At 62.5% G+C, this 56,968-nt stretch carries 53 protein-coding genes, 2 pseudogenes and 1 riboswitch (1 of these 56 only partly in view); of the genes and pseudogenes, 27 read left to right on the top strand and 28 right to left on the bottom strand.

All coding sequences use genetic code 11. The annotated features are described in order from the left end of the window. Window positions 1-312 precede the first annotated feature (312 nt). On the top strand, window positions 313-1,179 hold the full coding sequence (locus tag QNO18_RS23345; protein ID WP_283179865.1) for an aldose 1-epimerase family protein: 867 nt from the start codon (window positions 313-315) through the stop codon (window positions 1,177-1,179). 8 nt (window positions 1,180-1,187) lie between these two features. On the opposite strand, the gene QNO18_RS23350 is transcribed toward QNO18_RS23345, so the two are convergent. From QNO18_RS23350 to QNO18_RS23365, 4 genes are all read right to left on the bottom strand, one after another. Next, window positions 1,188-2,114: an ABC transporter permease gene (locus QNO18_RS23350; RefSeq protein ID WP_283179866.1), complete on the bottom strand. Its 927-nt coding sequence runs from the start codon at window positions 2,112-2,114 to the stop codon at window positions 1,188-1,190. Window positions 2,115-2,121: 7 nt separating this feature from the next. Further along, the gene (locus QNO18_RS23355) at window positions 2,122-3,192 is read right to left on the bottom strand and encodes an ABC transporter permease (RefSeq protein WP_283179867.1); all 1,071 of its coding nucleotides are present in this window, start codon (window positions 3,190-3,192) and stop codon (window positions 2,122-2,124) included. Beyond that, the gene (locus QNO18_RS23360) at window positions 3,189-4,757 is read right to left on the bottom strand and encodes an ABC transporter ATP-binding protein (RefSeq protein WP_283179868.1); all 1,569 of its coding nucleotides are present in this window, start codon (window positions 4,755-4,757) and stop codon (window positions 3,189-3,191) included. Before QNO18_RS23360 ends, QNO18_RS23355 begins: the two co-directional genes overlap by 4 nt. A gap of 99 nt (window positions 4,758-4,856) precedes the next feature. After that, window positions 4,857-5,891: a BMP family protein gene (locus QNO18_RS23365; protein WP_283179869.1), complete on the bottom strand. Its 1,035-nt coding sequence runs from the start codon at window positions 5,889-5,891 to the stop codon at window positions 4,857-4,859. 159 nt (window positions 5,892-6,050) lie between these two features. Here QNO18_RS23365 and QNO18_RS23370 point away from each other — a divergent pair, with 159 nt between their 5' ends. After that, window positions 6,051-6,419, top strand: coding sequence for a hypothetical protein (locus QNO18_RS23370; protein ID WP_283179870.1), 369 nt, complete (start codon window positions 6,051-6,053; stop codon window positions 6,417-6,419). Window positions 6,420-6,740: 321 nt separating this feature from the next. Continuing rightward, on the top strand, window positions 6,741-7,508 hold the full coding sequence (locus QNO18_RS23375; RefSeq protein ID WP_283179871.1) for an SDR family oxidoreductase: 768 nt from the start codon (window positions 6,741-6,743) through the stop codon (window positions 7,506-7,508). A 20-nt stretch (window positions 7,509-7,528) separates the two neighbouring features. On the opposite strand, the gene QNO18_RS23380 is transcribed toward QNO18_RS23375, so the two are convergent. From QNO18_RS23380 to QNO18_RS23410, 7 genes are all read right to left on the bottom strand, one after another. Further along, window positions 7,529-8,236 (bottom strand): GntR family transcriptional regulator, encoded by a 708-nt coding sequence (locus QNO18_RS23380; protein WP_198838760.1) that lies wholly within the window; start codon window positions 8,234-8,236, stop codon window positions 7,529-7,531. A gap of 62 nt (window positions 8,237-8,298) precedes the next feature. Continuing rightward, window positions 8,299-9,174: an aminotransferase class V-fold PLP-dependent enzyme gene (locus QNO18_RS23385; protein WP_283179872.1), complete on the bottom strand. Its 876-nt coding sequence runs from the start codon at window positions 9,172-9,174 to the stop codon at window positions 8,299-8,301. An 11-nt stretch (window positions 9,175-9,185) separates the two neighbouring features. Continuing rightward, window positions 9,186-9,512, bottom strand: coding sequence for a hypothetical protein (locus QNO18_RS23390; protein ID WP_283179873.1), 327 nt, complete (start codon window positions 9,510-9,512; stop codon window positions 9,186-9,188). 1 nt (window position 9,513) lies between these two features. Continuing rightward, entirely contained in the window at window positions 9,514-10,860 is a 1,347-nt protein-coding gene (locus QNO18_RS23395; protein ID WP_283179874.1) for an MmgE/PrpD family protein, read from the bottom strand. Next, window positions 10,860-11,768 carry an NAD(P)-dependent oxidoreductase gene (locus QNO18_RS23400; protein ID WP_283179875.1) on the bottom strand — a complete coding sequence of 303 codons (909 nt, stop codon included), beginning with the start codon at window positions 11,766-11,768 and terminating at the stop codon, window positions 10,860-10,862. Before QNO18_RS23400 ends, QNO18_RS23395 begins: the two co-directional genes overlap by 1 nt. Window positions 11,769-11,795: 27 nt before the next feature. Further along, window positions 11,796-12,548: an SDR family oxidoreductase gene (locus tag QNO18_RS23405; RefSeq protein WP_283179876.1), complete on the bottom strand. Its 753-nt coding sequence runs from the start codon at window positions 12,546-12,548 to the stop codon at window positions 11,796-11,798. Further along, window positions 12,545-13,405, bottom strand: coding sequence for an N-acyl homoserine lactonase family protein (locus QNO18_RS23410; RefSeq protein ID WP_283179877.1), 861 nt, complete (start codon window positions 13,403-13,405; stop codon window positions 12,545-12,547). The genes QNO18_RS23405 and QNO18_RS23410 overlap by 4 nt, the downstream gene beginning before the upstream one ends. Before the next feature lie 191 nt (window positions 13,406-13,596). Between QNO18_RS23410 and QNO18_RS23415 the strand changes: the two genes are divergently transcribed. From QNO18_RS23415 to QNO18_RS23450, 8 genes are all read left to right on the top strand, one after another. Continuing rightward, complete coding sequence (locus QNO18_RS23415; RefSeq protein ID WP_198838766.1) at window positions 13,597-14,013, top strand: carboxymuconolactone decarboxylase family protein; 417 nt, start codon at window positions 13,597-13,599, stop codon at window positions 14,011-14,013. A gap of 65 nt (window positions 14,014-14,078) precedes the next feature. Then, window positions 14,079-15,566 carry a 4-hydroxyphenylacetate 3-hydroxylase N-terminal domain-containing protein gene (locus QNO18_RS23420; RefSeq protein WP_283179878.1) on the top strand — a complete coding sequence of 496 codons (1,488 nt, stop codon included), beginning with the start codon at window positions 14,079-14,081 and terminating at the stop codon, window positions 15,564-15,566. A gap of 66 nt (window positions 15,567-15,632) precedes the next feature. Beyond that, entirely contained in the window at window positions 15,633-16,016 is a 384-nt protein-coding gene (locus QNO18_RS23425) for a nuclear transport factor 2 family protein (protein WP_283179879.1), read from the top strand. Window positions 16,017-16,020: 4 nt separating this feature from the next. Next, on the top strand, window positions 16,021-17,454 hold the full coding sequence (locus tag QNO18_RS23430; protein ID WP_283179880.1) for an amidase: 1,434 nt from the start codon (window positions 16,021-16,023) through the stop codon (window positions 17,452-17,454). Beyond that, window positions 17,409-18,749 (top strand): amidase, encoded by a 1,341-nt coding sequence (locus QNO18_RS23435; protein ID WP_283179881.1) that lies wholly within the window; start codon window positions 17,409-17,411, stop codon window positions 18,747-18,749. Before QNO18_RS23430 ends, QNO18_RS23435 begins: the two co-directional genes overlap by 46 nt. Continuing rightward, window positions 18,746-19,276, top strand: coding sequence for a flavin reductase family protein (locus tag QNO18_RS23440; protein WP_283179882.1), 531 nt, complete (start codon window positions 18,746-18,748; stop codon window positions 19,274-19,276). Before QNO18_RS23435 ends, QNO18_RS23440 begins: the two co-directional genes overlap by 4 nt. 27 nt (window positions 19,277-19,303) lie before the next feature. Continuing rightward, complete coding sequence (locus tag QNO18_RS23445; protein ID WP_283179883.1) at window positions 19,304-20,347, top strand: 2,5-dihydroxypyridine 5,6-dioxygenase; 1,044 nt, start codon at window positions 19,304-19,306, stop codon at window positions 20,345-20,347. Between the two features lie 3 nt (window positions 20,348-20,350). Then, a complete protein-coding gene (locus tag QNO18_RS23450) occupies window positions 20,351-21,952 on the top strand; it encodes a GMC family oxidoreductase (protein ID WP_283179884.1) in 1,602 nt (533 codons plus the stop codon). A gap of 317 nt (window positions 21,953-22,269) precedes the next feature. Here QNO18_RS23450 and QNO18_RS23455 read toward each other — a convergent pair whose 3' ends face one another. The 3 genes from QNO18_RS23455 to aldA are packed head-to-tail and all read right to left on the bottom strand — an operon-like array spanning window position 22,270 to window position 26,556. Beyond that, window positions 22,270-23,877 (bottom strand): GMC family oxidoreductase N-terminal domain-containing protein, encoded by a 1,608-nt coding sequence (locus QNO18_RS23455; protein WP_283179885.1) that lies wholly within the window; start codon window positions 23,875-23,877, stop codon window positions 22,270-22,272. 5 nt (window positions 23,878-23,882) lie between these two features. After that, on the bottom strand, window positions 23,883-25,121 hold the full coding sequence (locus QNO18_RS23460) for a mandelate racemase/muconate lactonizing enzyme family protein (protein ID WP_283179886.1): 1,239 nt from the start codon (window positions 25,119-25,121) through the stop codon (window positions 23,883-23,885). A 10-nt stretch (window positions 25,122-25,131) separates the two neighbouring features. Further along, window positions 25,132-26,556, bottom strand: coding sequence for an aldehyde dehydrogenase (gene aldA, locus QNO18_RS23465; protein WP_283179887.1), 1,425 nt, complete (start codon window positions 26,554-26,556; stop codon window positions 25,132-25,134). 132 nt (window positions 26,557-26,688) lie between these two features. Between aldA and QNO18_RS23470 the strand changes: the two genes are divergently transcribed. From QNO18_RS23470 to QNO18_RS23515, 12 genes and pseudogenes are all read left to right on the top strand, one after another. After that, window positions 26,689-27,480: an IclR family transcriptional regulator gene (locus tag QNO18_RS23470; RefSeq protein ID WP_283179888.1), complete on the top strand. Its 792-nt coding sequence runs from the start codon at window positions 26,689-26,691 to the stop codon at window positions 27,478-27,480. Window positions 27,481-27,600: 120 nt separating this feature from the next. Further along, complete coding sequence (locus QNO18_RS23475) at window positions 27,601-28,971, top strand: lyase family protein (protein ID WP_283179889.1); 1,371 nt, start codon at window positions 27,601-27,603, stop codon at window positions 28,969-28,971. A gap of 57 nt (window positions 28,972-29,028) precedes the next feature. Next, the gene (locus QNO18_RS23480) at window positions 29,029-30,534 is read left to right on the top strand and encodes an aldehyde dehydrogenase family protein (protein ID WP_283179890.1); all 1,506 of its coding nucleotides are present in this window, start codon (window positions 29,029-29,031) and stop codon (window positions 30,532-30,534) included. A 41-nt stretch (window positions 30,535-30,575) separates the two neighbouring features. Next, window positions 30,576-31,607 (top strand): aldo/keto reductase, encoded by a 1,032-nt coding sequence (locus QNO18_RS23485; protein ID WP_283179891.1) that lies wholly within the window; start codon window positions 30,576-30,578, stop codon window positions 31,605-31,607. Window positions 31,608-31,678: 71 nt separating this feature from the next. Continuing rightward, window positions 31,679-33,280, top strand: coding sequence for an ABC transporter substrate-binding protein (locus QNO18_RS23490; protein ID WP_283179892.1), 1,602 nt, complete (start codon window positions 31,679-31,681; stop codon window positions 33,278-33,280). A gap of 85 nt (window positions 33,281-33,365) precedes the next feature. Next, window positions 33,366-33,875: an ABC transporter permease gene (locus QNO18_RS23495; protein ID WP_283179893.1), complete on the top strand. Its 510-nt coding sequence runs from the start codon at window positions 33,366-33,368 to the stop codon at window positions 33,873-33,875. Continuing rightward, a complete protein-coding gene (locus QNO18_RS23500) occupies window positions 33,872-34,312 on the top strand; it encodes an ABC transporter permease (protein WP_283179894.1) in 441 nt (146 codons plus the stop codon). The genes QNO18_RS23495 and QNO18_RS23500 overlap by 4 nt, the downstream gene beginning before the upstream one ends. Continuing rightward, the gene (locus QNO18_RS23505) at window positions 34,309-35,151 is read left to right on the top strand and encodes an ABC transporter permease (protein ID WP_198838782.1); all 843 of its coding nucleotides are present in this window, start codon (window positions 34,309-34,311) and stop codon (window positions 35,149-35,151) included. Before QNO18_RS23500 ends, QNO18_RS23505 begins: the two co-directional genes overlap by 4 nt. Further along, window positions 35,148-35,830: pseudogene (locus QNO18_RS25860) on the top strand (ABC transporter ATP-binding protein). Before QNO18_RS23505 ends, QNO18_RS25860 begins: the two are co-directional and overlap by 4 nt. A gap of 16 nt (window positions 35,831-35,846) precedes the next feature. Beyond that, window positions 35,847-36,110, top strand: a complete 264-nt coding sequence (locus QNO18_RS25865) for a hypothetical protein (RefSeq protein WP_349293942.1) — start codon at window positions 35,847-35,849, stop codon at window positions 36,108-36,110. 32 nt (window positions 36,111-36,142) lie between these two features. Next, window positions 36,143-36,718 carry an ATP-binding cassette domain-containing protein gene (locus tag QNO18_RS25870; protein WP_349293943.1) on the top strand — a complete coding sequence of 192 codons (576 nt, stop codon included), beginning with the start codon at window positions 36,143-36,145 and terminating at the stop codon, window positions 36,716-36,718. Window positions 36,719-36,848: 130 nt separating this feature from the next. Further along, window positions 36,849-37,739 (top strand): LysR substrate-binding domain-containing protein, encoded by an 891-nt coding sequence (locus tag QNO18_RS23515; protein ID WP_283179895.1) that lies wholly within the window; start codon window positions 36,849-36,851, stop codon window positions 37,737-37,739. A gap of 407 nt (window positions 37,740-38,146) precedes the next feature. Here QNO18_RS23515 and QNO18_RS23520 read toward each other — a convergent pair whose 3' ends face one another. Then, window positions 38,147-39,754, bottom strand: a complete 1,608-nt coding sequence (locus QNO18_RS23520) for an isocitrate lyase (RefSeq protein ID WP_283179896.1) — start codon at window positions 39,752-39,754, stop codon at window positions 38,147-38,149. Window positions 39,755-39,832: 78 nt separating this feature from the next. Beyond that, a complete protein-coding gene (gene aceB / locus QNO18_RS23525) occupies window positions 39,833-41,455 on the bottom strand; it encodes a malate synthase A (RefSeq protein WP_283179897.1) in 1,623 nt (540 codons plus the stop codon). A 157-nt stretch (window positions 41,456-41,612) separates the two neighbouring features. On the opposite strand from aceB, the gene QNO18_RS23530 reads away from it, so the two are divergent. Continuing rightward, window positions 41,613-43,058, top strand: a complete 1,446-nt coding sequence (locus QNO18_RS23530) for a short-chain fatty acyl-CoA regulator family protein (RefSeq protein WP_283179898.1) — start codon at window positions 41,613-41,615, stop codon at window positions 43,056-43,058. Between the two features lie 43 nt (window positions 43,059-43,101). Here QNO18_RS23530 and QNO18_RS23535 read toward each other — a convergent pair whose 3' ends face one another. The 10 genes and pseudogenes from QNO18_RS23535 to QNO18_RS23580 all read right to left on the bottom strand — a co-directional run bounded on the left by QNO18_RS23535 (window position 43,102) and on the right by QNO18_RS23580 (window position 52,843). Next, on the bottom strand, window positions 43,102-44,130 hold the full coding sequence (locus QNO18_RS23535; protein ID WP_283179899.1) for a methionine synthase: 1,029 nt from the start codon (window positions 44,128-44,130) through the stop codon (window positions 43,102-43,104). A gap of 22 nt (window positions 44,131-44,152) precedes the next feature. Continuing rightward, window positions 44,153-45,136: a DUF1852 domain-containing protein gene (locus QNO18_RS23540; RefSeq protein WP_283179900.1), complete on the bottom strand. Its 984-nt coding sequence runs from the start codon at window positions 45,134-45,136 to the stop codon at window positions 44,153-44,155. A 156-nt stretch (window positions 45,137-45,292) separates the two neighbouring features. Further along, a riboswitch (cobalamin riboswitch) is annotated at window positions 45,293-45,493 on the bottom strand. A 121-nt stretch (window positions 45,494-45,614) separates the two neighbouring features. Next, a pseudogene (locus QNO18_RS23545) lies at window positions 45,615-46,173 on the bottom strand (IS5 family transposase); the annotation flags it as partial. Between the two features lie 130 nt (window positions 46,174-46,303). Next, window positions 46,304-47,947 (bottom strand): IS21 family transposase, encoded by a 1,644-nt coding sequence (gene istA, locus QNO18_RS23550; protein ID WP_283179901.1) that lies wholly within the window; start codon window positions 47,945-47,947, stop codon window positions 46,304-46,306. A gap of 447 nt (window positions 47,948-48,394) precedes the next feature. After that, entirely contained in the window at window positions 48,395-48,601 is a 207-nt protein-coding gene (locus QNO18_RS23555; protein WP_283179902.1) for a hypothetical protein, read from the bottom strand. Window positions 48,602-48,625: 24 nt separating this feature from the next. Next, window positions 48,626-49,303, bottom strand: a complete 678-nt coding sequence (locus QNO18_RS23560) for a hypothetical protein (protein ID WP_283179903.1) — start codon at window positions 49,301-49,303, stop codon at window positions 48,626-48,628. Between the two features lie 2 nt (window positions 49,304-49,305). Next, a complete protein-coding gene (locus tag QNO18_RS23565; RefSeq protein WP_283179904.1) occupies window positions 49,306-50,049 on the bottom strand; it encodes a PaeR7I family type II restriction endonuclease in 744 nt (247 codons plus the stop codon). Further along, window positions 50,046-51,764, bottom strand: coding sequence for an Eco57I restriction-modification methylase domain-containing protein (locus QNO18_RS23570; protein ID WP_283179905.1), 1,719 nt, complete (start codon window positions 51,762-51,764; stop codon window positions 50,046-50,048). The genes QNO18_RS23565 and QNO18_RS23570 overlap by 4 nt, the downstream gene beginning before the upstream one ends. A 5-nt stretch (window positions 51,765-51,769) precedes the next feature. Then, window positions 51,770-52,084, bottom strand: a complete 315-nt coding sequence (locus tag QNO18_RS23575; RefSeq protein WP_283179906.1) for a HigA family addiction module antitoxin — start codon at window positions 52,082-52,084, stop codon at window positions 51,770-51,772. Window positions 52,085-52,198: 114 nt separating this feature from the next. Beyond that, window positions 52,199-52,843, bottom strand: a complete 645-nt coding sequence (locus tag QNO18_RS23580) for a hypothetical protein (protein WP_283179907.1) — start codon at window positions 52,841-52,843, stop codon at window positions 52,199-52,201. 197 nt (window positions 52,844-53,040) lie between these two features. On the opposite strand from QNO18_RS23580, the gene QNO18_RS23585 reads away from it, so the two are divergent. The 3 genes from QNO18_RS23585 to QNO18_RS23595 are packed head-to-tail and all read left to right on the top strand — an operon-like array spanning window position 53,041 to window position 56,412. Next, window positions 53,041-54,573, top strand: coding sequence for a recombinase family protein (locus tag QNO18_RS23585; RefSeq protein ID WP_283179908.1), 1,533 nt, complete (start codon window positions 53,041-53,043; stop codon window positions 54,571-54,573). After that, entirely contained in the window at window positions 54,573-55,478 is a 906-nt protein-coding gene (locus QNO18_RS23590) for a plasmid partitioning protein RepB C-terminal domain-containing protein (RefSeq protein ID WP_283179909.1), read from the top strand. Before QNO18_RS23585 ends, QNO18_RS23590 begins: the two co-directional genes overlap by 1 nt. After that, window positions 55,471-56,412, top strand: a complete 942-nt coding sequence (locus QNO18_RS23595; protein WP_283179910.1) for a plasmid partitioning protein RepB C-terminal domain-containing protein — start codon at window positions 55,471-55,473, stop codon at window positions 56,410-56,412. Before QNO18_RS23590 ends, QNO18_RS23595 begins: the two co-directional genes overlap by 8 nt. A 274-nt stretch (window positions 56,413-56,686) precedes the next feature. On the opposite strand, the gene QNO18_RS23600 is transcribed toward QNO18_RS23595, so the two are convergent. Both QNO18_RS23600 and QNO18_RS23605 read right to left on the bottom strand, forming a co-directional pair. Further along, window positions 56,687-56,905 carry a DUF2274 domain-containing protein gene (locus QNO18_RS23600; RefSeq protein WP_283179911.1) on the bottom strand — a complete coding sequence of 73 codons (219 nt, stop codon included), beginning with the start codon at window positions 56,903-56,905 and terminating at the stop codon, window positions 56,687-56,689. 2 nt (window positions 56,906-56,907) lie between these two features. Further along, a protein-coding gene (locus QNO18_RS23605) for a TrbI/VirB10 family protein (protein WP_283179912.1) crosses the window boundary here: on the bottom strand, window positions 56,908-56,968 show its final stretch. The gene runs 1,082 nt beyond the window's last position; only the last 61 of its 1,143 coding nucleotides appear in the window; its start codon lies beyond the right edge, outside the window; it ends in the stop codon at window positions 56,908-56,910.

Here is a 56,968-nt window from a genome sequence, read left to right on the forward strand (position 1 = left end):
GGCGCCCCGGATACCCGGCTGAGCCACCGAACGGGCACGGTATTGGCGCGGACCGGGGCGGAGGGTATCATCCGTCGCTGTGGCTTTAGGTCCTTTTGCGAGGCGCAGTGTCATGGCGCTGCCTTTCTGATTATGTGCTGGTGCCGGGACCGTCACGACGATGCGCGCCGCGCGGCCGATATTGGCTGCAAGGTGACGATGCATCTCTGTGGCATTACGACGGCGGTGCTGGCCGAAGTGACAGAGGGCGGCCGGAACATGCGCCAATGCGGGCGGCAGAAGCGGTCATGGCCGCGAACGGGAGAGGACAGAATGACTGAGAGGATCAGCCTTGAGAATGGCTCTGTGACGGCGGAAATCGCTGTTATGGGGGCCGAGCTGCGATCGTTGAAACACGGCCCGCGCGAGGTATTGTGGCAGGCCGACCCGGCATTCTGGGGCCAGTCGAGCCCGCTGCTCTTCCCGATCTGTGGCCGGGCGATCGACAATCGCGTCAGCGTTGACGGGGTCGATTATCCGATGACCATCCATGGCTTCGCGATGGAAAGCCGGTTCACGCTGGTTGAAAGCACTCCCGACAGCTGCACTTTCGCCCTCGTGGCCGATGAAACCAGCCGCCGTCTCTATCCTTTCGCGTTCCGGCTGGAGCAGAGCTACCGGCTGGAAGCCGACCGGCTTGACTGCCGGACACGGGTTGAAAACACCGGCACCCGGCCGATGCCCTTCAGCTTTGGCTATCACCCCGGCTTTGCCCTGCCCTTGCCGGGTGTGGCTGGCGCTCATGAGGTGCGGCTCCTGAACGGTGCCGCGCCCGCGCCTGCGGAACAGCGCGAGAATTTCCTGACCGGCGGTCAGATTGCCACACCATTTGAAGCCGGGCGGCTGGAGATCCGGGACGAGACCTTCTTCCCGTCCTCCTCGATCATCCTCGCCCGGGGTGCAGGCGAGGGGCTGTTTTACGGCTCGGGCGACCGGGGGCTGGTGATCCGCTGGCAGGGCCTGGAGAATCTGGTCCTCTGGCGCCCGCAGCAGGCCGGGTTTCTCTGTGTTGAGCCCTGGCAGGGCCTGCCCGGCCAGATTGGCGCCGGGCCAGAGCTGGCAGCGCGGCCCTTCAGCCTTACCCTGGCCCAGGGTGAGACGCGCGAGTTCGGTCTTTCGGTCGATATGGCGGCGCTTTAACCCCTGCCCTATCTGGCACCGCGCTCAAAGCTTTCGCCAAGGGCTGCGGGCAGGCTCGCCTTGCGGCCGGCGACCAGCAGCACCAGCATGACCATGGCGAAGGGCAGCATCTGGATCACATCGACCGGCACATTGACGCCCGCGACCTGAAGCGCGGTTGTCATCGAAAGGCTTGCGCCAAACAAGAGCGCGCCGCCCAGCACCCAGAGCGGGCGTCCCCGCGCCAGCATCGCAAGCACGATGGCGATGAAGCCATTGCCATGGCTCATGAAGGGAATGAAGACGCCCGCCACTGCAACTGACATGAAGGCCCCGCCAAGGCCGGCCAGTGCTCCGGTGGTCAGCACCGCCAGCGCGCGGGTGCGGATCACATCGACGCCAGCCGCATCCAGCGCCGCAGGTTTGTCGCCCGCCGCCTGCAAAGCCGATCCGAGATGGGTCATGCGGTAGATCCAGGCGAAAACCGCGACCAGGATGACCGCAAGATAGACCACCGGATTATGGCTGAAGAACATCGGCCCGAGGACCGGGATATCGGCGAGGCCGGGGATGCGCCAGCTCTGCATCCCGTCAAGCCTGGGATAGGATCGCGAGAATTGCACGAAATGCAACAAAGCGGTGAGCCCCTGCACCAGCAAGGTCAGCGCGATGCCAATCACGATCTGGTTCAGCCCCAGGATGACGCAAAACACCACCATCAGGCTTGCCACCAGCGCCCCCGCCCCCGCGCCGCCGGCAAAACCAAGGGCGGAACTTCCGCTGGCCCAGGCGGTGAGGAACCCGGCATAGGCCCCGGCGAGGATCATGCCCTCAAGGCCGATATTCAGCACCCCCGCTTTTTCCGAAAGCTGCTCACCGAGGCCCGCAAGCAATAGCGGGATCCCCGCCATGACGGCGCCAAGGAAAAGCGTGATGAGGAAGGTTTCCGTGAACATCAGGTCCTCAGTCTCTGGCACGCGCGCGGCGGCGCTTGTCGGCATATTCGGCAAGGCCGAGGGTGATCAGCAACAGCGCCACGATGACGAGCGAGAAGAAGCTCGGGACACCGAGGCGGCGCGCAGCACTTTCTCCGCCGATGGTCAGGGCGGAAAAGAGGAAGACATAGGCGATGGATCCGAACCCGTTCAGCCGCGCCAGGAAGACCAGCGGCACCACGGTCAGGCTATAGGCCGGGTTCCAGTCGGCGCGCACATTGCCTTGCGTTCCAAGAATATCGACCGCGCCCGACAGGCCCGCAAGCGCGGCGGAAATCGCAAAGACCGCGATGGTCAGTTTCGGAACCGACAGCCCGGCATGGATCGCCGCGCGCGGGTTCGCCCCCACGATCCGCAAGCGCATCCCGAAGGCCGTCCGCGTCATCATCAGATGCACGAGGATCACCACGACCAGCCCGATGATCAGCCCCGAAGAAACCGTCGTGTCGAAAAGACGCGGCAGCCGCGCCTCGACCGGCAGCGTCCTTGTCTGCGGCGTGGTGGTGGCGGGGTCGAGAAACGCAAGCTTCACCAGCACATTGGCGAAAGAGACGCCCAGAAAGCTCATCATCAGCGTGGTGATGATTTCATTGATGCCCTGACAGGCCTTGAGGATCGCCGGCAGCACCGACCAGGCGGCGCCAATCACCGCCCCGATGACAAGGCCCGTGGCCAGAACCAGCCAGACCGGCATACCGGCGGCAAACATCAGCGGCGTCAGCGCGGCGACCAGCACGGCGGCCAACAGAAACTGCCCGTCGCCGCCGAGATTCCAGATCCCGGCCCGGAAGGCAACGATCAGGCTCGCTGCAATCAGAAGCAGCGGCCCCATCCGGGTCAGTGTCGCTTCCAGCCCCGAGGGTCTGAAAATCGAGCGTTCTACCACAAAAGCGTAGTAATCCAGCGGGTTGACCCCCATCGTAATCAGGATCAGCGCGCCAAGCGCCAGTGCCGCCAGCAAAGGCCCGATCAAAAGGCCCAACATCCAGAGCCAGTCGCGGCCCGCGCGCGCCGGCGTGGTCAGGCTTGTGTCGCTCATGCGCTGTCTCCCGCGCTCATCAGCCGGCCAATGGCGTCGCGCGCGCCGGGTCCGTTTTCCACAATGCCGCAGATGCGGCCCCGGTCGATCACCGCGATACGGTCGGCCAGCTCCAGCAGTTCATCGAGATCGGTCGAGATCAGCAGGACGGCCTTCCCCGCCTCGGCCGCGTCACGGATGCGGGCGCGGGTCGCGCGGATATTCTGCACATCAAGACCATAGGTTGGCTTGGCGAAAATCACCGCCTCGGCAGCACCCGTCAGCTCGCGCGCCAGAAGCACTTTCTGGATATTGCCGCCCGAGAGCTTGCCCACCGGGGTCTGAACGCCCGGGGTGCGGATGTCGAATTTCTTCACATGGTCTTCGGCCTGGGCGCGGATCGCCTGCGGTTTCTCGACCCCTTTCTTCCAGAAGGGCGAAGACCCTATCTCTTTCAGAAGGAAATTCACCGCGACCGGGAAAGTGGCGACGGTGCCCTCGCCCAGCCGGTCATCGGTCACATAGCGCAGCCCCGCCGCGCGGCGGCCGCCGACGGTCAGCGCGCCGATCTCGCGCCCGTTCAGCCGCACCGACCCGCGCGAGGGCACCTGGCCTGACAACGCCTCCGCCAGTTCTTTTTGCCCATTGCCGTCAATCCCCGCGATGCCGAAAATCTCGCCCTGATGCACCGCGAATGTCATATTTTGCAATGGGATACGGCCAGATCCGGCGGTCAGGCCTGCGACCTCCAGCACGACCGGCCCAGGCGTGCGCAGCGCGCGCATCGCCGCCTCGCCCTGCTCCGCGCCGCTGCCGAACATCAGCGCGATGATCCGGGCCGTGTTTTCAGCATCCGTATGCGCGCGCAATTCCTCCGGCCCGATCTCGCCCGCATTTTTCCCCAACCGCAGCACTGAAATCCGGTCACCATAAGCCAGCGCCTCATTCAGCTTATGGGTGATGAAGATGATCGCCAGCCCCTCTGCCACCAGACGGCGCATGAGTTCCCCCAGCGACACCGCCTCCTGCGGCGTCAGCATCGCAGTCGCCTCATCAAGGATCAGACAGCGCGAACCCCGCATCAATGCGCGCAGGATCTCGACCTGCTGGCGTTCGCCAAGCGACAAAGTCGCGACCAGAGCGAAAGGATCGACCCGCAGGCCAAGCCGCGCGGCGGTCTCAAGGATGCGCGCCGCCTGGCCCTCGCGGTCGGGGCGCTTCCACCAGGCACCGCCAAGGGTGAAATTATCGACAACCGACAGCGACGGCACCAGCATCGAATGCTGAAACACCGTGCCGATGCCCAATGACAATGCATGGCGCGGCGAGGTTACGGTAACGCGCTTCGCCGCGATCTCGATATGCCCCTCATCGGGCTGTTGCAGCCCGGACAGCATGCCGACCAGGGTCGATTTCCCCGCTCCGTTTTCGCCAAGAAGAACATGGACCTCGCCTGCGTAAATACTGGCGCTGACATTGTTATTGGCGATCACGCCCGGATATCTTTTCGTCACGCCTTTCAGCGCAACAACCGGGCCGGGGGTTGCAGATGACGCATCCGCCATCGCCCCTACAGATGCCTGCATGGAGTGATCCTTCATGAAAAACCCGCAGCCCCGATCTGGCCTCGCGGGGCATGTCGCTGGTGGACAGGGCCTGACCGGCCCCGTCCCTGCAGTCGCAGCTTACTCGACGGTTTTCACCAGGGCATGTACGCTTTCGGCATCATATTTGGCCTCGACCTTGATCGCGCCGGAAATGACCTCGGCTTTCAGCGCCTCGATTTCGGCCCAGACATCATCGGGGATATTCGCGGTCTTCAACAGCCGCAGACTGTCATCCGAGAGCTTGATGTCGTAGTTCTTTTCGCCATAGGTGCCCGCCTTCAGATCGGCGATCATCGCGGAATAGACCGGGGTCAGATCCCAGACCACGGAAGACAGGAGATGCCCTTTGTCGATCGAGGTTTTGTCGCCGATCACGTCGATGAAATAGGCCTTGCCGCCATCGGTCGCAGGGGTGGTTTCCACCGCCTGGAGCATCCCGAACGAAGATCCGTTACCCTGGCCGAAGATGATATCAGCGCCAGAGGCGATCACGGTTTCCGTCACGCGCTTGCCACCCGCCGCATCGGCGTAGGCTGCAGGCCCGATCACCGCATAGCGCACTTCGACCGCAGGCTTCTCGGCCTTGACGCCTTCGGCGAAGGCGATGGACATATTGTTCCAGGACGGCGGTTCGCCTGACACCACGATACCGACCACGCCGGTGCGGGTCATCTTGGCGGCCAGACGGCCGGCAAGATAGGCGCCATCCGAGCCGGTCGCGGTGTAATCGGCAACTTTGCCCTTCGAGAGCTTGTCGGGCATATCGACAATGGCCACCGGCACGCCCAGCTCTTCGCCGATCTCGGGCGCAGAGGTGTTATAGCCCGAAGCGTGCCCGATCAGAAGATCGGCGCCGTCTTCGGCCAGTTCACGCAAAGTGGGGCGCACATCGCCATAGCCGAGGTTCTCGGCCACGATGACCTCGATCCCTGCCGCCGCAGCCGCGGCTTTGGCCGCATCGACCCCTTGCTGGTTCCAGCCCATATCGGTGCCCATCTCGGGCGCCAGAATTGCGATGGAATCAATCTCATCCGCCGAAGCAACAGCCCCCCAGCCCACAAGGGCGAGTGTAAGAACTGCGCGGCTGACAGTGCCGGTAATCGTCTTTTTCATCTCATCATTCCTTGTTGTCGTTTTACAGTTGACAGTCAGCCGCCGCCCGGATGCCATCCGGTCAGTTGAAACCCGAACACACGGCTTATGATGCAGTTGCCCCGCATTCGCTCTGTTACGACCCCTGCTCTGGCGTTTGTCACCAGTCTGGCCGGAGCGATGACTGCACCGGCATTTGCCGCGCAGCATAGTGTGGAAATCGCAATAACCAATACCGGAGATGCGGGCCTCGACTGCGGCGCCGCGATTGCGCATTGGTTTTCCGAGGACCTGGGTCGTATTGCGCCAGGCGAGACGCTGGAATTCAGCTTTGGATATGACCTTGCAACCGGCACGGTGTTTCGGCTGAACGAAGCTGGCGATGAAATGGCGGTGCAACGGGTCTGGTGCGGGCTTGCGGGCAATGCCTGGCCCACCCGCGCCGAGATCCCGCTGGAGCGGCGGGCAGGCGAGGCCCCTGCCCCGGTCGCGCTGGACTGCGCGGCGGTGGAGGGCACGACCCGCTGTACGGCCAAAGCGGCTGAATGACCGCGCGCACCCGCATCTCTCGCCGCAAAGCTGTTCATCAGACCCCTTCCGCTTGAGGGACATCGTGGCAGGCATCGTTCAGGGGAACCCATCGGCCGGCTGCCTCAATCGAGGGAATTCTCCCCACGGCAGCACAAGAAACCAGGTCCCCGATTGACAGCACAAGAATACGATAACATTATCATACCGTAATACAATGTGAAAAAATCCTACACCTGCAGGCCTGGCTGAAATTTCCGTCACGAGACTGAAATTTCATCATATTCCCGGAGCGGGTGCCGCAAATTTATCCGGTCACGCCGGAGGAAACGGGAGAATGCCATGCGCAGCGCCATCGTCACCGGAGCAAGCCGGGGCCTCGGAAAAGCCTTTGCCATCGGCCTTGCCCGGGACGGATTCGCGCTGTCGCTCGCAGCGCGCGACGCGGCTGCGCTGGAGGAAACCGCGCGCGAGGCACGGGCCGCCGGGGCGCCGGAGGTGATCATCACCGCGACCGATCTCTCTGAGCCCGGCGCGGCAGGCGAGGTCGTGACGGCGACGCTTGCTCAGCTCGGCCGGATCGACGCATTGGTCAACAATGCGGGCGCCACCAAACGCGGCGATTTCCTCGCACTGACGGATGAGGATTTCCTCGAAGGCTTCGCGCTAAAATATCACGCAACCGTCCGGTTCTGCCGCGCGGCATGGGAGGCGCTGGAGGCGTCAAAAGGCGTGATCGTCAATATCTCGGGCGTCGGCGCTCATACGCCCGAACCCGATTTCACCATCGGCGGCTCGGTCAATTCGGCGCTGATCAATTTCACCAAGGCGCTCTCGAAACGGGCACAGGGTGCAGGCATCCGCATCAACACGCTCTGCCCCGGCCATATCGTCACCGACCGCCTCGCCCGCCGGATCGGGACCCGGGCGGTGGAACGCGGCATCAGTTTCACTGAAGCCCAGGAGGAAATGCGGGTAGAACATGGCATTGCCGCTTACGGCCAGCCGGACGAGGTCACCAATGTGCTGCGCTTCCTGTGCAGCCCTGCCGCAAGTTATGTCCACGGCACGGTTATAAATGTCGATGGCGGGGCGACGCCCGGAATCTGACCGGGCGGGGTGACGCGCCGTCAGCCTTCAGCCGCTTCCTCGGCAAGGCGCTTCTTAAGGATCCCGATCGCCACCTTGCCGGCATTCATCACATGGCGCGCCGCGAGTTTGCGCGCCTCTTTCCCGCGCCGCGCCGCGAGATGGTCGACCAGCTCTGCCAGTTCCAGCAGGCTTTCGGCGGTGCGGCCAGGAGCCGCCAGCGAGGTCGCGCGCAACACCATGACCCGCGCATTCAGCGAAGACAAAGTATGGCCAAGCGCCTCATTATGGGCGCCGAAGATCAGGCTCTCGTAGAAAGCGTTTTTCGCGGTCAGCCGCTCCAGCGGGTCGGTCATATTGCCGATGCCCTTGAGCACCTCGAATGAGGCTTTCAGCGCGGCGATATCTGCATCGGTCGCATTGCGGGTGAACAGCTCACAGGCGAGGCCCTCCAGCTCGATCCGGACCTGGTAAATGCCCTCGGCCTGTTCCGGCGTCAGCACCGCCACGATCGGCCCGCGATGCGGCACGACCTGAACGAGGCCTTCGCTTTCCAGCTGGCGCAGGGCTTCGCGCACGGCAGTGCGCGACACGCCGGTCATCTCGCAAAGGTCACGTTCGGTGATGCGCTGCCCGGCGGTGAAATAGCCAAGCGCGATCGAATTGCGGATGCTCTCGGTCACCGAATGGCGCACCGGGGCGGCGGCCTTGGTCACACGAAACTCCAGCGGAAGGGCTTTGCCGTTCATTCCATACCATCATGATCGGGGCTGCAGCACGGTGTCGCGCCGCCGGCCATATGACAATGTTACTATACGACAATCGCTCCTGGTGAAAGGACCGTCTCTCCGGCGGCGTCGATCACCGAAAGTGCCGCCGCAACTCCGGCGCCGGGGTCGATGCCCTTGACCCCCATCGCGCGCATCCCCCCCGCCATGGCCGCCACTGCGACCAGCGCATAGGTCGGTTTCGCGGTCGGCCCCATATGGCCGATCCGGGTCAGCCGGCCCAGCGTCTCGCCACGCCCCGAAGACAGCATCACCCCGTAACGCGCCCGGATCAGGGCGCGCAGCGCCGCTTCATCAACACCCTCGGGCGTGGCCACGGCGGTGCAGGTCGGCGAGGCGATCTCTTCGCGCGCCGGCCAGAGCCGCATACCGGCGGCGATAATCCCGGCGCGGCAGGCTTTTGCGGTCAGCGCGTGCCGGGCCCAGACGGCCTCTTCGCCCTCGGTCAGATAGACATCCAGCGCGGCATCCAGCGCGTTGATCTCGGAGACGGACGGGGTGAAGGGAAAGCCCTGCCCCGCCAGATGCGCCTGCCGCCAGTCGGCAATCGAGAGGATCGAGTCTTTCGGTGCATCGGGATTGGCGGCGATCTTCGCCCAGCCGCGATCTGACACATGCAAAAGCGACAGACCCGGCGGGCAGCCGAGGCATTTATTCGGCCCGGTGATGAAAATATCCGCCCCGCAATCTTCGGGCAGCACCTTAACGCCGCCGAAGGCCGAGACCGAATCGACAATGAAGATCTTCCCCGCCGCCCGGACCACCGCGCCGATCTCATCAACCGGGTTCAGCGTGCCCGAAGGCGTGTCGTGATGGCACAGGGACACCACCGCCACATCGGGCCGGGCCGCCAGGGCATCCACCACGGCCCCCGCCGTCAGCGCCTCGTTATAAGGCACCTCCAGCTCGATTACCTCACCGGCATAGCGCGCCGCCCAATAGCCAAAACCCTTGCCATAGACCCCGAGACGAGGTTCAGCACCACGTCGCCTTTGGCAATGACCGAGGCGGCGGCGGCCTCCAGCCCCAGCACCGGCTCGCCCTGCAGGATCACCGGCGGCGTCCCGGTATGGAAGGCGCGCTGGACCTTCGCATTGACGCTTTCATAGAAGTCCAGAAACGCCGGGTCGTAATCATAAAGCACCGGGCGCGAGAGGGCGCGCAGCACCTCGGGATAGGCATCGACCGGACCGGTGGTCAGGGTCATAACCGGCGGGGCAATCGGTTTTCTGGTCATTTCAGGCTCCTTTTGGCGGGCGGGTCATGGCGAGGAAGGCGGCGGCATTTTCAGCCTCTTCGATGGCGGTCAGCGCAGCGACCAGCGCGCCAGCATCCAGCGCGGCGCCGTTATGGCGGATCTGACCGGCGAGTTTCGCGGCAAGGTCTTCGTCGGACAACGGATATGCAAGCCCGCCCTTCGCGGCCTCGACGCGGCGGGTCAGGCGGCGGCCATAGGCCAGGTCCAGCCTGACCTCTGCCGCCTCCAGCGAAAAGCCGGGATCATCGCAAAAGACCAGCCTGGCCCCAAAATCGCGCAAGACCGGGTCAGCCACCGCCGCATCGGAAAACGCCGCAAGCCCGGCCTCGCCCCGGATCAGGCTCACCGCCACCGCATGCTGCGCCGAGACCTGGGCGAGCCGCCCCGTGGTCACGCCGGGCCGGTCGGTGCGCGCTCTGAGCAGCGGATGTCCGGTCAGGGTGACACGGGTGATCTGCCCCGCGTTCAGGTCGTGATGCAGCGCCAGACAGGCCTCGATCACCGGGTTCAGCACCACACCACAGGGATAGGGTTTGAACGTATTGTGCAAAACCTCCCACCGCTGGCCCAGATCTTCAAAAACGGTCAGATCGGGGGCATCCGAATGCAGCGCCAAAAACCCTTGCCTGCCCTCCAGCGGTACCTCCGGGCCGGTAAACCCCTGCTGCGCCAGCAGCGCCCCCATCAGCCCCGCCCGCGCCGCCTGCCCGACCGAGAGGCTTTTCGACATGGTCCCCAGTGTTTCCACCGAGCCGGCATTCTGCGCCAGCGCGTGCCCCATCGCATCGACCATCTGCGCCCCGGTCAGCCCAAGGATCTGCCCCGCAGCCAGCGCCGCCCCGAACGTCCCGCAGGTCGAGGTGATATGCCAGCCGCGCGCGTAATGCACAGGATGCAGCGCGAGGCCAAGGCGGCAGGTCACCTCCATCCCCGTCACAAAGGCCCGGATCAGCGCCTGACCCGAAACCGGGCCCCCCTGCCCCGCCAGGGTTTCCGCCAGCGCCAGCACCGCCGGCCCGACCGGCGCGGCAGGATGGATCACGGTCGGGATATGGGTGTCGTCATAATCGAAAATACTCGCCGCCGCCGCGTTGATATACGCGGCCCAGAGCATATCGGCGCGCTCTTTCCGCCCGATCAGACTGGCGGTGGCGGGGCCGGAAAATGCCGGCAGCAACGTGGCCAGCCGGTCGATCGCGCCCTCGCGCGCGCCGCCGATCGCACAGCCGGTCATGTTCAGGAACGCCCGCCGCCCCGCCGCCCGCACTGCCTCTGGCAGCGGGCCGGGATCGGTGGCAAAGGCAGCGATCCGGCGGCTGAGGGACATCAGCCAGCGGCCTTGCCGCGCAGTTCGGTGCCGGCCCATGCCTCCAGCGGGCGGATGATCTCGGTCATATCGGCATCGGGGCCAAGCTGGGCTTTGGTGATGGAAAACAGCGTCCTGACCGCATTTCCCACCAGCATCTGACAGCCAAGACGCTCGGCCTCCTCCAGTGCGAGCCGGATGTCTTTCAGCGAGAGCGCGATGGCAAACCCGAAATCGAACCCGCGCGGCAGCACGAAACGCGGGATCTTGTCGGTGCTGGCCGAGGTCCGCCCGGATCCCGCATTCAGCACCTCGATCATCACATCAGCATCCAGCCCCGCCTTCGCGCCCATCACCATCGCCTCGGATGTGATCGCGAGCGAGGCGGCCGAGCAGATATTATTGATCAGCTTCATCACCTGGGCCTTGCCCGGCTCATTGGCCACGCGAATGACCTTGCCCAAAGCCAGCAAAAGCGGTTCGACCCGTTCGAAATGCGGCGACGGCCCGGCGGCCATCAGCGCGAGCGCTCCTTTCTTCGCCCCCGCCACGCCGCCCGAAACCGGGCTGTCGATCAGCGCGATGCCGGAGGCCGCCAGCACTTCGGCCAGATCCATCTCGGCCTTGGGACCAGTGGTAGAAAGATCAACCACCCGCGCGACCACGCCGGGATGCGAGGCGATCTCACGGCCGACCGCCAGCACCACTTCCGGCGTCGGGAGTGAGAGGAAGACCGTCTCTGCGCGGGCGCAAAGTGCCTTGAGGGAACCGGCATCCTCTGCCCCCTGCGCAACCAGCGCAGCCACCGCGCCTGCATCGCGGTCATTCACCAGCAGCGATGCACCGGTGGCGATGATATTCGCGGCCATCGGCCGCCCCATATTGCCCAGGCCTACAAATCCGATGCCCGCAAAACCCGTCTCAGCCATCTCGCTCTCCTGTTGCGGCCCCGCCTCTCAGGCAAAGGACCAGCCATTATCCACCGGGATCGCTGCCCCGTTGATCCCTGCGCTCGCGGTCCCGCAAAGGAACACCGCCAGCGCCGTCACCGTTTCCATCGGGATGAATTTGCCGCCCGGCTGCCGGGTCGAGAGAAAAACGCGCCCGGCCTCGGCCTGACTGATCCCGCGCGCCTCCGCCAGCGCGCTGATCCGTGCCAGCGCCGACTCTGTCGCCATCAGCCCGGGGCAGATCGCGTTGCAGGTGATCGCGGTATCGGCGAGTTCCAGCGCCACCGTCCGCGTCAGCCCGGTGATCGCATGTTTCGTGGTGACGTAATCGGCGCGGCCCGGAGCGGCGATCAGACTATAGACCGAGCCCATATTGACGATCCGCCCCCAGCCCTTAGCCTTCATCCCCGGCAGGCAGGCTTTGATCAGCCGGAAGGGCGCCGAAAGATTGACCTCGAGCGCGAGGTCCCAGTCTGCATCGGGCAGATCCCCGACGCCGGCCATCCGCCGGATCACCGCATTGTTGATCAGGATATCGACGCCGCCAAGGTGATCCGCCGCCCGCGCGGCAAGGTCCGCCGCTGCCCCGGAAACCGCCAGATCGGTGATGAAACTGGCCGAACCGAGGCCCGCTGCCGCATCAGTGACGGCAGGGGAAATATCGGACAGAAACACCCGGTCGCCCGCAGCGGCAAAGGCCTTCGCCAGATCCAGCCCAAGGCCAAGCGCCGCCCCGGTGATCAGCACGCCCCGGCTCATGCGCAAAGCCCGGCGAAGGCGATCAGCGGCGCCACATCAAGGCGCACCACGATCCCGTCAAGCGTTTCCGACACGGGTGGATAGGCCCGCATCACCAGCGGATCATGGCCCGGTATGATGTGATCCATCGAGGGCGCGTGTGACGTCAGCCGCTCAAACCCCCGGCGCAGCTGCACCTCATCCCAGAGGATCGGGAACGGATTGCGCCGCGCGAGATTGGCATAGAGATGCGTCGCATCCGAGGCGATCAGCACCCGCCCCCGCGCGGTCGGGACCGACACCGCCTGAAGCCCGGCGCTGTGGCCGGGAATTTCATGCAGGAGGAGGCCATTGCCCAGATCGTGATCCCCGCGATGAAACCGGATGCGCCCGGCGTAAAGGCTGCGGATGTAATCGACGATGTTTTCCACATCGAACACACCCCGCGCGGCCGGGTCACAGATGCAGGGGCCGGTGGCATAGGCCGCTTCGGCCTCTTGCAGATGGAAGGTCGCCGCCGGGAAATCGCCAAAGCCGCCCGCGTGATCGTAATGCAGATGCGTCAGGATCACAGTCTTCACCTGATGCGAATCGATGCCCATCAACGCCAGCGCCTCGCGCGCGGTCCGGTACAGGTGCCGCCCCCGCCGGATTGCGGCGTCCGGCCCGAATCCGGTATCGATTACGACGACTTCATGCCCGCGCCGCGCCAGCCAGATGAAGTAATCCAGGTTCGATCCCGCCTCATGCGGATCAGCGGGAACAGCGGTGGCATCGAGGAAGTTCTCACCCGGCTGGCGGCCCGAATGCTCGGCATAACGCAATGCAAAAAGCTCGAAAACCGCCGCCTCTGCCGGAGGTAAGTGCTGATCCTGCATCGCGGCCTAGCCTCCCCTTTTGCGGCTGCCTCATTTGCGGGCAGCGGTGTTTTGTCTATCAGTATGACCGTAATCCTGTCATACAATCTGTTGACAGGTCAAGCGCACCATGCCTAACCTGAGAGCAGTTCAGCAGGCCCGTCCAACCCGACCGTTCCCGGCCCGCGCCCCTATCCCCAGCGGAGAATGACATGACCCGTCCCGAATTCGAGGGTGAGCAGTTTCAAAAAGGGCTGCAGGTCCGGCGCGAGGTTCTGGGAGACGCCTATGTCGCGCCCTCCCTTGCCAATGCTGACGAACTGACCGCGCCCTTGCAGAAACTCGTGACCGAATGGTGCTGGGGCGAAATCTGGACCCGGCCGGGGCTGGAACGCAAGACCCGATCCTTTCTGAACCTTGGAATGCTGATCGCGCTGAACCGCCCGCATGAGGTAAAGCTGCATGTCCGCGGCGCGCTGAACAATGGCGTGACGGAAGCCGAGATCATCGAAGTGATCTTGCAGGCCGCGATCTATTGCGGTGTTCCGGCGGCGCTGGATGCGATGCGGTCGGCGACCGAGGTGATCCGCCAGATGCGCGATGAGAAATCCGCCGCCGAAAAGGCCTGACCTGCTTTCGCCGCAGCCCCCGGCACGAGGGGCGCGGCATGTCATCCCAACAGGAGAACACCCCCGTGACACAGGGAAAACCAGACACGATCAACGGCAGGCCACATCGGCTGAAGACCGGCGCGGAATACAAGGACTCGCTGAAGGATAACCGGCAGATCTGGGTCGGCGGTCGCAAGCTGGCCTCTGTCTATGACGAGCCGGCGCTTGCGAAAGGCATCGACACGCTGGCCTCTATGTTCGACGATCAGTTCGATCCGGAACACCAGGACGCGACCACCTATTATGATGACAAGGTCGGCGCCGTGATCTCGCGCGCCTGGCAGGTGCCGCGCTCGAAAGAAGACCTGGCCGCGCGGCGCCGGATGATCGAATATACCTCGCTGAAAACCGCCGGCACCTTTGGCCGCCCGCCGGATCTTTCGCCCGCCATTGTGGCCGGCCTTTACGCCTATCTGCCGACCTTCCGGCAGAAGAAGTCGATGATCGACGGGATCGATCCCGATTTCGGCGCCAATATCGAAGCCTATATGGAATTCGGTCAGAACAACAACCTGACCGCCTCGGAAAGCCTTGCCGGGCCACAGGCCGACCGCTCCTCGCCGAAAGCGTCTGAGGCTTCGATGCTCAAGGTGAAAAAGGTCACGAAGGACGGCGTTTATATTTACGGCGCCAAGACAGTGGGCTCGATCGCCGCCCAGGCCAATGACATCTTCTTCACCAATCTCGGCGGGCTGATGGAGACGCCGCCCGAGGCCTGTATCTGGGGCTCGGTGCCGATTGACACCGACGGCATCAAGATGATCTCGCGCGAGATGGTCTCGCAGCCGGAGGCGTCGAAATTCGACCATCCGGTGTCATCCCTGGGCGAGGAAGCCGACCAGTTTATCGTTTTCGACAATGTCTTCGTCCCGAAAGAGCGGCTCTTCAACCTGGGGGATCCGACCGGCATGTCCTGGTATGGCCCGGTCTGCGTCTATGCCCATTGGCATGTGCTGACCCGCCTCGCCGTCAAGGCAGAGTTGTTCGTTGGCGCGGGGCAGATGGTGCTCGACTATCTCGGCACCGGCAAGATCCCGGCAGTGCAGATGATGCTGGGCCAGCTGGTGGAATATGCGCAGACGCTGCGCGCCTTTGTCACCGCCGCCGAAGCGCTGGCGGTCGAACTCGAAGGCGGCGTGGTGCGCCCCGATGTCGGCATGCTGACGGCAGGGCGGCTCTATTCCATCGAAAACTATCCGAAGATCATCCATATCCTGCAAGAGATGTGCGGCCAGGGTCTGGTGATGCGCTTCGGCAAGAGCGCTTTCGACAACCCCGAAGTTGGCCATTTCCTGCATGAGCTGCTGCCCGGCCATGGCGTTTCTGCCATGGTCAAGGAACAGCTGATGAACTTCATCTGGGATATGACCTCGGGTTCGCTCGCCGGTCGGGTGGCTTTGTTCGAAAACGTCAACGCGACGCCTGCGCCGGCCCTCCGCGCCCGTCTCTATAATGAGGTGAAGCGCGACACTTACGTCGCCCAGGTGAAGAAAATCGCCGGGATCGAATGATCCCTGATTTCCCCGCCCGTTTCAGCCACGGGCGGGGCCATTCCGGATTCTGGCCCGGGTGCTGCCATGCAATACGTAGACCTGATCAACCGCTTTTACGCCGCCTATGCCGCGCGCGACGCGCAGGGGGCTGCCGCGCTTTATGCGGCTGATGGCCGCCATGACGAAGTCGCCATGGACAAATCGCGGCAGGGCCATGAGGCGCTGGCCCAGGGGCTGGAAGGCTTCTGGCGCATGTTGCCGGATGTCGCCTGGTCCCGCCAGGGCTATATCCGCGCGGGGGATCACGTCGCGGTGCCCTATCATATGACCGGCACCTTCACCGGCAAGGATGGCCGTCCCCGCCCCATTGCGCTGGACGGGCTGCATCTGTTTGAAATCCGGGATGGGGTCTTGCGGGTCACCAAAGACCTTTGGGACCTCGACCTCTTCAAAGCACAGATGGGCTGAGGCAATGCAGGACCTCGCCACACTTGACGGCATCGCCACCGCAAAGCTGATCGATGATTTCGAGGTCACCCCCTCCGAGGTACTGGAGGCTGCGATTGAACGGATCGAGCGGCTGAACCCAAAGCTGAATGCGGTCGTGCATGAGCATTTCGACCTCGCCCGCAGGCAGGTCGCGGCATATGCTTCCGCCAAAGGCTTCCTGCCCTTCAGCCGGCTGGCCGGGGTACCGATGCTGTTGAAAAACACCGGGTTCGAAGCGGAAGGAATGCTGCTTTCCTCTGGCTCGGAGCTGTTGCGGGGCGTGGTCAGCCAGCGCGATTCGACCATCACCGCGCGTTACAAGGCCGCCGGAATGGTGATCCTCGGCAAATCCAACACGCCGGAATTTGCGCTCTCCTTCACCTCGGAACCCGAGGCCTTCGGCCCGACCCGCAACCCCTGGGATCTGTCCCGCACGGCGGGCGGATCATCAGGCGGGTCCGCCGCTGCCGTTGCCTCCGGCATGGTGCCGCTCGCGAATGCGTCAGACGGCGCCGGATCAACCCGCCTCCCCGCAAGCCATTGCGGGCTTTTCGGGTTCAAACCCTCGCGCCTTGTGAACCCGGTGGGCCCCATGGCCGCCGAGGCCATTGGCGGCATGTCGACGCCGCATGCCGTGACCTGGTCGGTCCGCGACAGCGCGGCGATGCTTGATATCAGCGGCGGCCCGGATATCGGCGACCCCTGGGCCTCGCCTGCGCGCCCGGGCTATCTTGCCGCGCTTACAAAACCAACCGGGCATCTGAAGATCGCCCACGTGACCAAAGCGCCCCTTGGCGAGACCATCGACCCCGAGATGATCCGTGTCACCAATGAGGCCGCGCGCTTCCTGAAAGACTGCAACCATACCATTATCCCGGTCCCCGATATGGGCTATGATGCGCTCGCGCTGAAGACCGCCTGGCGCCAGGTCGTCGGCACGAACGTGGCGCTTGGCGTCACCGGGGGCGACCCGACTTCGCCCCGCCTCGCGCAGCTGGAAGAGGTCAACCGCGAATGGGTGCGCGAGGCGCTGTCGCTGCCCGCGACCACCTATCTTGCGGCGGTGCAGACCCTGCACGGCGCGGCCCGCGCGCTTGGCCGCTTCTTCGCACAATATGACGCTGTTCTGACCCCCGCCGCCGCTGAACCGGCACCGCCCATCGGAAAGCTTGCCGGCAGCGGTCAGAGCCTCGACGCCTTTTATGACCAGTTCTGGTCGCATTCCCCCTTTACCGCCGTCTTCAATGCCGCCGGCTGCCCCGCCATGTCGGTGCCCTTCGGCATGAGCAAAAGCGGTCTGCCCATCGGCATTCATATCGGCGCCGGATTTGGCGAGGACGTCATGCTGCTGCAACTCGCCCATGAGATCGAATGCGCCATGCCCTGGGCCAGGCGCCGCCCGGCGATCTTCGGGTGAGTGAGATGAAGTCAGAGACCATCCTTGCCCTTTCCGCCCGCGAAATCGCTTTGCGCGTCGCCTCGGGTGATCTCACCGCCCGCCAGGTGACCGAGGCGCATCTCGACCATATCGCCGCCACTGACGGCCCTGTCATGGCCTGGCAGCATCTCGACCCGGATCAGGCCCGCGCAAGCGCCGATGCGCTGGACAGGCGTGGCGCGAAAGGCGCGCTCGCCGGCGTGCCGGTCGGCGTCAAGGATGTAATAGACACCGCAGATATGCCCACGGGTTACGGCACGAAGATCTATGATGGTTTCCGGCCGCCCTGGGATGCGGCAGCGGTCGCGCTGACCCGATCCGCGGACGGGCTGGTCCTTGGCAAGACCGTCTCGACCGAACTCGCCATGGCGAGCCCGAACAAGACCCGAAACCCGCATAATCCGGCCCATACGCCGGGCGGATCCTCCTCGGGATCCTGTGCCGCTGTCGCCGCCGGCCATGTGCCGCTGGCTTTTGGCACCCAGACCTCCGGCTCGGTGATCCGGCCGGCGAGCTATTGCGGCGTCACTGCGCTGAAACCCTCATTCGGGCTGATCAATACGGTGGGGATCAAGGTGCTCTGCCACAGCCTCGACACGCTGGGGATCCTCGCACGCGGCATTGAAGACGCCGCGCATGCGGCCTCGGTGCTTTCGGGGTATAAGGCCCTCGCAACCCTTACCCCCCCTGCCCGCCCGCGCCTCGCGGTCCTGGCTGGCACGCGGCTTGAAAAGGCAGATCCGGCAAGCACAGAGACGGTTTTACGCCTCAAGGCCCGGGCAGAACAGGCCGGTGCCGAGGTCACCTTTCTCGACCCGCCCGCCTGGTATGACGGTATTTTCGACCTGCATGAAGCCGTGATGGGCTGGGAGGTGACGCATTCCCTCGCCCCCGAGATCCGAGATCACTGGCAGGGCCTCACCCCCGTCACCCGCGCCATGCTGGAAGACCAGGCCCGGGTGACGGAGCCGCGCTATCGCGCCGCGCAGGTACAGCTCCCCGCCCTTCGCACCCGGATGGACGATCTGCTGGCGCGGTTCGACGCCGTGCTCACCCTCGCAGCCCCGGGCGAGGCGCCGGAAGGCACCGCCACGGGTGATCCGATCTTCAACCGGCTCTGGAGCGTCTTGCAGGTGCCGCTGATCAACCTTCCCGGCGCGACCGGGCCCAGGGGCCTGCCGATCGGCGTGCAGCTTGTGGGCGCGCGCGGTGCCGATCACCGGCTGGCCTCTGCGGCGCTCTGGCTGGAACAGATGCAAAAGGCGCTTCCATGACCCAATGCCCAGACCCGACCCATGGAACAGATCCGCTGCCAGACGATTTCCGCGCCGCGATGCGGCTGCTGGCGGCCACGGTCACCATAATCACCGCAGGCGAAGGCCCCGCCCGGCGCGGCCTCACCGCCACCGCCGTCTGTTCGATGTCGGTCACGCCGCCTTCGATGCTGGTCTGCGTCAACCGGAGCGGCGCGGCACATCGCGCCATTTCAGACGCGGGCAGTTTCTGCGTCAATATCCTCGCCGATGACCAGCGCGAGGTGGCACAGCGCTTTGCCGGCCAGACCGGTGACCAGGGCGAGGACAGGTTCGCCCCGCATGGCTGGACGCATCTCGCCACCGGCGCACCGGCCCTCGACGGCGCGCTGGTCAATCTCGACTGCCAGATCGCAGGCGCGACCGAAACAGGCAGCCATTCGATCTTTATCGGCGAGGTCCGGGCCATCCGCTTTGGCGCCGCGCCGTCGCCTTTGCTGCATTTCAACCGCAGCTTCTTCACCCTCGCCCATACGACCGCGCTCTGACAGCGCCCCATCAGGAAGGATCCCCCCATGGCCATCAGCGACGCGCAGTTCCTCAGGGGCTGGAAAGAGGTGCTGACCGCGTGCAAGCTGAAACCCGGCGAGCAGGTGACGGTTCTTACCGGCGACGACAGCAACCGCCAGATTGCCTATATTGCCAAACTCGCGGCCTCGGATCTTGGCACGGTGGTGACCGAGCTGAACCTGCCGGTGATGAATGGCGAGAAGGCTCTGTCGCCTGATAAATCCGGCTATGTCGGCAAAACCGCGCTGGAGCTGAACTCGGCCGCCCTCGCCTGCCTGAAGGCGTCCGACCTGGTGATCGACACGTTGCAACTCTTGTTTTCCAAAGAACAGGAAGAGGTGCTGAAAGGCGGCACCCGCATGTTGCTCGCGGTCGAGCCACCCGAGATCATGATGCGCCAGATCCCGCGCCCGGAAGATAAGCTGCGCGTGCTGGCGGCGGCAAAGAAGATCGGGCAGGCGAAAGAAATGCACGTGACATCCGCCGCAGGCACCGATTTCCGCTGCAGGCTGGGGCAATATCCGGTGCTGACGCAATATGGGCTCGCCGATGAGCCGGGCCGCTGGGATCACTGGCCGTCCTGCTTTTCGGCGCGCTGGCCCGATGAGGGCAGCGCCGAGGGCACCATCGTGATCGATGAGGGTGACATCATCCTGCCCTTCAAACATTACGCCCGCGAACAGGTTTTCGTGACCATTGAAAAGGGCATGATCGTCGATATCAAAGGCCGTACCGAGGCCGAATTCATGCGCAAGTTCATGGAAAGCTTCAATGATCCGCGTGCCTATGCCATGGCACATGTCGGCTGGGGGCTGGAAAACCGCGCGCATTGGACGGTGCTGGGCCTTTACAACCCGCAATCGCAGCTCGGCATGGATGCGCGGTCTTTCGCAGGTAACTTCCTCTGGTCTTCCGGCCCGAATACCGAGGCCGGCGGCGACCGCGACACGCCCTGCCACCTCGATATTCCGCTCCGGAACTGCTCGGTTTCGCTGGATGGTGAGGCGATGACGATTGATGGCGTGGTGCAGCCACCGGACCAGAAGTAACCCATGCGCTTTGACCTCGCGATTGTCGGTGGCGGCTCTGCCGGCGCCCTGCTGGCGGCACGGTTGTCGGAAGACCCCACGCGGCAGGTGGTGCTGATCGAGGCCGGGGGCGAACCCACCGACCCCGACATCCTCAACCCGCAGATGTGGCCCGCGATCCAGCATCGCGACTATGACTGGGATTACCGCACCACGCCACAGCCAGGGCTTGCCGGGCGCGCTCTTTCCTGGGCACGCGGGCGGGGGCTTGGCGGCTCGTCGATGCTGCATGCGCTTGGCCATTTCCGGGGCTGCCGCGAGGATTTCGCCATCTGGGAGGAGGCGACCGGCGATCCCCGCTGGTCCTGGGAGGGTCTTATGCCTGCGTTTCTCGCCATCGAGGATCATAGCTATGGCGGGGATGGTATCCATGGCAAAGGCGGCCCGATGCCGGTCTGGCTGCCCGGCGACGAGGTCTCCCCCCTTGCCCGCGCCTTTATCGAGGCCGGGGCCGGACTGGGGCTGAAACGCCTGAAAGGGCATAACACCGGCGAGATGATCGGGGTCACGCCCAATTCGCTGATGATCCGCAACGGGAAACGCGTTACCACAGCCGAGGCCTGGCTGACACCTGCCGTTCGGGCGCGCACGAACCTGAGACTGCTCACCAGGACATTGGTGACCCGCCTTACCATAGCCGGATCGCGTATCACCGCACTGGAAACCTCTGCGGGCCGGATCGAGGCCGATCAGATCCTCCTCTCTGCAGGCGCGCTCGAAAGCCCGGCCCTTCTGATGCGTTCCGGCATCGGTCCGGAAGCGGTGCTTGCAGCTGCCGGGATCCCCTGCCAGCTGGCGGTGCCGGAGCTGGGGCGGAACCTGATGGACCACCTGCTTGGTGCTGGCAATCTCTATGCGGCAAAACGCCCTGTGGCGCCCTCAAGGCTCCAGCACTCCGAAAGCATGGCCTATATGCGGGCAGAGGGTTTCACCGCCACCGGCCAGCCGGAAATCGTGGTTGGCTGCGGCGTGGCGCCGATCACTTCCGAAATGTTCGACGCGCCTGCCCCAGGCACCGCCTACAGCCTGCTGTTCGGGGTCACCCATCCGACCAGCCGGGGCGAGATCCGCGTCAGCGGCCCCTCGCCCGGCGATCCGCTGGTGATCGAGCCGCGCTATCTTTCAACCGGCAATGACCGTCGCCTCTTCCGCGCGGCGCTGAAAGCCGCCCGCGAGATCGGTGCCAGGCCCGAACTCGACGCCTGGCGCGATCACGAGATCCTGCCGGGCCCGGTATATACGGATGCGGATCTGGACGCCTTCATCGCGCAGGCCGCGATCACCCACCACCATCCATCCGGCACCTGCCGCATGGGGCGCGACGCGCGGGCGGTGACCACGCCCGATCTGAGGCTGATCGGCACCGATAATCTTGCGGTGGTCGATGCCTCGGTGCTGCCTGCCCTGACCGCCGGCCCGATCCATGCCGCCGTCCTGGCCATTGCTGAGAGCTTTGCGCGGGCATCGCCGGAGCAGACTGAACTCGCGACCGACCACGATCCTTATCGCGGCATAGGCAACCAGCCCCACCAGACAAGCGCAAGCGGAGCATCCGGCGTCTTTTGACAGATCCTTTCGCCATCCGTGTCACCCGGCAAGGCGAACCTGGACCTGCGCCTTACAAAGAAGGTGCCTTACAAGCTGTTAAGCCCCCGCATCTGGCGGATCGGGTGCAGGATGAATCGATCCCGATCTGCGGTCCGGATCTTGCAGATACACTACAGAACGCGAGGCGGCTGAGCCTTTTGAGCTTTCATGCGTCGATCTCCAGGGCCCCGGCCCCTGCCATCGCAGAGGTCGCTTCACCGCAGGGGTCTTTCGGCGCCGGACCGCGATGGTTGCCCGAACCAGGAGCGCGCCCTGGCCCCGTCTGCCTGAATGCCTTACCGCCCTGTGATCATCGCAGCGGCTTTTTCGGCCACCATCATCACCGGCGCATTGATATTGCCGGAGGTGATATTGGGGAAGACAGAGGCATCGACAACCCGAAGCCCGCGAATGCCATGCACCCGGAGGTCTGCATCGACCACCGATGTCGCCGGATCCGGCCCCATCGCGCAACTGCCGCAAAGATGGTAGATGGATCCCCCCTCCTGGCGCAGGTGGCTCAGCATCGCCTCGTCACTGTCGCATCCGGGGCCGGGCGTCACCTCTTCTGCCGTGATCGCCCGCAGCGCCGGGGCCTGCATGAACTGACGGATCAGCCGGCTGGCCTCGATCACCTCCTGGCAATCGCGCCCGGTTGACAGGTAATTCGGCCGGATCAGGGGCGCGGCCAGCGGATCGGCCGAGGCCAGCGAGATGCGCCCCCGGCTGTCGGGGCGACAGGAGTTGAATGCGAGCAGAAAACCCGGATAGGGCTCCGGCTCCAGCTTTGCCTTCGTGCTGGCCGGAATGCGGTAGGACATCGGGTTGAAGTAAAGCTGGATATTCGGCGCATCGCCCGCAGACGCGGTGCGAAAGAACCCTCCCGCCTGATTGACACTGAGCGCGAGCGGGCCTTTGCGGCTCAGCACATAGCGCATCCCCGCCCGGAGCTTGCCCCACCAGGGCCGCAGCTCGTCATTCAGGGTCGGCACATTCGCGCGGTAATAATAACTTGCGCAGAGATGGTCCTGGAGACCGCCGCCCACCGCCGGCAGTGCCGCTTTGACCTGGATTCCGTGCTGCGCCAGCTCTGCCGGATCGCCGATCCCCGACAGCATCAGGAGTTTCGGAGACCCGACCGCACCGGCCGAGAGGATCACCTCGCGGGCAGCGCTCAGGGTTTCGGTCACGCCATTCGCGCGGATCTCGACCCCGGTCGCGCGCCCGCTGTCATCGATCACGATGCGGGTGACATCCACCTTCAGCCGCAGCGTCAGATTGGGCCGTTTCAGAGCCGGTTTCAGATAGGTTTTCGAGCTGGATTGCCGCCTGCCTTTGCCGATATTCGTCTCATAGATCCCGGCGCCTTCAAACTCTGCGCCATTGAAATCGTCGCTGACCGGCAGCTGCAGTTCCCGCGCAGCTTCGATGAATCGGTCGCAGATCGGATGGGTCTGCCCCTTCATCGGCGTGATGCCGACCTTCCCCCGGGAGGAATGCCATTCGGTATCGCCCAGCGGATGGTTTTCCAGCTTTCTGAACCAGGGCAGCACATCATCATAGCCCCAGCCGGGGTTGCCCGCATCGCGCCAGTCGTCGAAATCACGCCTTTGTCCGCGCACCCAGATCATCGCATTGATCGAGCCGGATCCGCCCTGGACCTTTCCGCGCGGCGTATAGATCTTACGCCCCGCCATGCCTGGTTCGGGTTCGGTCGAATACATCCAGTTGGTTTCGGGATTGAAGTAATTGCGCGCATATCCCGCCGGCATGTCGAACCAGAAGGACCGGTCCGAGCCGCCCGCTTCCAGCAGCAAGACGCGGGTGGCCGGGTCTTCGCTCAGCCGCGCGGCGAGGATGGACCCCGCCGAACCGGCACCAATGATGATGTAATCGTAGGACATGAGCTTCAGGCCTTTGCGGGCGGTTCTTTCCAGGACGTGTCGGATTGCGCTTTGAAATCATGCGGGGTTTCCCACATGGAAAGGTGCAGGCGCTTGTCGGTATAGGGCGAATGCGCCTCGATCACCTCTCGGTTCAGGGTGATACCAAGGCCGGGCTTCTCCGACGGGATGATCCAGCCGTCAGACCAGGTGAGCCCTTCCTCCAGCACCTCGGCATGGAAGCCATCCCAGCGGCGGATGCTTTCCTGCACCAGGAAATTCGGTGTGGCGGTGGCAAGCTGCACAGAGGCCGCGGCGCCGACCGGGCCGTTATAGAGATGCGGTGCGATCTGGGCGTAATGGACCTCGGCCAGTGCCGCGACCTTCTTGCCTTCCAGAATGCCGCCGACACGACCCAGATTCATCTGCAGAATCGACGCACCATTGTTGCGCAAAAGATCGTGGAATTCGTATTTCGTGGTTAGCCGCTCACCGGCGGCAATCGGGATCGTGGTCTGACCGGCGACGCGGCCCATGGCCTCGCTCTGCCCGGGCGGCACGGGTTCTTCGAACCACAAAGGATCATATTGCTCCAGCCGCCGCGCCAGCCGGATCGCACCGGAAACCGTCATCTGGCCATGGGTGCCGAACAGGAGATCACAGCGGTTCCCCACCGCCTCGCGGATACGGCGGCAAAAGGTTTCCGAACGGTCCATGTCTTCCAGAGACAGCTGATGCCCGCCCATCACCGTGTAAGGCCCGGCGGGGTCGAATTTCAGCGCCGTGAAGCCCTGTTCCATATATTCCAGTGCGCAATCGACGCTGAGTTCGATATTGCTGTAATCGTGATCGCCTTTGGCATTCTTCGGGTAGAGATAGCTGTAAGAGCGCAGCTTTTCATGCACCCGACCGCCGATCAGCTCATAGACCGGCTTGCCCGCCGCCTTGCCGATAATATCCCAGCAGGCCATTTCCAGCCCCGAGACAATGCCCATCATCGTCAGATCCGGGCGCTGCGTGAACCCGCTGGAATAGGCACGGCGGAAGAATTTCTCCACATGATGCGGGTCTTCGCCATCGAGCAGCCGGTCAAACACATCCTGGATCGCGGGGACCATGACCTTGGGGTGGAAGGTCGCGGCATAGACCTCGCCGACGCCCTCGATCCCGTCATCGGTGCGCAGGGTGACGAAGATCCAGTACATACCGCCGATATGGGGCGGCGGTACGGCGACGATATCGGTTTTAACGGATACGAGTTTCATAAGCCGCTCCTCACCAGCTCTGGATCACAAGGCGGGTCTGGGTGAAATCCAGCATCCCGTGTTTGCCGTCATCCCCGCCAAGGCCCGAGCGTTTCCAGCCTGAATGATAGCCCTGATAGGGGTCGGCGGGGGTGCGGTTGATATAGACCTCGCCCGCTTCGATATTGTTCGCAACCATCATCGCCTTGCGGTAATTCTCAGTATAAATGACCGAGGACAGACCGAACTGGTGATCATTGGCCATCGCGAGCGCGTCTTCGGTCGTCTGATAGCGCAGCACCGGCAGGACAGGGCCGAATACCTCTTCCTGCACGATCTCCATCTCCTGGCGGCAATTCGTCAGCAGCGTCGGCGGGTAGAACCAGCCTGGGCCCTCAGGGATGAAGCCGCCGCATTCCAGCTGCGCCCCGTCATCAATGGCGCGGCTGACCATCTGATGGATGTTCACCCGGGAATTCTGGTTGATCAGCGGCCCCATCACCGAAGGCTCGCGCATCCGGTCGCCGAATTTACGCGCCGCCATATGGCCGCGCAGCAGATCGACAAACTGATCATGCACGCTGTCCTGCACATAGACCCGCTCGATCGCAGTGCAGAGCTGGCCGCAATGGGTGGTGCGCGACGCGACCACCGCCGCGGCTGCCTTTTCCAGATCGGCATCCGCCTCGATGATCGCGGGCGTCTTGCCGCCCAGTTCCAGCGAGGATTTCGCGATATTGACCTGACTGTATTCCAGCACCTTGCGGCCCGCACCGACGCTGCCGGTCAGCGTGATCATGCCAACCTTCGGATGGGTGCAGACGGTCTGCGCCACCTGATGCGTCATCGCGAGGATATTGATCGCACCCGCCGGAAAGCCGCAATCTTTCACCGCCCGCGCCACTTCCAGCGCCGAAGACGGCGTGTTGTTCGAAGGCCGCGCCACCACGGTATTGCCCGCAATCAGCGCCGGGGCGATTTTGCGCATCAGCGTATAGATCGGGTAGTTGAACGGGATCAGCGCCGCGACGACGCCAATCGGTTCGCGCTGCAACAGAAGGTTCTCATCAGGGCTGTCCGAGGGGATAATTTCCCCCTCGATCCGTCGCGCCCATTCGGCATGGTAGCGCGTCAGCTCGGCCGCGTAAAAGACCTCACCCGTCGCATCCTCAAGGCTTTTCCCGGATTCAAGCGCCAGCACCGCGCCGATCCGGTCCTTGCGTGCCACCAGCATATCGGCCAGCGCCCGCAGATGCCCGGCCCGCTCGACCGAGGTCAGACGCCGCCAGCCGCGCTGTGCATGGGCCGCCGCCTCTACGCCAGCCCGCGCCTCGGCGGCGGTGGCGGCGGTGACATGCGCGATCTGCTGACCAGTGGCCGGGTTCAGCACTGCGATCAGCTCTTCGCCATCCGATGTCAGGAAGTCATTATTGACGAAGTTGCGGTCGATCCGCATGGCGTCCTCCGGTCCGATTTCGGCCAGGACCAGAGGGCAGACGCATCAGCCTGTCAATAAATTTCCATATCAGGAATAAATATTCCATATATGGAAGAAATATGCCGCCCCTTGCCGATGAGCGTGTTGAACATGACAGATTCCGGAAAGCCTGATGCCGCGAAACGCGACTTCGTGAAAACCGCCGCCCCCGCCATTGACGGCACAGTGGCTGTCCTTGACGTGCTTTCGGCCTCGCCCTGGCCGCTGCAACTCTCTGAAATCTGCGAGAAGACCGGCATCGCCCAGGCCACGGCGCACAGGATCATCCAGGCGATGCTCAGCCACCGGCTGATCGCGCTCGCTCCTGGGCGGCGCAAAACCTATATCCCCGGCTCGCGGCTGTTCCAGCTTGCCTCAGCGGTATTCGCCCGCCAGCCCTTTGTGCCGCATTTCTACCCCATCGCCGAGATCCTGAAGAACGAGATCCACCGCTCGATCTTTCTCAGCCTGCCAATCGGCAATCAGGTGGTGATCCTTGCGCGGCTGGATGCGCCGGCCAGCACGGCGTTCAACGCCTATGTCGGGCGTACCATGCCGATGCATCTTTCGGCCTCCGGCAAGGCGATCCTTGCCGCCCGCCCGCTGGAAGATCAGCTCACCTATCTGCGCGATGAGGGCCTTGCCGCGCCCGGCATGGCGGCCGATCTGCCGGCTCTGGCCCAGGACCTGCAACGTTCGGCGCGGCTTGGCTATGCGGTCAGCCTTAACGAGATCCAGCTTGATGTCGGTTGCGTCGCCGCCCCGGTCGTCAACGGGCGCGGTGAGCCAGTCGCCGCCATCAGCGCCTGTTTCACCGGCGAGGCGCTGAGCCTGCAAAGCGCGCGGGTCTATTCGAAAAACGTCGTCCAGGCAGCGCGCCAGCTTTCCTCGCATATCCTCTGATCTGAAATACCACTTTCTCCCTAGGTCATGACTTTTTGGAATGACCCCGGCGGAATAGTCGTTTGTTCACTGCCACGAAATCGACTTTCCTGATCGCCATCGTGGGGGAGAACCCGATTCATGGTCAGCGGACGGAAGACACGCGTCGAGCGTGACAGTATTGGTATGCTTGATGTCAGCCTGGACGCCGTTTTCGGCATCCAGACCGAACGTGCTGAGCGGCTTTACCCGCTGGCCGGGCAAAAGCGCTTTTCCGATTACCCCGCCCTGCTGAACGCGATGCTGATCGTCAAAAAGGCCGCAGCACAGGTCAATATCGACACCGGCGCGATTGAGCCTGCCATGGGTGAGGCGCTGATCGATGCGGCCTCGGACCTGTTGACCACCCCATGCCCCGAGGCGTTTCCAGTCCATGCCTTCCATGGCGGCGGCGGGATTTCCTTTAATATGAACCTCAACGAGGTTCTGGCCAATCTGGCGAATAAAGCCGGATTTGGCGCGGAGTACGGGTCTTACACCCCGATCCACCCGAACGATCATGCGAACCTGAACCATTCCACCGCTGACTGCCTGTCCACCGGCTGCCACATCGCGGCACGGGTGGCTTTTGCGGGCCTGGCGGCTGAGGTCGAAGGCCTGGCTGCTGATCTCGACCGGCTGGGCGCCGACTGGGCGCCCTTGCGCAAACTGGCGCGGACCTGCCTGCAGGATGCAGTTGATATCGGTTTTGCCGATTACCTCGGCGGCGTCTCCGCCTCGCTGCGCTTTAACCTGGAGCGCGCCACACGCGATGCCGATACGCTGCGCGAGGTGTCCATCGGTGGCAATATCATCGGGCGGTCCGAAGATTGCGAACCGGCCTTTTTTGCCACGATCCTGCCCGCCCTGAATGCCGCGCTTGAGGCAGCGAGCCTGCCCGCCGGTCTCACCCGCACCGACAATCTTTTCGCCGCAAGCCAGGCACATGACCGGCTGCTGGCGCTTGGCGCCTCGCTTGATCAGTTGGCCCGGACGCTGATCCGGTTCGCGAAAGACCTGCGGCTGATGGCCTCGGGCCCGCATGGCGGTCTTGGCGAAATCCGGCTGCCAGCGATGCAGCCGGGATCCTCCGCAATCCCCGGCAAGGTCAATCCGACCATCCCGGAATTCATGGTGCAATGCGGCATGATCGCGGTCGGTCATGCGGCGGCGATGGCGATGACCCAGGATCATGGCGAGATGGATTACAACCCCTGGGAAGCGGTGGTGATCGTGAGCCTTCTCGAAATGATCGGGGTGCTGGAAAGCGGTGTCGCGACGCTGCGGCGCAACTGCGTGCAGGGCCTGCGGCCCGATGCAGCCCGCAACCAGGATCTCTCGACCAGCCTGCTGCCCTCACTGATCCGGCTGAAACAGCTGAAAGGCTACAGCTACTCGGCCCAGGTCGCCAAAGATGCCGCCGGTGACGTCGATTTCGTGCGCCGCAAGGTGGCCGAAGCCGAACCCCGCTGAGCGCGCGCCGTACACCCTACAGTTTCCCCAAACAGACCTCCTCTGTGGAAGACGACAATGACAGATGAATTGCTCGATACCGATCTTGACTGGGCCAAATCCTGGCTCAAAGAGAGCAAGAAACAATATATAAATGGTGAATGGGTTGCCGGAAACGGTGCCGCCTGGGGGGTGAAGAACCCGGCGACCGGGGAAACCCTCTGCCAGATCGCACTGGCCGATGCCGGTCAGATCGAGACTGCCGCCGAGGCCGCGAACCGCTGCCATCAGACGGAAGCCTGGAGCCGCAAGACCTCGCGCAAGGCGCGCGCCGATCAGCTTATCGCGATTGCGCGGCTGATCCGCGAGAATGTGAAACATCTGGCGCTGCTGGAAAGCCTTGCCAATGGCAAGACCTACGTTGAGGCCGTCAACGACGACATCTACACCTGCGCCGAAATCTTTGAATATTACGCCGGCTGGACCGATAAATTCTACGGCGAGGTCTCGCCGGTCGAAGATGGCTTCCTGAATTTCACCACCAAAGAGCCGGTCGGTGTCTGCGCCCTGATCGCGCCCTGGAATTACCCGCTCTACCAGGCCAGCCTGAAGATCGCACCGGCGCTGGCGATGGGCAATGCCGTGGTGATGAAGCCCTCGGAATATACGCCGCTTGCGACGCTGCATCTGTTTGAGCTGATCGACCGCGAACTGGATCTTCCCAAAGGCCTCCTGAACCTGGTCCTTTGCGATGGCGCAGCCGCGAACCAGCTGACGCTGAGCCGCAATGTCCATAAAGTGTCCTTTACCGGGTCGACCGGCGTCGGGCGTCGCATCGTGGCGAATTCGGGGGCCTCGAACCTGAAAGGCGTCACGCTGGAACTGGGCGGCAAATCGCCCTGCATCTTTTTTGAGGATACGCTCAATCTGGATGCCGCGATTGATCGCGCCTTCTATGTGATGTTCTCGCAAAAGGGCGAGAAATGTTCCGAGCCGACGCGCTTCCTGATCCAGAAGGGCATCTATGACTATGTTCTGGAAAAGCTGATCGCGAAGGCGGAGGCAGTGACCTGCGGCGACCCGCTGCTGGCTTTGACCGAACAGGGCGCGCAATGCAATGAGGCGCAGTTCAAACGCATCATGGAGTATATCGAGATCGGCAAGACAGAGGCCGAACTCGTCGCAGGAGGCATCGCAGACACCTCTGGCAGTAACGCCAAAGGCCTGTTCGTCCGCCCGACAATTTTTTCCAACGTCCCCGACACTGCCCGCATCGCGCAGGAAGAGATCTTCGGCCCGGTCCTGTCCTGCACCCCGTTCGAGACCGCGGATGAGGCCGTTCGCATCGCCAATGGCACCAGCTATGGCCTCGCCGCCGGCGTCTATACCGGCAATGTAAACCTCGCCCACCGCATGGCCGAGCGCCTCGATGCCGGTATGGTCTTTGTGAACCGCTACGGCTGCTATGGGCTGTCAGCACCCTTTGGCGGCTTCAAGGAAAGCGGCTGGGGCAAGGAAATGGCGATCCATTCGCTGTCTTCCTACACGAAAACCAAAGGCACCTGGATCCATTTCGGCGGCTGACCCCGCCTGCAAGCAACACCCTCTTCGAGAGACTGAAGACTATGCAATATACCCGTCTTGGCCAATCCGGCCTGAAAGTGTCGCGCCTCTGCCTCGGCACGATGAATATGGGCTCGAAATCCTGGAAGCCCTGGATCTTCGACGAGACCGAGTCCGAGCCGATCATCGGCCATGCGCTCGACAATGGCGTGAACTTCATCGACCTCGCCGATTTCTACTCGGCGGGCGCGGGCGAGGAAGTCGTCTGCAACGTGCTGCGCAAACTGGCGAAACGCGATGAGCTGGTGATCGCGACCAAGCTTGGCTATCCGATCGGGGGCGGCGCGAACAATGGCGGCCATTCCCGCAAACATGTGTTCGATGCGCTGCATGGCTCGCTGACCCGGATGAAGACCGATTATGTCGACATCTATATGTTGCATTACTTCGATACCGAGACCCCGATCGAAGAAACCATGGAAGCGATGAACGACATCGTGCGTGCCGGCAAAGCCCGCTATATCGGCGTCTCGACGATGTTCACCTGGCAATTCGCCAAAATCCTCGCGGTCTGCGAGAAACATGGCTGGGCAAAACCGATCAATATGCAGCTGCAGCTGAACGCCGCCTATCGCGAGGAAGAGCGCGAGATGCTGCCCTTCTGCATGGATCAGGGCATTGGCGTCTCGGTCTTCAGCCCGCTCGCGCGGGGCATCCTGTCCAGCGATATGAATTCGGTCCGCAACAAGACCGACTTCTTCACCGCCGAGATGTATAATGATGCCGCCTCGCGCGATGTCGCGATATCGGTCGCGCGGGTGGCCGAGGCGCGCGGCCTCAGCCCGGCGCAGATCGCTCAGGCCTGGGTGCTCAGAAAGCCCGAAGTCTCATCGATGCTGGTTGGTGCCGATACGCGGGCGCAATTCGATTCAGCGCTGGCGGCACTGAGCACCGAGCTTGATGCCGAAGAGGTGTATGAGATCGAGCGCAATTACACGCCTTGTGACGTGATCAACGATTACACCGCTGGCAAGCGCATCCCGCGCGCGCCGCGCCCGGCTACTGGCCGTTTCGCGCTGGATGCCGTGGCCTGAGGCCTTTACCGGAGCGGCGGCAACGCCGCTCCGGTCACATTTCAATAAAGTATCCGACAGGGAGAATAAGGATGGATGACTTCAAAACGCTGAACGGCAAGCCGCTGCACCCGGAAGCCCGCGCCATGCAAAGCCGTTTTGCGGCAGGGCAGATTGACCGTCGTGGTTTCCTGCGTGGCATGGCATGGCTTGGCGTCGCCGTGGGGGCTGCAGGTGCAGTCCCTGGTATGCTGCGCGCCGAAGAGACGCCGAAAGCCGGCGGTACGCTGCGTTTTGCCTGCCAGATCCAGGAAATCACCGATCCGATGATGGCAACCTGGATCGAATCCTCGAACCTGTTGCGCAACTGCCTTGAATTCCTGACCTTTGTCGATGCCGACAATATCACCCATCCCTATCTGGCGAAAAGCTGGTCGGCCTCGGACGACCTGACCGTCTGGGATTTCGAGCTGGATGAGCGCGCCAAATGGTCGAATGGCGATCAGTTCGGCCCGGAAGATGTGATCTTCAACATCGAACGCTGGATCGCACCGGACTCGCAATCCTCGAACAAGAGCGCGTTTGAGGCGATCACGAAAATCGAAAAGACCGGCGATCATTCGGTGCGCATCACGCTCTCGCGCGCCATCGCCTCGCTGCCCGAACAGCTTTACTCCCATACCTGCGCCATCGCGCATCGTGGTTTTGCCGGTAACTGGCCGGCTGATCCGGTCGGGACCGGCCCCTTCTCGCTGGTCAGCCATGAGGTCGGCCGTCAGGCGATCTTCAAGAAGCGCGAGGATTACTGGGGCACCCCGGCCTATCTGGACGAAGTGCATTACATCGACCTTGGCGCCGATATCACCACCCATCTGGCAGCGCTGTCCAGCGGCCAGGTCGACGTGCTCTACCGCGCGACGATTGCTGAATATGACCTGATGCAGTCGCTGCCGAATATCCAGATACTGGCCGGCAAAGCGGCCCATACCCTGGCGATCCGGATGCAGGTGGACCAGAAGCCCTTCGACGATATCCGCGTGCGCAAAGCGGTGCAGCTGGCGGCTGACAATGGCCAGATGCTGGCGATTGCCTATCGTGGCGAAGGGGATCTGGGCGCGAACTACCATGTCTCGCCGGTTCAGGCCGATTACGCGCCGGTCGATCCGATTGCCCGCGATGTGGCGGCTGCAAAGGCGCTGCTGGCCGAGGCCGGCTATCCGGATGGCATCGATATCGAGCTGACCCTTGGCAATACCCAGGGCAAATGGGAGCAGGACACCGCTCAGGTCCTGCAACAGAACCTCGCCGAGGCCGGCATAAGGCTGAAGCTGAACGTACTGCCCGCGTCGCAATACTGGCCGATCTGGGACAAGGTCCCCTTCGGCGTCACCTATTGGGCGCATCGTCCGCTGGGCACCATGACGCTGGATCTGGCCTATCGCACGGGCGGTGCCTGGAACGAAAGCCATTACGCCAACCCGGCCTTTGACGAGGCGCTGAACAAGGCGATGTCACTGGTTGACCCGGACGCCCGCCGGGAGGCAATGGCTGTCGTCGAAACCATTCTGCGCGATGACGCGGTGATGGTGCAGCCCTATTGGCCGAACCGTTTCTCGGCCGCGGCGCAGAATGTGCGCGGCTTTGTGCTGCATCCGTCGGACTTCTTCCGTATGGATGGCGTCTGGCTGGCCTGATCGCCACCCGAAACAGGGGTCGGGCCTTTGCGCCCGGCCCCCTTTCGCGCCTCGGCGCGGCTCAACTGAAAAAGGAGGGTGTCTGGTGTCCCTGGGCAGATTTCTGATCCGAAAGACCGCGATCGCGATCGCCACAATGGTGGCGGTCTCGTTCCTGATCTTTCTCGCACTCGAGGTGAATATCGAGGAAGTCGCCGTCAAGGTGCTGGGGCAGTATTCCACCGCCGATCAGCGCGCGGCCTGGCTGTTGCAAAACGGCTATAACGACCCGTTCCTGATCCGCTATCTCCGCTGGCTGGCGAATTTCGTAACCGGCGACTGGGGGCAGTCGACCTATTACCGCGCACCGGTGATGGATATGGTGCTGCCGCGCCTTGGCGCCTCGGCAATCCTCGCGGGCGGCGCGCTCCTCGTGATCATCATCTTCGGGCTTGGACTTGGGATCCTTGCCGGGATGCGGCCCGGCACCGTGCTGGACCGGGTGATTTCGGTGTTTTCTGTGATCACCACCTCGATCCCGGATTTCGCCTCGGCGGTGTTTCTCTCGGGATCTTTGTCTTCTGGCTGGGACTTCTGCCGGGGGCCAGTACGATGATTTCCGGGTTTTCCTTCCGCGAGCTGATCCTGCCGGTCTCGGTGCTGGGGCTTTATTCGATGGGCTATCTGGCCCGCGTCACCCGCGCCTCGATGGTCGATGTGATGTCCACCCATTACATCCGCACCGCGCGGCTCAAAGGCGCGAGCCTGTCGCGGATCGTGTTGCGCCATGCGCTGAGAAACGCGCTGATCACGCCCGTGACCGTCATCATGCTGCAACTGCCCTGGCTGCTCTCCGGCGTGATCGTGGTCGAGGTGTTCTATGCCTATAAGGGCTTTGGCACCCTCCTCTATGACGCCGCGCTGAACCAGGACATCTATCTGATCGAAGCCTGCGCGATGATTTCGGTCCTCGTCGTCGTTCTGAGCCAGATCCTCTCGGATGTGCTCTATGGCTGGCTGAACCCCCGTATCGAGCTGGGAGCAAAAGCATGAAGGCGCTGACCCCCTACCTGCAAAAGCCGCTGGTTCTGATCGGTGGGTTCCTCGCCTTCGGCTGGCTGCTGGTCGCGATCCTCGCGCCGGTTCTTGCGCCCTATAACCCGCTGCAAACCCTGCAGCCTCTGGTCAAACCCCTGACCACCGGATCGAATGGCGAATATTTCCTGCTGGGAACCGATATGCTCGGCCGTGATATTCTTTCGCGGCTGATCTGGGGGGCGCAGACCGTGGTGATCTATGCCACGCTTGCCACTCTGACCGCCTATATTCTGGGTCTGAGCTTTGGCCTGATCGCGGGCTATGCCGGCGGGCGCACCGATGCGGTGCTGTGTTTCCTCGCCAATGTGATCCTCAGCTTCCCGGTGCTGGTCCTTTACATCGTAATTATCGTGGTGATCGGGGCCTCTCCGGTGAATATCGTGATTGCGGTGACCTTCAGCTCGGCCCCGGCGATCTTCCGCATCGTGCGCGCCATCACCATCGACGTGGCCAGCCGCGATTTCGTCAAGGCCGCGATCACGCAGGGCGAAAGCACCTGGCGTATCCTGTTCATCGACATTCTGCCAAACACCACCGGGCCGCTCGCCGTCGATTTCTGCCTGCGGCTTGGCTATACGGCCATCACCATCGGGACGCTCGGCTTTCTCGGCCTCGGCTTGCCGCCGCCCACCCCTGACTGGGGCGGCATGGTGAATGAGGGCCGCGCCATGGCCATCGCCTTCCCGCATCTGGTGGTCTTTCCCTGTATCGCGATCTCGACCCTTACACTGGGCCTCAGCCTGCTGGCCGACGGGCTGCGTGAAGTGAATGATGCGAAGGAGCGCCAGGCATGAGCGACGCATTGCTTGATATCCGTAATCTCTCGGTCGCGCTGCCGAAAGGTGCCGACCGGCCTTTCGCGGTCCAGGGCGTCACGCTGGACGTGAAGCCGCGCGAGATCCTTTGCATCGTTGGCGAATCCGGTTCGGGAAAATCGGTGCTGACCGCAACCCTGATGGGGGCCGCGCCAAAGGGTCTTTCGGTCGCCAGTGGCGAGGCACTGATGGCGGGCCAGGATCTGCTGACGCTTTCGGAACGGCAGTGGCAGAAGATCCGCGGCAAAGAGATCGGCATGATCTTTCAGGAGCCGATGGCCTCGCTGAACCCGCCCTCACGGTCGCGAGCCAGATCGAAGAGGTCTTTATCCTCCATTCCGATATGTCGAAGGCGGATCGCGCCCGCGAGGCGCGGCGTCTGGTCGAGGCAATGCATCTGCCCGAACCCGACCGCATCCTGAAAAGCTACCCGCATCAGCTTTCCGGCGGGCAATGCCAGCGCGTGGTGATCGCGATGGCGCTGGCGATGAGCCCGAAACTGCTGATCGCCGATGAGCCGACCACAGCGCTGGATGTGACCACCCAGGCCCAGGTGCTGAAACTGATCCGGGAACTGCGCGACGTGCATGGCCATGGGATCATCTTCATTACTCATGATCTGGGGTGGTGGCCGATATCGCCGACCGTATCGCGGTGATGCGCGGGGCGAGGTGGTGGAGCTCGGCACCGCCGAACAGGTGCTGAAAGACCCACAACATGACTATACCAAGACCCTGATCGCGGCAGTTCCAAGCCTTGTGCCCCATGACCGCCCTGCCCCCGAGGCCGCCAAACCGGCGCTGGAGGTCACGCAGCTGAACCATGCTTACGGCGCGAAACAGGTGCTGCATGATATCAGCATCGCTGTCGCACCGGGCCGCGTGCTCTCGATCGTCGGCGAAAGCGGGTCGGGAAATCCACGATCGCAAAGAACCTGATCCGGCTGATCGACCCGACCTCCGGCAGGATCGTGGTGGCGGGCGAGGATATTCTGGGCGCAAGCGGCGAAGGGCTGCGCGGGATGCGCAAGCGGATCCAGATGATCTTCCAGGACCCGTTCGGATCTTTGAACCCGCGCCGACGCGTCGGGCCGATGATCGCCCGCGCCGCCGTGCTCTCGGGCGCCAGCCGCGCCGAAGCCGTCACCCGCGCGAAAGAACTGCTGGAGCTGGTGGGCCTTGAACGCAGCGCCTATACCCGCAGACCGGCCGCCTTTTCCGGCGGGCAGCGGCAGCGGATCGGCATTGCCCGCGCGCTGGCAATGCAACCCGATGTGCTGATCGCCGATGAAAGCGTCTCGGCTTTGGATGTCTCGGTCCAGGCCCAGGTGCTGGATCTGCTGGCCGATCTGCAAAAACGGCTGCAGCTTGCGGTGGTGTTCATCACCCATGACCTGCGTGTTGCCGCCCAGATCAGCGACGAGATCGTGGTGCTGAGCCAAGGTCATGTGGTCGAGCGCGGCCCGGCAAGCGAGGTCCTGACCCGGCCACAGCATCCCTATACGCGTGAGCTGATCGCCGCCGCCCCCGGGCGCGACGCATTCTGAGGCCAGTGGGCGAATGCCCCGCATTCCTGCATCAGACGGGGCCTTGACGCGCGGCAGACAGCAGCAGAAGGTTCGGGGCGCGCCCGGTCGGCGCGCCCCCGTTTCCTGTGCCGGGAGCCCTGCCCTTCCGATGTCGTCCGCCCCCTCTCTGACTTCGCTGCGCGCCTTCGCGACCGTTGGCCAATGCCTCAGCTTCACCGAAGGCGCGCATCGCCTCGGCGTCACGCAAAGCGCGGTCAGCCGGCAGATCCGCCAGCTGGAAAGCACCCTAGACATCGCGCTCTTTCGCCGCATCGGCAATGCGGTTGAGCTGACCGAGGCCGGGACGATGCTGCATGAGCGCCTTGCCGGGGCCTTTGATCTGATCGACGACGCCGTGCAGGAGGCGCGCAAATCTGTGCCGCGCCAGAAGCTGACTTTGCTGGCGCCGCCAACCTTTGCCGCGCGCTGGCTCTCGCGCCGGCTGGTCTCGTTCCGGCAACGCTTCCCCGATCTCGATCTCTCGCTGCATCTGAGCCCTGATGACAATGTGCGGTTCGACTGTGTGATCCGGTTCGGCACCGACCCCCGCGACCGCCAGTCATCAACCCGCCTGATGGTAGAGCAGCATATCGCGGTCTGCGCCCCCGATCTCTGGGCCGATCCCGAACGGCTGCGCGCAAGCTGCCTGCTTTACGTGCTGGACCGCGCGCTCCGGCTGCCCACCTGGGATAACTGGTTCGCCTCGGCCCAGCATGATCGCCGCGATCTGCCGGAAAATGCGATGGAATTCGCGACGCTGGACATGGTGACGCAGGCTGCTGTCTCGGGGGCGGGTCTTGCGGTGATCGACCGCAATATGATCGAATCCGAGCTGGTTTCCGGCGCGCTGATCCAGATCGACCCGGTGGTGGTGACCGGCCCTTACGGCTATTGGCTCGACATCCCGACCGAGCGGCTGGCCCGCAGCAGGGTGGTGCATTTCGCCCGCTGGATGCAGCAGCTGGCGCTGCAGGGGACGCGCGCTCCGGCCGGCGACTGACCAGGCTGGCAGGCAAGTGCGTGCTGACCTCTGAGATTAGAGTGCACGTTTCTCAAACCGCCCAGGCCGCATCCGAACCGGGCGGCTCTGGCGGGAGGGGCGACCTCGCGATGTGCCAGGTGCAGACCAGCCGCTCTGGCGCAGGCGAAGGGAGGCCGAACCCAGTGCAGAGCACCAGGCCCCCCGCATCCAGGCCCCCCGCGCGTCATTCACCACCTGCCGGATCTCGCGCCACGGAAGCCGCGCCGGGATACGCGCGGCTCCACCGCCGCTTTTGCGCTGCGGAAGGTAAATAATGATCCGAAACCGGGGCCGGGCCAGGACTGCTTCAGCGGCCTGACAGGCGGCGCCGCCCCTTTGACAGGGCGGCGCCAATTTCCGGGAGAGCACCGGCAATGGTCGCGGGATTACTCGGCCGCGAACTGGTTCATGGTATTGGCGTGCCCGCCGGCTTTCAGCGCACGTTCGCCCGAGACCATTTCCTTGAAAGTATCACCAAGATCCGAGCCGACCTCATGCTGGTGCCTGACCGCCGAGACACCGCGACGGATTTCCTCGCGTTGCACGGTTTTGACATATGCCAGCATCTTTTCCTCGCCGAAATAGCCGCGCGACAATTCATCGACGGATTTCGCGGTGAGGTGGAAGGTCGGCAGCGTGATCAGGTTGTGGAACACCCCCGCCCGGGCCGAGATATCGGTCTGGAAACGCTGCAGACGCTGATCCGCCTCGCGGCCCAGATCGGTCGCGTCGAAATCGGCTTTCATCAGCTCATTGCCGTCGGGGTAATCGCTGGCTTTGATCCGGCCCGCTGCCAGCCATTCCTCACGTACCTGTTTCCTGAGATTCAGCGTCCAGTTGAAGCTCGGTGAGTTGTTATAGGTCAGTTTCGCATTCGGCACCGCCTTACGGATCTCGGCGACCATGCCGGCGATCTCATCGACATTCGGGGTGTCGGTCTCGATCCAGAGGAGGTCGGCGCCGCCCTCGGTCAGGTTCGCGACGCAATCCTCGATCACCCGGGCGCGACCGGTGCCCTCCCTGAAGGGGAAGAGGCCGTTTGGCAGGCGCAGCGGCCGCACGAATTCGCCACCCTGGTAAAGCGCCAGCTCGCCTTCCCGGATCGGGTTTGCGTCAGAGATCGGCTCTACCTTGAGCCATTTGTTATAGTGGCTGGCCAGATCGCCCGGGCGGGCGGAGACCGGAACTTTCTGCGTCAGCCCCGCACCAAGACTGTCGGTGCGCGCAACGATTACCCCCTGATCGACGCCGAGTTCCTCGAATGCGAGGCGGCAGGCGCGGAGTTTCTCGATGAAATCCTCGCGCGGGACAGTGACCTTGCCGTCCTGGTGGCCGCATTGCTTGGCGTCTGACACCTGGTTTTCGATCTGGAGGCAGCAGGCCCCCGCCTTGATCAGCTCCTTCGCCAGCAGATAGGTGGCATGTTCATTGCCGAAACCGGCATCAATATCGGCGATGATCGGCACGACATGAGTCTCGAACCCGTCAATGGCGGCAATGGCGGCGTCGCGCGCCTCTTCGGTCTGCGCGGATTTCAGCGCGCGGAACAGGTCGTTCAGCGCCACCTCATCGGCCTGGCGCAGAGAGGTGTAAATTTCCTGGATCAGATCGGCGACGGCGGTTTTTTCGTGCATCGACTGGTCGGGCAGATGGCCCCAGCGATTGCGCAGCCCGGCAACCATCCAGCCGGAAAGATAGACGTAAGTCCCTTTCGCAGTGCCGCGCATCCGCTTGACCGCTTTGATCATCTGCTGGGCATGAAAGCCTGACCAGCAGCCCAGGGATTGCGTGAATTTCGACGCATCCTGGTCATAGGCCGCCATATCGGCCCGCATCACCACCGACATTTCGCGGGCGATTTCGAGATGGCTCTCCCAGGAGTTTTGCAACCGCAGCTGCACGATATCATCGACCGAGACCCCACCCGCCGTCTGGCCGGTCGGGTAACGCTGCGCAACCTCGCGGCGCAGTTCTGCATAGGTCTTGCGGGGCATCGGAGATCCTTTCATGGAGAAGAGAAGGCTGGCAGGCACAGGCCCCGCCAAAGGGGGAAAGCGTGGTCAGCCGGTCCATCAGTCGAGCGCGTTCAGCACGTCATAGGCCGGCAATGTGATGAAATCGGGAGGCGTCGTGGCAAGGATCGCCTCATGCACGATCCGAGAGGCCGAGGCGTAATGGCCCCGGTGGAAGCCGGTCGGCCCAAGGCGGCCAAGGATTTTGACGATCTCTTCCTGGATCAGCGAGGCGAGCCATTCGGCGGTCAGTTTCGTATGGTCACCATCGGTCAGCGTCACCTCGGACCCGTGGCGCAGCCATTGCCAGAGCTGCATCCGCGCGATCTCGGCCGCGGCGGCATCTTCCAGCATCCCATTGATCGCCACCGCGCCACGGCCCTGCAGCCATTGCGCCAGATATTCGATCGCGACCGCGATATTGTCGCGCAGGCCGGCCTCGCTCACCCGTCCGTCATGCGGTTTCAACAGCATCGCGGGGTCGATCCGGTAATCCTGCCGCGGGCGGCGGATCTGGTTCGGGCCAGGCATCGCGGCGTCAAAAACCTCCAGCGCGACCGGCACGAGATCTGGATGCGCAACCCAGGTGCCGTCATGCCCAAGGCCCACCTCGCGCTCTTTGTCGGCGCGGACGCGGGCGAAGGCGGCCTCTGTCACCTGCCCGTCACCCTGCCCTGGCACCACGGCAGACATGCCGCCCATCGCATGGATGCCGCGCCGATGGCAGATCTTGACCAGCCGCGCCGCATAGGTCGCAAGGAAGGCGCGGTCCATCGTCACTTCGGCCCGATCGGGCAAAACGTAACCGGGATGTGCGCGCAATGTCTTGATATAGCTGAAGATGTAATCCCAACGGCCACAGTTCAGACCGGCGATATGGTCGCGCAGCTCCCAGATGATTTCATCCATCTCGAAGGCGGCGCGCAGCGTCTCGATCAGCACGGTCGCCTTGATGGTGCCGGGCATCAGATCCAGTGCCTCCTGCGCGTGGAGGAAAATCGCATTCCACAGCCGCGACTCGCGGTGGTTCTCCAGCTTTGGCAGGTAATAAAACGGACCACGCCCGTCTGCGGCGAGCGTCTTGCCGGAATGGAAGATATGCAGCCCGAAATCAAACAGCGCCGCCGGGACGGGACGCCCGTCGATCAGCAGATTGGCCTCAATAAGATGCAGACCACGCGGCCGCAGGATCAAAAGCGCCGGATCGTCTTTGACCTGCCGGGTCTCGCCGGTTTTCGGATCGGTGCAGCCGAGCGCATGATCGCGGTAATCGAGCAGGTTCACCTGCCCCTGGATCATGGTGTCGAAGCGCGGCGCACTTGCGTCTTCCAGATCGGCCATGAAGACCTTCGCGCCTGAATTCAGCGCGGTGATCATCGTCGCGCGATCCGCCGGACCGGTGATCTCGACCCGGCGGTCCATCAGCACCCGGGGCACCGGAGCCGCCTCCCAGATCCCCTGACGAATGTCTTTCGTCTCGGTCAGGTATTCCGGCAACATACCCAGATCATAACTGTGCTGACGCGCGCGGCGCGCGGCCATTAGCGCGTCGATCTGGCCGGAAAATGCACGGTGCAGCCCGGCGAGGAATGCCAGCGCGTCAGGCGTCAGAACCCGGTCGGCGCCGGGAACTTCGCGCAGGATCACGGGCGGCAGGCTATGGGGCGGACGGTCGAGCGGCATAACGATTCTCCGATGTGGCTCTGGCGTAAAGTCACTATGGTAATGTTATGCCGCATGTGCATTATCTATCTGAAATAAAAGGGTAATGATGTAAGTCTTGTCACATTACCCTTGCGCGATCTGTAAGGTTTGTCACAAGCGGGATGCGAGGAAAGACATGACAGGCGAGGGCAAGCGGGGCGAAAAGCTGATCATCGGGCAGCGTCTGAAGGTGCTGCGGCAATCGCTGGGGCTGACCCAAGCGCAGATGGCGACCGAGCTTGGCGTCTCCGCAAGCTACATCACCCTGATCGAGGCCGATCAGCGTCCGGCCTCGGCGCAGTTTCTGATGAAACTCGCATCAATCTACGATCTGAATATCTCGGAACTCGCCCCGGCCAGTGACGCGCAGCTGGCCGCAGATTTCAACGCGGCACTGAAAGATCCGCTGCTTGGGGCCGGGCAGATCCCAAAGGTCGAGATCGAGGCCATTCTCCAGGCCTCACCCCGACTCGCACGCGCCTTCGTCCAGTTGCATGACCGCCACCGTGAAGCCGTCCTGCGCCCGATGGCGGACGACAACCCGCTGACCGATCGCGATAAGGTCGAGGTCCTCTCAGAAAGTTCGCGCCCGGCCGAGGCGGTGCGGGCCTGGTTCTACGCGCGCGGCAATCATGTCGACGCGCTCGACCGCGCCGCCGAGACGCTGGCGGCGGAATTGCAGCTTCATCGCAGCGAGCCGCATGTGGCGCTCTCGGCCCGGCTTTCGGCGCATGGCGTGCGAACCCGTATCCTGCCGGCTGATGTGATGGGCGGGCATCTCAGGCGGTTTGATCTGCATCGTAAGGAGCTGATGCTCTCTGAGCTGTTGCGCCAGTCGAGCCGGCGCTTTCAGATCGGCGTTCTGCTGGCGCGCCTTGAGCAGGAACCGCTGATCGCGCGGCTCGTTGATGAGGCCGGGCTGACGGAGCCATCTGCTTTCACCCTGATGCGCGTCAGCCTTGCCAATTACTTCGCCGCAGCCCTGGTGATGCCCTATGCGCGTTTCCTCGGCGCCTGTGAAACCACGCGCTACGATGTCGAGTTGCTGTCCCACCGCTTTGGCACCAGTTTCGAGCAGACCGCACATCGCATGTCCACGCTGCAACGCGAGGGTGCGCGGGGCATCCCGTTCTTCTTCGTGCGGGTGGATCGCGCCGGGAACATCTCGAAACGCTTTTCGGCGGGGCGGTTTCCCTTCTCACGCTTTGGTGGCACCTGCCCGCTCTGGAACATCCACGGCGCTTTCGAGACGCCCGATCAGGTACAGACACAGCTGATCCGCATGCCCGAAGGCGCGAGCTATTTTTCGGTTGCGCGCACCGTGACCCGCGCAGGCGGTATGCAGGGGCAACCGGCGCAGCGGCTTGCGATCGGGCTTGGCTGCGACACCGCCTATGCGCCGCGCCTGATCTATGCGGATGGAATCGACCTTGTCAGATCGAAACCGGTTGAAATCGGGCTGAACTGCTATCTTTGCGAGCGCCGCGACTGCGCCGCCCGTGCGCATGCACCGATCAACCGGCCGCTTGCGGTGAATGAACGCGAAAGAAGCCTCGCGATCTACCGCTTTGGCGAAGAGTAACATGCCGCCGGCATATCTCCGGCGGCATCGTGATGTGATATGATTATGCCGTCAGCTCTTTGCGGATGATCTCGGCACCGGCACCCAGAGCCTGCAATTTTGCCCTTGCGATATGGCGCGGCAGCGGTGCCATGCCGCAATTGGTACAGGGGCAAAGGTTTTCGGCATCTACAAATTGCAGCGCCTTGCGCAGCGTATTCGCCACTTCCTCCGGCGTCTCAACCCGTTCAGAAGCCACATCAATGGCCCCAACCATCACTTTCTTGCCCCGGATCAGTTCAATCAGATCCATCGGCACATGCGAATTATGGCATTCAAGCGAAATCATATCAATGCTTGACGCCTGCAGCTTCGGGAAGATCTTTTCATATTGACGCCATTCGGTGCCGAGGGTCTTTTTCCAGTCCGTATTGGCCTTGATGCCGTAGCCATAGCAGATATGAACGGCGGTCTGGCATTTCAGGTCCTCAACCGCCCGTTCCAGTGTGGCAATCCCCCAGTCATTGACCTCGTCGAAAAACACATTGAAGGCGGGCTCGTCAAACTGGATGATATCGACGCCTGCGGCTTCCAGTTCACGCGCCTCCTGATTCAGGATCGCAGCAAACTCCCAGGCAAGCTTTTCCCGGCTTTTGTAATGCGCATCATAGAGCGTGTCGATCATGGTCATCGGGCCGGGCAGCGCCCATTTGATCGGCTGTTTCGTCTGCCGCCGCAGGAATTTTGCATCCTCGACAAAGACCGGTCTACGGCGCGCCACGGCACCGGTGACGGTCGGCACGCTGGCATCATAACGATCCCGGATTCTGACGGTTTCTCGTTTCTGAAAGTCAACGCCTTCAAGATGTTCGATGAAAGTCGTGACGAAATGCTGACGGGTCTGTTCCCCGTCGCTGACAATGTCGATGCCGGATTGCTGCTGATCGTCCAGCGCGAGGCGCAACGCATCCTGCCTGCCTTCGGCAAGCGTTGCCCCCTCAAGTTTCCAGGGCGACCAGAGTTTCTCGGGCTCGGCCAGCCAGGACGGTTTGGGAAGGCTGCCGGCAGTGGCAGTGGGGAGAAGTTTATTCATAGTGGGGACCTTTTATATTCTGTCAAAGCGCGAAACTGGCTGACCATTGCGAAAGCCTGGCCTGATGCGGCCTGATAAAATGCTCTTCCGCGAATTTGGCCTGTTCCAGCGCCAGACGGCTGCGCTCTTCGCGGTCATAGACAATCCGCGTCAGAGAATAATCCTGATGTTTCAGGCTTGGGCGATAGCAGCTGCCTGCGGCGGCATTGGCGTTGTAGATTTCCGGACGATAGATCTTCTGGAATGTCTCCATCGTACTGATGGCGCTGATCATTTCCAGATTTGTATAATCATCAAGAAGATCCCCCATGAAATAAAATGCCAGGGGGGCAACGGCGCCCGGCGGCATGAAACAGCGAACCGTCATACCCATTTTTGCGAAATACCTGTCAGTCAGAGATGCTTCATCCTGCCTGTATTCAGCACCAAGAATAGGATGGGTGATATCGGTTCTGATATAGGTTCTGTTGCTTGATACGCTGAGACATATCACCGGTGTCTTTCTGAAATTTCGGCGATAGACCTCAGATTTCACGAAACTCCTGAACAGATTTCCATGCAGGTCGCCAAAATCCTCCGGCACGGCAAAGCCGGCTTTCCCTTTGTTATATTCCGGGAGCGCTATACTGAAATCATAATCCCGCACATAAGACGAGAAATTATTCCCCGCAGATCCATCAATGATCTTACGGTTTTTGTGATCAAGGATGTTTGTCTTCAGAATCTCAATAATCGGAAACACACCCGCAGTTTCTGCACTCCCCATAGCCATATCGACGGATATAATCTCGACCCCAACGGAATACCGGTCACCTTTTGGGTTGTCCCATCCCGCCAGAGAATTGAATCTGTTGGTGATCATCGCCAGAGTGTTTCGTAAATTCTCCCGGCGGTGTGCCCCTCTGGCGAGATTGGCAAAATTGGTGGTGATGCGCGTATTATCGGCCGGAATGTAATCCTCGTCGAAGCCAATCTTCGTAACTCTGAAAGTGAAACCTTCTGTCATTGTGACATGCCTTCTGAGCGGCCTGAAAAGACAGGCCGGAAAACCACAGACACTCCGCGACGGATGTCGCGAAGCCGGCCCCGGGCGACTGATGTCACACGGGCCTTTGCAGTCACCTTTGCGGAACGGCCGCTCCCGACACGCCCACCGCGGCCGGAACAGGTGATCAATCCAGGCAGGTTTCCTGACTTGCGGGTCGTAACCTTGTCCGGCCTTCCCGGCGCAGAATGCGCGCCAGTGGCATTTCGGACGGGCTCGCCGCTCACAGTTGCGGGGGCAGCTCCGGATTTGGCATTGGCCTTACCAGATTCCCTTTTAACCGGGGCTTCCCCCGGCACCTGAATCAATCGATAAAATCCTTTGCGGGCCCGGAAATGTCAACGATTTCAGAAGCAGATTATATTCATGAAATTCATGAGCGAAACCGGCAGTGTAAGAAATCAGGTGCAGACGAAATTTTTTTTAAAACACCCCTAGGTCATGTTGACAAATGGCGGAGCCAGAGCCTGATGCAGGCGACGTCGACGAAGCCCAGGAAGCTTTCTGCGGTTTTGTCGTAGCGGGTTGCAAGGCGGCGGCTGTTTTTCAGCTTGTTGAAGCAGCGCTCGACCATGTTGCGCAGGGTATAGATGGTCATGTCGACAGCCTTGCGCACCCTTCGGTTCTTTCGCATCGGTATCATGGGCAGGGCGTTGCGGCTCTCGATGTCTTCCCGAATTTTATCAGAGTCATAGCCCCTGTCGGCGACCAGAACTGTCGGTTGGGGCAGATTGTCAGCCATCACCAGATCATAGCCGGTGTAGTCGGAATCCTGCCCCGGCGTGATCTCGGTCCTCATCGGGAGGCCTGCGCCGTTGACGCGGAGATGGATCTTGGTCGAGAAGTGGAAGGTGGTCCAGAAAACGATCCAGTGGATCGTTTTCCCACCGGACGCTCTCGAACGGCCAGGAGCCTCTTGTCAGCAGTCCCCCTTTTGCGCCCGCCGCATGATGATGAGCGCGGATCACAGTGCTGTCGACCATCTGGAGCTTGTCTGGCGTGTCAATCGGCGCGCAAAACTGACCCCCTATCGGCGTCCAATTTTGCCCCCCCTATGCTGCGTCGAGATCAGGGCCTGAGTCGACGGAACTGATCACAGAGTGGAGGCGGGTCAGGCCCTGATCGGGGTCAAGTGCGGTTTTTGAAGCGCCATGACTCGTTGCCGGTCTCAATGATCTCGCAGTGATGGGTCAGACGGTCCAGGAGTGCCGTGGTCATTTTGGCGTCACCGAAGACAGTTGGCCATTCACCGAAGGCAAGGTTGGTGGTGACGATGATCGATGTGCGTTCATAAAGGCGGCTGATCAGGTGAAAGAGCAGCTGCCCGCCTGATTGCGCGAAGGGCAGGCGCAGCGCGGTGTGAGTCAGTAGAAGTGGCGGCGGGGTCGGGTCGCGTCGTCGGGCGAGAATGTTGATGACGACAGGCGCGGAATGGACACCCTGATCCACGGCTTCGACGGCTTGCAGCCCGTCATCGGGCACGCAGCTCAGGATCTGGACCATCTGCCGGTCGCCATCATCGCTGCCCTTCAGCTTGCGCCGGATCGCGGCCATGGCGGGTGGAAGCACCCAGTCCTTGAAAGGAGCCCCATTACGCAATGCGCCAGGTTTGCGTGCCAGAACAGGCACATAGTGCCATGGATCATAAACCGTCTGGCCCCACCCAAAGGCGCGGGCATGTTCTCCGACCACCACGCCATCCTGCCGAATGACAATCCGCTCGGCATAGGCATGCACCTCGACGGGACGTCCGACGGCCGTAGCCAGGACCGAGTATTTGTTGTTGTCGAACCGCACCGTGCAGGTCTTCGAGACGGAAGCAGGCACGCTGTGGAAGCCGTCGAAGCGGCCAACGTAAGGAACGAGGTGGGGGCGCTCAGCCTCGAACATCTCCCAGATCGTCTTGTCGGCATCTTCCACATGGCGATGCGCCTTGGCATAGGCCACGCACTTGTCCAGCAGCCAGGCGTTCAGCTCGTCGAGGCTCTTCACCCGCAGCCGCGGTGTAAAGAACCGCTCCCGCACCAGCCCGACCTGGTTCTCGACCTGACCCTTCTCCCAGCCTGAAGCCGGGGTGCAGGCGACGGGTTGGACAAGGTAGTGGCTGCACATCTGCAGGAAGCGGCGGTTGTATTGACGCTCCTTGCCGGTGAAGACAGCTTCGACAGCCGTCTTCATGTTGTCATAGATGCCACGGGCGCAGGTGCCCCTGAAGAAGCCGAACCCGCGGTCATGCGCGTCGAACACCATCTCTTGGCTCTCGCGCATGTAGGCGCGGGCGAACATCATCCGGCTGTGGCAAAGTCGGACATGCGCCACCTTGATCGTCACCGTGACGCCAGAGATCACCACGATCTCATGGCTCCAGTCGAACTGGTAAGCCTCGCCCGGTGCATAGTAGAGCGGCACATAGGCTTCTGCCGTCACCGCCCCCCGGTTCTGCGACCAGTTCCTGGCGAACCGGCGCACGGCATCATAGCCACCCTGGTATCCGAACCCACGCAGTTCCTCGAAGATGCGGATCAACGTCAGCCGTTCCCGCGCGGGCTTGTTCGCATTGGACGACAGAAACTGTTCGAGCTGCCCCTGCCAGGGACCAATCCGCGGCATCGGCTGACGCTCACGCTCGTAACTGAAGTCCGTCTCATCCGTCCGCAGGATCTTGCGCACTGTGTTCCGTGACACGTGCAGTTCTCGCACGATCTTCTTCATCGACCAGCCCTGAACGTAGAAGGCCCGCCGCTCTCGCGCGATCGTATCCACCCGCTTCATCCCCCCTCCGTTCGCTGCCTCGCAACGAACGGTCTGACAGAACCTAAGGGGGGGGCAAAATTGGACGCCGATACCCCGCATTAGGGGGTCAATTTTGCACGCCGAAACACACTGAACGAGGCCGACCGACTGCTCAGGGCCGGTGCAGCCTATCACGCGTGCGAGAAGCTCATACTTACGGGCGCACGCGCTCCCGCGTAGCGCAATGTGAGCGGCTTCGGCCCGGAACGACCGATATTCCACCTATCCCAAAACAGAAAAGGCCCCCTTGTGGCGGCCTAAGCGTCTGATCACACTTGGATTTCGATTGATTTATGACAGAACTGGTTGCGGGGACGCGCAACCTACGAGACCGACACTCGATTCAAGTCGCAGTCTGATAACCAATTCAATCGTATAGAAACCGGGGGCGTATCACACAAACAAATATTTCTCGCGTCGCCAAGGTCATCCTGGGAAAAGATCACGCACGCGCACAAACGGTCCACCGGTTTCGACAGCGCGGCGAGCTTTCCGGCTGATCACTTCCGTCAAGGAGAGTTGCCGGGTGAGAGTATCGAAAAGATCGAGCCCATCCATGCAAATGATAGACGTAGGTGCTTTGCCAAAGGCAGCGAGGCCGTCTTGAGTAAAGCCAGTATTGCTGATGAGCATCCCTCTGGCCCACCTGGCCTTAGTCTAAACCTTGCCAGCGAAGGTGTGAAGGTCGGCGATGCTACATCCTCCGTTCTGCCATTTTGCTTCCAAGAGATAGGTTTCCCCTTCATGGGCAAAGCTGCCATCAATTTGTTCGCCGGTCAGACGGAAAGATGCCCGGGGAGAAAGATCATAGGCACCAAAGAGGTCTTGCAGGAACTTCTCGAAAGCGTACCCACGCGGCTGAGGATCGAGTTGACTGACCTCTATGAGCCTCTGCGACAACCCGGTGAGAAGCGCCGGGTCGGGACCGACCGGAGTAGCGGGCGCTGGCGGTTGTGGATCGCGGAGTGGCAAGCTCGCGAGAAAATCATTGTCAGTCAGTTCCGGAATACGAAACGATACCCGGCGAAGCAGATCATTGAGCTGTTCGACTTCCTCACGAGCGAGTGGCTCACTGCGTCCCCTGCGCCACGTCATTGACTGGCGGATGACGGCGAGAACAAGCGGACAGAAACGGTTACGCCGATGCTCGAGGGTGGCGGCAAGAAGATGTGTGAGCGAGGGGAGCTTGCTGCCGGGCTGCCAGAAGTCACCGACACCGGCCTCGGTAGCCGCGAGGGGAAAAGCCGTTTTAGGGTTCCCACTGCCGGGCAGAAACCCATACATCAGCTCGGCGATTTCACTGACGGCGCTTGCCTCCTTCATGCTGAGCGCCATGATTAACTCCTGGCGCCAGCCGCAAGTCCCGTCATGTGGCCGGCGAAAGTAGCGATGAACCGTCTGAACGATCCGGTATCGCTCAGTTGCCGGAATTCGCCCGTCTCTTTTCCAGCCTCATCCGGGGTGAGCATCAGCGCGGTCGCCGTGTAGAGCTTTTCCTGAACGAGGCGGCGGCAGAGAATATCGCAGCGCTGCGCGTATGACGCGCCCTGGAACTCGGGGAAAACCGGAAAATGCTGCTCCTTGACGCGAACCGGTGACGTGGAGCCGGTGCAATCGCGCATAATCATCAGCCAGCCGAGGAAAGGTGGCGGGACGTCCTTGCCAAAAGCGCCTTCGCGGAACGCCGTCCAGAAATCATGCGCCGCGCCGATCGCTTCCTCGGAGCGGTTGTTCATGTTGTTACCGAACGAACTGCCGATGCTCTTCAACTCGAACACCGCGACCAGCAATTTGCGGTGGGTGATGATCAGATCCCATTCCTTGGTCGGCCGGAAATATCCCGGCAGAACAGGCACCTGCCGACCTAAGTGGAATTCCAAACCTTTGAGGCCGTGGCCGTTGGCCACGTCCTTGAACAGCGGCACGAAAGCATCAAGATGTTTGCCGGCGGTGACTGCGCCGCGCGAGCCGACATCCTGAACGCCGCGCTCGATCTGCGCCTTGGTGGCGGCATCTTTGACGCCCCAGAAGGCCTTGATCGCATTACGCGCCTTCTCTTCGTAGTCTGCCATGTCGCTCATGCGCCCTCCCCCGCCAGAACGGCACGCTCAGCCTCGGTGAGATCATACAGACTGGCAACGGCATCGTCGCAGATCCTCCTGTCGCCAGCTCTGCCGGCGCGGATCAGGGTTTCGCGCATTGCGGGCGAAACATCGCTCCAGCGTGGCACGCGGATACGCCGCAGATATTGCGCTTGGAATCGCAGGAAGCCGCCGCGCATCCTGGTGGAATAGGCAGCGACGAACAGCCGGGCGACACCCGAAGTCAGAACCGCCTGCAGCGCGTGCAGATCCCATTCGTCGGCGATGATGAAGTAGAGATTGTGGTGCGGATAGAGCCGACCTTCCTCGTACACGATGTGGGCGCTGCCCTTGATATCGGGGATGAGCAGCTTGGGTCGGGCGACCAACTCGGGATAGATGCGGTCGATGGTGCGATACCAGTTGGCTGGAGCCTTTTGGGCGACATGGCGCCCGGCGATCTCGTCCTTTCGCGCATCAAGATAGGCGTGAAGGCGGGGATAGCGATCGAGGTCGACCAGCCGACCGTCCTCGGCGAAGGGATTGATGACACCGTATCCGCGCCACGCCACGCTCCCCGCATTGATATCGCGTGTCATGACTAGGGGAAGCTTACGATCGGGCTCGACATCCATCTCATCGAACCTGCCGATAAAGGCCTTGTCCGCTCCGGTGGCGACACCGATGCCGACCTTGCAGCCGACCTCTTCCAGAGTCGGCAGCGCAGTTTCCAGGCGGCGCACAAGCACCAGGTCGGGAGACGTGTCGAGAATCCAGGGCTGATCGCCAACGGCAACGTCAGCGAGTTCCTGAACGCCTCCAGCGGCAGCGCGGTCGCCGGTCAGTTCGCCCGCAAGGCGCGAAAGCACCTCTGCCTCGATCGTCGGACGACGGGCGATTCGGGTGGCGCCAGCGGGCTGGCGGGCGATGACGGTGATGGCAGGATAGGCGATCACATCGGAATGAAAGGCCTGCGTGTCCACCATGTCCACATAGCATTTCAGGTGGAAATGCTGCGCGACAAGCTTTCGAAGGGGGCCACCGTAACGGTTTTTCATCCAGCGGTCTGCGCAGATGAAACCCAGCTGGCCGCCGGATCTGAGAGAGGTCAGAGACCGCTCGATGAAGGGAACGTAGATGTCGGCGCGATCGTATATGGTGCTGTATCGCGCGCGATACTCGGCCATGAGCGCATCGGCGATCAATTCCTGGCGCACATAGGGCGGGTTACCGATCACCGCGTCGAAGCCATTCTCGATCGGGGTCAGCAAAAAGTCACCATAGACCAGCCAGGAAGCGGCCAGACCCTGTGCGGTGTCAGCACCGATACGGTGTTGCCTGAGCAGGGCAATCAGCCGGTCCCGCGAGGAGACGAAGGTGTCGCGGTGCAGTTCGACGGCGGTGACAGCGTTGGCGAGCGTCGAAGCCGGATCGGGTCGGCCCGCCCCTTTCCAGGCCAGTAGCAAGCGCTCGATCGCGGGAAAGAGAAAATCGCCGTCGCCAAAGGACGGCTCGAGCAGGCGCATCGTGTGCAGCGGCCTGTCGGCGGTGTAGCCGGTGAGGTCGAGGATGAACTCTGCGACTTCGCGGCGGGTGAAGATCGCGCCCCGCTCTTCGATTCCGGCATTGGAAAGTGCCTCGACCGCGTCGGTGACGGCGCATCGGCCGATCAGCGCCGGCTGGTTGAGGGCAATCACGGGGACGAGTTCATTCATACGGATCATGGCAACCTTGGCTGGACGGGGTTTCGCGCCAGCATGGCCACAGGACTGACCACGATCATATGCGCACGTTTCCTGACCTGAGCGAGGTCATAAGCAAGTTGGAGCTGCAACCAGTTTTCTTCGTTGCCTCCGAAAGCCTTGGCAAGTCGCACAGCCATTTCAGGAGAGATGGCCGCGCGACCATTGACCACATTGCTTAACGCCTGGCGAGTAACACCGAGGATGCGCGCACCATCAACGACACCAAGATCATAGGCGTCGAGGCAGTCCTTGCGAACCAGAAAACCAGGATGCAATGGGTCGATTTTCATCACAGAACAAAAATAGAATACTCAACAAGATGCGGTCAAGCGTCAATTGTCGCTTTCCATTGCGCCCGCTCAGTTGTGTCTGCCTGTGCTGCTTCGCGGTGACGCCTTTCAGGATCAAGAATCGCCAGGGCGCCGCACTCTGAGATATCGGCCTTTTCGGCGCGATCCAATGTATTGGATCATACCTGTCAACTTGAGTGCGGCAATGTCGCGGCGGGCTGTCTTGAGGCTCACCTGCCATGTCGACACGATTTCGTTCGCCCCGGAGCGGCCGCCTTCGGCGACTCGGGCCAGAAACCAGTGCTGCCGCTCGTTGATTTCGGGCGTTTCAGGGTCATTCATTGGGTCACGATCAGGGTCATGTTCAGGGTCATCTGAGCCGTCCCTCACATGCGAACCGGCTCCTGTTGCCTCGCCTTCGGCATATGCGGCCCGCGCTGAAGCCAGGGTATGTCGATCCTCCGGATGGCTGAGCCTTTTCGCAACCGCTCCCTCAATCAGAGCCTGCGCGTAGGCCCGGATAACCGGCGACGAAACCATCAGCCGCAGGAAATACAGGCTATCCGGGCCATGCTGTCCTGAAAGCCAGTGCTTGACCGTCCGCTCGCTGGCATGGGTCTGACGCATCAGGGCCTTGACCGCACGATGGCTCTCTCCATGCTCCTTGCGCAGCAGGTCCGCCATGGTCCTGGCATAGGCGTCTCGCCCAACGAGAGCCCCATTCCATACCGGTAATTTCCTGCCCTTTTTCGGCAACATCTTCCGTTTCCTCCGCCGCTAGAGTGCCAACAATGCGGAGTGGCGGCAGACACCGGTCAGGCGCTGCGCGCGAATGGTTGCATCGAGCTTCATTGCCAACACCGAGGCAGCGGGCCACCGCGGTCAGTTTCGGGAAAGGACCACTTTTGACAGACCGAACATCTCACGACACGGAAAGGTCACAGCATCCGGCCCGGTTGGCGGCAAATCCTGTTCGGGCTGCCGAATACGTCCGCATGTCGACTGAACTTCAGAAATACTCGACAGAGAACCAGTCCATCGCCATCCGGCTCTATGCCGAGGAGCGAGGGATCGAGATTGTCCGAACCTACGCCGACGAAGGCAAAAGCGGGCTCAGGATCCAAGGGCGGGACGCCTTGCGACAATTGATCGAGGACGTGCAGGCAGGCACTGCCGATTTCACGGCCCTGCTCGTCTACGATGTCACCCGCTGGGGGCGGTTCCAGGATGCAGATGAAAGCGCCCATTACGAATACATCTGCCGACAGGCGGGGATAGCGGTCCACTATTGCGCCGAACAGTTCGAGAACGACGGCAGCCCGGTCTCCACGGTGATCAAGGGACTCAAGCGCATGATGGCGGGCGAGTACAGCCGCGAACTTTCCACCAAAGTGTTCGCCGGACAGAAGTTGCTGATCGGGAAAGGCTATCGGCAGGGCGGACCGGCAGGCTTCGGCCTCAGACGCACGCTCATCGACGAGCACGGCACCGTCAAAGGGGTGCTGGACCGGGGACAGCACAAGAGCATCCAGACCGACCGTGTGATCCTGACACCCGGACCTGACGAAGAGATCGGCATCGTGCGGGAGATTTATCAGGCATTCGTTCACGGCGGAAACAGCGAAAGCGTGATCGCCGCCGATCTCAATGCACGCGGCTACACAACCGATCTCGGCCGCCCCTGGACGAGAGGCACGGTCCACCAGGTCCTGATCAACGACAAATACGTCGGCGACAACGTCTGGAACCGGCGTTCCTTCAAGCTGAAGGAAAAGCGGGTTCACAACACCCCCGATACGTGGGTCCGCGCCGAGGGCGTGTTCGAAGGCATCGTAGCGCGCGAACTTTTCGACGCGGCGAAGACCATCATCCATGCCCGATCGTTTCGTATCAGCGACGAGGACATGCTCGCGGCGTTGCGCGCGCTCTACGAGCAGAAAGGCCTGCTTTCGGGCATCGTCATCGACGAATACGACGGAATGCCTTCAAGCAGCGCCTACAGCACACGTTTCGGCAGCCTGCTGCGTGCCTACAGCCTCGTGGGTTTCATGCCGGAACGGGACTATCGCTATATTGAGGCCAACCGCGAACTGCGTAAACTGCATCCGACCATCCTGCGCGAGGTGCTTGAAGGCCTGCGCGCCGGGGGCAGCGATGCCTGGCAGGATCTTCAGACGGATCGGGTGATCGTCAATGACGAATTGAGCCTGTCTGTCGTGATCGCGCGCTGTATCGAGACGCCAACCGGCCTTTTGCGCTGGAAACCGCGCTTCGACACATCGTTGATGCCCGACATCACCATCGTCGTACGCATGGACAGGTCTAATAGTACGCCGCTCGACTACTACCTCTTTCCGCGCATTGACCATCTTTCCGAGAAGCTGCGTCTGGCGGAGGACAACGCGTTGGATCTCGACGCCTACCGCTTCGATGACCTCGACCTTCTCTACAGCATCGTTACACCCATCCCCCTTCCGGAGACCGCCTGATGCCAGCCACTCGCCCAAATCGTGTCGAGATGATCCCGATTTCACGAATCACGGTCATCAATCCCCGCGCGCGTAACAAACGCCAGCACCGGGAGATCGTGAACAATATCGAAGCCGTCGGCCTGAAGCGGCCGATCACCGTTAGCCGGCACGACGGTCCCGTTGGTGCCAGATATGACCTCGTCTGCGGTGAAGGACGGCTGGAGGCATTTCAAATGCTGGGCCAGACCGAAATTCCGGCGGTGATCATTGAGGCCAGCGAAAGCGAATGTCTTGTTATGAGTCTCGTCGAGAACATAGCCCGGCGCATTCCCCGCCCCATCGACATCATGCGCGAAATCGGCGCGCTGCGGGCAAGGGGTTACAGCGACAGCGCCATTGGCGAGAAGATCGGTGTCGGTGCCTCCTGGGTCAATATGATCGCCTCTCTGTTGGACCATGGCGAAGAACGCCTGGTTGCCGCGGTCGAGACCGGCCTGATCCCGATCACGCTGGCAATGGAAATATCCCGGGCGGAGACCGAGGAAGCGCAGAACCTGCTCCTCGATGCCTATGAGACCGGCAAGCTCCGAGGCAAGAAACTGGCGGCTGTCCGGCGAATGCTCGACATGCGGATGCGCGCACAGGGCAAGGGATTGCCGACGGGCCGCCTGGGCAAGAGGGGTGGCCCGACCACGCGCCGGATGACTGCCAACGACCTGATGCAGGTCTATCAACGCGAGGCGGAAAAGCAGCGGCTTCTGGTCAAAAAGTCGGATTTCACCCAGACACGCCTGCTGTTCGTTGTCGAGGCGCTGAAGGAACTGCTCGCAGACGAGGGATTTGTGAACCTGCTGCGGGCGGAAGGCCTGTTCACCATGCCGCGGGCACTGTCCGCGCGAATTTCCGGAGAGAGCGATGACTGACCGACCCAAAGATCCGAACGAGAACGGCGGACGCATCCATCTTGCCTTCGACCGCAGCTTCGTGACCGTTCCCGTCTCTGCTATCATTCCGCTGAAAGCATTGCCGGACGGCGCTCGGGAGAGTCGTGCGTTCTCGCAGGTCCTGAGCTCAATCAGGGCGATCGGTCTGGTGGAGGCGCCGGTCGTGATCCCCGACACGACGAAACCGGGCAACTATTTCCTGCTGGACGGCCATCTGCGCATCGAAGCCCTGAAAGAGCTTGGGATCGTGGAGGTCGAATGCCTGCTCGCCAAGGATGACGACACCTATACCTACAACAAGCGCGTCAATCGCATTCCGCCGATTCAGGAGCACCGGATGATCGCCCGCGCCATTGAGCGTGGCGTGACCTCCGCAGAAATCGCCGAAGCGCTCAATCTTCAGATCGAATCCGTGCTGCGTCGCTACAGGCTGCTTGAAGGGATCAGCCCGGAAGCAGCCGAAATGCTGAAGGATACGCCCTGCTCAATGAAGGTGTTCGACATCCTGCGGCAGATGACAGCAGTCCGACAGATCGAAGCGGCGGATCTCATGATCGGGCAGAACAATTTCTCGGTAATGTTCGCACGCGCCATCCGCGCCGCCACACCCGAGAACCAGCTCGCGGCCGTCAGGAAAGGAAAGGGTGCTGGAGCCCCCACCCCGTCCAGCCAACAGATCGCCCGCATGGAGCGGGAACTGGCCACCCTCCAGACGCAGGTCAAGTCGGTCGAAGACACCTATGGCATAGACAATCTGCATCTGACCGTCGCGCGCGGCTACCTTGTGAAAATGCTAGCCAGTAACCGCGTCATCCGCTGGCTGGCGAAGTATCACCAGGACTATCTCGGAGAGTTCCAGAAGATCGCGGAGATCGACAGCCTGGGACCAATCCTGGGATCACCCGAAGCCTGAATTCCGGATGGGGACCCGGACCCGATAAGCGCGGGGACCATGGGAGACGCCGCACGGTGGGGCGGATCAATCATGGCGGCGGGAATGGCGGCGAACCCGCAAGAAGCCCGCCGAGGCTGGCCGTCATATGGTCCAGCCGCGTGTGAGATTTCCTGTCTTACACGACCGTGCGAGCGTGGCGGCAGAGCGCTGCCGTCACGCCCGCACCTACTCATAGCAGATACACTCTCCTCCAAGCTGGGGCTCAGGGACCAATAGTGATCCTTTGATCGGGTCAGATTTTTGGACGCCGCGCCTTTGCGAATCCACGATCCGTCGCGATAAACCGCTCCAGCATCGGCGCAATCAGCCGCGCCGGTTCGATGGGCGATGCCCCTGCGGCCGCCAGCAACCGCCCGTACTCGACAAGATCACGGTGCAGCCCTGCAGGCAGTTCAACGGTGATCCTCACCGGCTTGTCGTCGGCTGGCGGCGCGAGCTTCAGCTTCACCATGGTCACTCCCCCTGCTTGCGGAACACGAGGTCCCGCGTGACGATGATCCTGACGGGAAAGCCC

Origin of the sequence: Gemmobacter sp. 24YEA27, assembly GCF_030052995.1 — a bacterium.
Lineage (GTDB): Bacteria > Pseudomonadota > Alphaproteobacteria > Rhodobacterales > Rhodobacteraceae > Pseudogemmobacter.

Bases quoted from the DNA above. Each gene is read 5' to 3' on its own strand.
- QNO18_RS23345 (WP_283179865.1), top strand. From the start codon at position 313: ATGACTGAGAGGATCAGCCTTGAGAATGGCTCTGTGACGGCGGAAATC.
- QNO18_RS23350 (WP_283179866.1), bottom strand. From the start codon at position 2,114: ATGTTCACGGAAACCTTCCTCATCACGCTTTTCCTTGGCGCCGTCATG.
- QNO18_RS23355 (WP_283179867.1), bottom strand. From the start codon at position 3,192: ATGAGCGACACAAGCCTGACCACGCCGGCGCGCGCGGGCCGCGACTGG.
- QNO18_RS23360 (WP_283179868.1), bottom strand. From the start codon at position 4,757: ATGCAGGCATCTGTAGGGGCGATGGCGGATGCGTCATCTGCAACCCCC.
- QNO18_RS23365 (WP_283179869.1), bottom strand. From the start codon at position 5,891: ATGAAAAAGACGATTACCGGCACTGTCAGCCGCGCAGTTCTTACACTC.
- QNO18_RS23370 (WP_283179870.1), top strand. From the start codon at position 6,051: ATGACTGCACCGGCATTTGCCGCGCAGCATAGTGTGGAAATCGCAATA.
- QNO18_RS23375 (WP_283179871.1), top strand. From the start codon at position 6,741: ATGCGCAGCGCCATCGTCACCGGAGCAAGCCGGGGCCTCGGAAAAGCC.
- QNO18_RS23380 (WP_198838760.1), bottom strand. From the start codon at position 8,236: ATGAACGGCAAAGCCCTTCCGCTGGAGTTTCGTGTGACCAAGGCCGCC.
- QNO18_RS23390 (WP_283179873.1), bottom strand. From the start codon at position 9,512: ATGACCAGAAAACCGATTGCCCCGCCGGTTATGACCCTGACCACCGGT.
- QNO18_RS23395 (WP_283179874.1), bottom strand. From the start codon at position 10,860: ATGTCCCTCAGCCGCCGGATCGCTGCCTTTGCCACCGATCCCGGCCCG.
- QNO18_RS23400 (WP_283179875.1), bottom strand. From the start codon at position 11,768: ATGGCTGAGACGGGTTTTGCGGGCATCGGATTTGTAGGCCTGGGCAAT.
- QNO18_RS23405 (WP_283179876.1), bottom strand. From the start codon at position 12,548: ATGAGCCGGGGCGTGCTGATCACCGGGGCGGCGCTTGGCCTTGGGCTG.
- QNO18_RS23410 (WP_283179877.1), bottom strand. From the start codon at position 13,405: ATGCAGGATCAGCACTTACCTCCGGCAGAGGCGGCGGTTTTCGAGCTT.
- QNO18_RS23415 (WP_198838766.1), top strand. From the start codon at position 13,597: ATGACCCGTCCCGAATTCGAGGGTGAGCAGTTTCAAAAAGGGCTGCAG.
- QNO18_RS23425 (WP_283179879.1), top strand. From the start codon at position 15,633: ATGCAATACGTAGACCTGATCAACCGCTTTTACGCCGCCTATGCCGCG.
- QNO18_RS23430 (WP_283179880.1), top strand. From the start codon at position 16,021: ATGCAGGACCTCGCCACACTTGACGGCATCGCCACCGCAAAGCTGATC.
- QNO18_RS23435 (WP_283179881.1), top strand. From the start codon at position 17,409: ATGCGCCATGCCCTGGGCCAGGCGCCGCCCGGCGATCTTCGGGTGAGT.
- QNO18_RS23440 (WP_283179882.1), top strand. From the start codon at position 18,746: ATGACCCAATGCCCAGACCCGACCCATGGAACAGATCCGCTGCCAGAC.
- QNO18_RS23445 (WP_283179883.1), top strand. From the start codon at position 19,304: ATGGCCATCAGCGACGCGCAGTTCCTCAGGGGCTGGAAAGAGGTGCTG.
- QNO18_RS23450 (WP_283179884.1), top strand. From the start codon at position 20,351: ATGCGCTTTGACCTCGCGATTGTCGGTGGCGGCTCTGCCGGCGCCCTG.
- QNO18_RS23455 (WP_283179885.1), bottom strand. From the start codon at position 23,877: ATGTCCTACGATTACATCATCATTGGTGCCGGTTCGGCGGGGTCCATC.
- QNO18_RS23460 (WP_283179886.1), bottom strand. From the start codon at position 25,121: ATGAAACTCGTATCCGTTAAAACCGATATCGTCGCCGTACCGCCGCCC.
- aldA (WP_283179887.1), bottom strand. From the start codon at position 26,556: ATGCGGATCGACCGCAACTTCGTCAATAATGACTTCCTGACATCGGAT.
- QNO18_RS23470 (WP_283179888.1), top strand. From the start codon at position 26,689: ATGACAGATTCCGGAAAGCCTGATGCCGCGAAACGCGACTTCGTGAAA.
- QNO18_RS23475 (WP_283179889.1), top strand. From the start codon at position 27,601: ATGGTCAGCGGACGGAAGACACGCGTCGAGCGTGACAGTATTGGTATG.
- QNO18_RS23480 (WP_283179890.1), top strand. From the start codon at position 29,029: ATGACAGATGAATTGCTCGATACCGATCTTGACTGGGCCAAATCCTGG.
- QNO18_RS23485 (WP_283179891.1), top strand. From the start codon at position 30,576: ATGCAATATACCCGTCTTGGCCAATCCGGCCTGAAAGTGTCGCGCCTC.
- QNO18_RS23490 (WP_283179892.1), top strand. From the start codon at position 31,679: ATGGATGACTTCAAAACGCTGAACGGCAAGCCGCTGCACCCGGAAGCC.
- QNO18_RS23500 (WP_283179894.1), top strand. From the start codon at position 33,872: ATGATTTCCGGGTTTTCCTTCCGCGAGCTGATCCTGCCGGTCTCGGTG.
- QNO18_RS23505 (WP_198838782.1), top strand. From the start codon at position 34,309: ATGAAGGCGCTGACCCCCTACCTGCAAAAGCCGCTGGTTCTGATCGGT.
- QNO18_RS23515 (WP_283179895.1), top strand. From the start codon at position 36,849: ATGTCGTCCGCCCCCTCTCTGACTTCGCTGCGCGCCTTCGCGACCGTT.
- QNO18_RS23520 (WP_283179896.1), bottom strand. From the start codon at position 39,754: ATGCCCCGCAAGACCTATGCAGAACTGCGCCGCGAGGTTGCGCAGCGT.
- aceB (WP_283179897.1), bottom strand. From the start codon at position 41,455: ATGCCGCTCGACCGTCCGCCCCATAGCCTGCCGCCCGTGATCCTGCGC.
- QNO18_RS23530 (WP_283179898.1), top strand. From the start codon at position 41,613: ATGACAGGCGAGGGCAAGCGGGGCGAAAAGCTGATCATCGGGCAGCGT.
- QNO18_RS23535 (WP_283179899.1), bottom strand. From the start codon at position 44,130: ATGAATAAACTTCTCCCCACTGCCACTGCCGGCAGCCTTCCCAAACCG.
- QNO18_RS23540 (WP_283179900.1), bottom strand. From the start codon at position 45,136: ATGACAGAAGGTTTCACTTTCAGAGTTACGAAGATTGGCTTCGACGAG.
- istA (WP_283179901.1), bottom strand. From the start codon at position 47,947: ATGAAGCGGGTGGATACGATCGCGCGAGAGCGGCGGGCCTTCTACGTT.
- QNO18_RS23555 (WP_283179902.1), bottom strand. From the start codon at position 48,601: ATGCTCATCAGCAATACTGGCTTTACTCAAGACGGCCTCGCTGCCTTT.
- QNO18_RS23560 (WP_283179903.1), bottom strand. From the start codon at position 49,303: ATGGCGCTCAGCATGAAGGAGGCAAGCGCCGTCAGTGAAATCGCCGAG.
- QNO18_RS23565 (WP_283179904.1), bottom strand. From the start codon at position 50,049: ATGAGCGACATGGCAGACTACGAAGAGAAGGCGCGTAATGCGATCAAG.
- QNO18_RS23570 (WP_283179905.1), bottom strand. From the start codon at position 51,764: ATGAATGAACTCGTCCCCGTGATTGCCCTCAACCAGCCGGCGCTGATC.
- QNO18_RS23575 (WP_283179906.1), bottom strand. From the start codon at position 52,084: ATGAAAATCGACCCATTGCATCCTGGTTTTCTGGTTCGCAAGGACTGC.
- QNO18_RS23580 (WP_283179907.1), bottom strand. From the start codon at position 52,843: ATGTTGCCGAAAAAGGGCAGGAAATTACCGGTATGGAATGGGGCTCTC.
- QNO18_RS23590 (WP_283179909.1), top strand. From the start codon at position 54,573: ATGCCAGCCACTCGCCCAAATCGTGTCGAGATGATCCCGATTTCACGA.
- QNO18_RS23595 (WP_283179910.1), top strand. From the start codon at position 55,471: ATGACTGACCGACCCAAAGATCCGAACGAGAACGGCGGACGCATCCAT.
- QNO18_RS23600 (WP_283179911.1), bottom strand. From the start codon at position 56,905: ATGGTGAAGCTGAAGCTCGCGCCGCCAGCCGACGACAAGCCGGTGAGG.